Here is a 57,671-nt window from a genome sequence, read left to right as displayed (position 1 = left end):
CCCATCGTCTCGACCAGGGGCGCGCCGCAGGACACGGCCACCGGCGCGGTCGGCCAGGGATCGACGGCCGCCAGTCGGGCCATCAGGTCGTCGGGCGGCACCACCCCTGGCCACACCACGAACGTCGGGTCCGTCATGGGCGGTCGGTCATCGGTCACCGTCGTGGTCAGGCGCACGCGGGCGGCCCACGGCGCCAGGGCATCGCGCAGACGCCGGTCCGGCCCGCCGATGCGGTGCACCGTCACCGCCGGTCCGCCCAGCGGGGCCGCGTCCAGCAGGCAGGCCAGCGTCCGCAGGGCGGCGGCGGTCTGCCCGTCCCGCACCGGCACCCGCAGGCCAACCCCGATGCGGGCGCGGGCCGACACCGATCCCTGCGCCGGGCCCTAGACGCGCATCACGCCGGCGGGGCGGGCGGGAACAAGTCCCTGGGTCAGCAGAGACACCATGCCGGCATTGTCCACCGGCCGGCTGAACAGATAGCCCTGGCCGAGCTGACAGCCGTTGGCGCGCAGGAACTCCACCTGGGCCTCGGTCTCGACGCCTTCCGCGACCAGCTGGAGGCCGAGCGAACTGGCCATGCGGATGATCGCCTGTGTGATCGCCATGTCGTCCTCGCTGCTCGGGATATCGGTGACGAACGAGCGGTCGATCTTGAGCGCGTCGATGGGAAAGCGCTTGAGGTAGGACAGCGAGGAATAGCCGGTGCCGAAGTCGTCGATCGACAGCGTGATGCCCACGTTCTTCAGCGACCACAACGCCTCGATCGCCTCGTCCGCGTTCTCGACCAGCATGCTCTCGGTCAGTTCCAGGTCCAGCAGATCGGGCTGCACGCCGGTCTCCTCCAGGATCCCCTTGATGGTCTCGGCGAGGCGCTGATCGCGGAACTGGCGCGCCGAAAGGTTGACCCCCACCCGCACCGGCGGCAGCCCCTGGTCCATCCACGCCCGCACCTGCATGCAGACCGCCCGAAACACCCATTCCCCGATCGGGACCACGAGGCCGGTCTCCTCGGCAACGGGCACGAACTCGACCGGGGAAACATGCCCCAGGTCCGCCGCGTGCCAGCGCAGCAGCGCCTCCGCGCCGACCACCGCACGGGTGCGCAGATCCACCTTGACCTGATAGACCATCGACAGTTCGTTGCGCTCCAGGGCGCGGCGCAGGCCGGTCTCGATCTGAAGGCGGCGGACCATGTCGTTGGACAGGCGGTCCGAATAGAACTGGTAGTTGTTGCGGCCCTTCTTCTTGGCGAAATTCACGGCCGTATCGACGTTGCGCAGGAGGTTCGAAATGCCGCCCCGGGTCTGCGGATAGATCACCACGCCGATCGAGCCCGACGTGTAGATCTCCCGCCCGTCGACCTCGAAGGGACGCGACAGGTCCTCCAGCATGCGGTGGGCGATCTCCGCGACCTCCTCCTCGCCGTCGACGTTCTCCAGGATCACGGTGAACTCGTCGCCGCTCTGGTGCGAAACCGTGTCGCCGGGGCGGACATGCCCCTGCAACCGCCGTCCGGCCATCTGCAGCACGCGGTCCCCGGCCGGATGGCCCAGGGTGTCGTTGATGTTCTTGAAATGGTCGAGATCGACGAACAGGATGCCCAGCGTTCCGCCGGCCTCGTCGGCCCGCGCGATTGCCGCCTCCAGCCGGTCGCGGAACAACGCCCGGTTGGGCAGGCCGGTCAAGGGATTGCGGGTGGCCAGGAAGAGCAGCCGCTGCTCGGCGATCTTGCGTTCCGTGATGTCGCGCATCATGCCGATGAAGAGTTGGCGGCCGCCCACCTTAAGATCGGACAGAGACAGATCAACCGGGAAGGTCGTGCCGTCCCGCCGCCGGGCCTCGACCTCGCGCCCCATCCCCATGACCCGGCTGCGGCCCGTGCGCACATAGGTGCGGACGTGGTCCTGATGGCTCGCCCCGATGTCATCGGGCATCAGGATCGACACCGGCTGGCCCAGCACCTCGGCGGCCTCGTACTCGAACATCTTTTCGGCGGCCGCGTTGAAGGTCTCAATGATGCCTTCGGTGTCGATGATGACCAGCGCCTCGACCATGGTGTCCATGATCTTGGAGAGCCGTTCCTCGCGCTGGATGATCTCCTCGGTGGCCCGTTGCCGGTCGCTGACGTCGCGCGCCACCAGCATGAAGCTCTTGCCCGGACCGTGCGGGTCATAGGGCACCGCGGCCAGTTCCACGTCGATGACACGGCCCCGCATGTCCAGCAGCCGCGCCGGCAGCCGGCGCCGCTCGACCACCAGCAGCGCGTCCACATCCTCAACGATGCCGCGGCTGTCCGCGTGGACGTACTGGCGGATGTCGCGTCCGACCATGGAGTCCGCCGGCCAGACCCCGAGCATCGCCGCGCCGGCATCGTTCATGAGCTCAATGCGATGGTCGCGGACGACACAGATCAGGTCGGGGGCCAGGTCGATCAGATGCCGGTAGGTCTTGTCGGCGCTGGCGATCTCCTCCAGCCGGCGCAGATCGAGCAGATCGTTGATGATCTCCAGCATGCCGTGGCCGGAGCGCACAATATCGTCGACATAAGAGCGATACTGCGGGTTCTCCAGCGCCCCGAACACCTGGGCCTGGATCACCTCGGCGAACCCGATGATGCTGTTGAGCGGTGTGCGCAGCTCGTGACTGATGGCGTGGAGCACCCGCGTCTTGGCGGAATCGGCGGCCTCCGCCTGTTCCAGGGCGGCGGCCACGCGCTGCTGCTGGCGCCGCCGCTCGGTGACGTCCGTCAGCGTCAGGGCCACCCCATCGCGCAGCGGCGTGGCGCTGATGCGCACCCACGGCGCCTGACCGTCCGGGCGGCGGATCTGGCGTTCCTCGGTCATGGTGTCCTTGTCGGACACCACGCGCGCCAGCAGCGCCACCAGATCCGGCCAGTCCATCGCGTCGGCCAGGACATCGGGCCCCAGGTTGGCAATCTCGACGCCCTTGCGGCCGATCAACGTCGTGAACGCGGGATTGACCAGAAGGCAGCGGAAATCAACCACAGCGTCGTGGTCGTCGCGCACCGCCTGAAGCGCCGCCAACCCGTCGGAGACGGCGTTCACCAGCCCCTCCAGGAACCCGCCGCCGCCCGCTAAGGCATTGATGGTGTCCTTCCGCGCGACCCCGTAGTTCACCGCCCGCCGCAGGCTCTCGGCCGAGAGGCCGTCCTTGCACAGGTAGTCCTGGGCCCCGTGCCGGACCGCCGCCATGGCGATCTCGTCGTCATCGTTGCCGGTCAGCACCACCACCGGCACGTCAGGGTTGACCGCGACGATCTCGTCGAGGGTCGACAGCCCGGCGGAATCCGGAAGCTGCAGGTCGAGCACGACGGCCTCGACCTGCACGCGCGCCAGAGTATCGCGCGCCTCGGCCAGGGTGGTGGCCGAGACCACATCGAATCTGGCCCGCCCGCCTTCGTCGAGCAGCGCCGCGACGAGACTGGCGTAGGTCGTGTTGTCTTCGACCAGGAGGATGCGCAAGACCCCCGTCTCCACCGTCTGAGTCCGGTCCGGCGACGACGGACAGACGCGCCCGCTCCGGGTCACGGCGCGGCCGCGTCACCGCCTTCGGCCAAAGAGTGCCCGTGCCCGCGCGCCGTGTCCAGTGAGATGACAGAACGGCGTCCGCACAATCATATGTCGTTTCACGGGCGTATCGCCTCTCTTCAGCACGTCACCGCAGCCGGAGATCTCCGTCGCGCGCGTCCCTCCATCCTATGCTGGAGTCGGCTGGTCGCCAGGGTGCCGCACAGACCGGACCATCGCGGACCGGCGAGACGGCGGCCGCTGGATGGGTTGGACCCTGGGGGCAGGCCAACCCACGGCCCGGGGCCGCGAGCGAACGACCCGATGATGCGGGATCGAAGTCAGTCCGCGTGCTCAATCCTCCTCCACGGCCGCCAGTTCATCGTCCAGCCGCAAGGCGTCCGCCCGATGGAACGGCCGCCCGGCCACCCAATGCACCGGCGGCGCGGTCGGTCGGTCGCCGCCGCGCGTGCCGCGTGTCCACAACGGCGCCACCGGGCCGGGCCGCTCCACAGCCCACGTCTCCACGTCGGGCCCCGGCGCGGACCGCGCCGGGGCCGGCGCAACCGGCGCCACAACCGGTTGGGGCTCTGGTTCGGCTTGGCGCTCGGGTTCCGGTTCGGGCTCGGGTTCGGGTTCCGGTTCGGGTTCGGGTTCGGGCTCGGGTTTCGGTTCGGGCTCGGGTTCCGGCTCGGTGTCCTGTTCGGGACCGACCTCCGGGTCGGCTTGGCGCATCAACACGGGCTCGACCAGGGGCTGCTCCGCCTCGGCGTCCCCCGTGACGGGTGCTTCGGGCGCCCCAGGCCCGACCGGTTCGGGGTCGCGGTAAGGGGCGGACCCAAAGTCGGGGTCGTCCGGCGGGTCCGCCACCGACGAGTCATCCGGCGGCCCGGCCGGCGCCGGCGCCGGATCCGCGGTGGGCGGGGCGGGTCGCGCCATCTCTGGCGCCGTGGACCTCAAGGCGGCCTCGGACCGCCACGGTCGTTCCGACTGCGGCCGAAGGCCCCGCAGGGGGACGACGGTCGCCGCGAGAGGCCGGGTTTGGTCGCGATCCGGCTCGGGCTCAGGTTCGGGTTCGGGCTCGGGCTCAGGTTCGGGTTCGGGCTCGGCCTCCATCTCCGTCTCCGCCGCCGCCCCTGCGTCGGCGTCCGTGCTTTCGTCCGCAACGGGCGTGGGGGCTTCTCCGGCGGTGTCCTCGGGGCGATCCTCGGGCGCCTCCCCGGACGCCTCCCCGGACGCCTCCCCGGACGCCTCATCGGGCGCCTCCCCGGACGCTTCCGCGGGCGCGCCGGCCAGGCGCGCCCACCCCGCCACCACCTCGGGCAGACCACGCCCCGTGCCCTGCATGTCGCGCAGCAGCGCCAGCACCTCGGCCGCCGGGGTCACACGCCCGGGCCGGGGCGCGTCGAAGCGGGCGTCGCCGACCGCCACCACCATGCCCTGGACCGGCGCCCCCCCGGCCGCCGCCTTCACGCCGTCCATGACCTGCGCGAGAAGCTCCAGCGGGGTGGGTACGCTGGTCGTGGTTCGCCCCTTGCGGATGCGCCAGGCCCCGGCGCGCGGCGCCTCGATCACCGTCCCCTCCAGGCGCACCGGCAACAGCACCATGACGGCATGCTGCAACCGCACCGCCGCCGCCACCGACAACGGATTGGCGGTGTCCACCATGCCCAGGAGACGCTGATCCAGCGACACCACACGATTGCCGCCACCGGTGAGAGCAAAGCCCTCCTCCCGCACGGCGGCGAGCAACTCGGGCCAGGTCATCCCGCCGGTCCCGCCAGCGGGGGCGTCGTCGCCCTTGCCGCCCATCAGGCGGCCGAACAGGCCGCCGCCGGAGCCTGGTTTCGCCATCGGTCGTCCTCCGCCCTGGTGCCCGGCCCGGCCCCGCGCCGCTCTTGGCCGCGCGGCACGCCGGTTCCGCAGTCTGAGCCGGCGGCCCCCGGCCCGTCCAGTCCCCCGCATCATGAGAGCGGCCCCCTCACGCCGACCGCGCGGCGCCGTCCCCGAACAGCGCGGCGAGATCCACATGGGCCGAGACATGGTCCGCCAGCGCCTCCAGCGCGCCCTCGATACGCACCGCGAAGGCCGGTCCGGCATCGCGGCCCGGTCGCAGCCCGGCGAGCAGCGCCGCGCGCGTGGCGTCCCGGTGCAGCAGCGCATGCAGGTAGCAGCCCAGCACGCGCCCGTCGGGCCGGGCCGCCCCGTGCGCCGCCAGCCCCGCGATCCCCGCCAGGGCGCCCGGCCACGGCCGGCCGGCATCGGGGCCGGTCGTGACCCCCATGTGCATCTCGTATCCGAGCGGCCCCTCGCGCAGGGTCTTGGTGCGGCCGATCACCGTGTCCACGTCCAGCAGCCCCAGCCCCGGCGCCGTTCCGGCCGGCCCCTCGATGCCCTCGGGATCGGACACCGTGCGGCCCAGCATCTGGTAGCCGGCGCAGATCCCCAGCACCGCCCCGCCGCGCCGGACATGAGCGTACAGGTCGACGTCCCAGCCCTCGGCGCGCAGGACCGCAAGGTCGGCGATCGTGGCCTTGGAGCCGGGCAGGATCACCAGATCCACGTCGCCCGGCAGGGCCTTGCCCGGCGCCACGAACGACAGCGCCACATCCGGCTCGGCGGCGAGGAGGGGGTCCATGTCGTCGAAGTTGGCGATCCGGGACAGCCGGGGTACGGCCACCGTCAGGGGGGCCGTCTGGCGCGCCGCGGGCGGCGCCTCCAGCGCCACCGCATCCTCGGCCGGCAGATCCCGGGCGCGCTCGAACCACGGCACCACCCCAAGGCACGGCAGCCCGCCGGCACGCGCCGCGATGATGTCGATCGCCGGCGTGAACAGCGTCGGGTCGCCGCGAAACTTGTTGATGACGTAGCCGCGCACCAGCGCCCGCTCCGCGTCTGGCAACAGCGCCCAGGTGCCGACCAGGGACGCGATCACCCCGCCGCGGTCGATGTCGCCGACCAGCACGACCGGCGTGTCGGTGGCCCGCGCGAAGCCCATGTTGGCAATGTCACCGGCGCGCAGGTTGACCTCGCTGGCGCTGCCCGCCCCTTCCACCACCACCACGTCGGCCTCGGCGCGCAGCCGGTTGAAGCTGTCCAGAACCGCCGGCATCAGGTCCGGTTTCAGCCCGCTGTAGGCGCGTGCGTCGGCGTTGCCCCACACCCGGCCCTGAACCACGACCTGGCTGCCCACGTCGCTCTGCGGCTTGAGCAGCACCGGGTTCATGTGTACCGACGGGGCCACCCCGCAGGCCCGCGCCTGGAGGGCCTGGGCGCGGCCGATCTCGCCGCCCTCGCGCGTGACGGCGGCGTTGTTGGACATGTTCTGCGGCTTGAAGGGGCGCACCGTCAGGCCGCGCCGCACCAGCGCCCGGCACAGCCCCGCCACCAGCAGCGACTTGCCGACGTCCGACCCGGTGCCCTGGAGCATGAGGGCGCGGCCGGGCCGGCGCCGGCCGGGCGCCCCGTCAGCCACCGCCCGGGACCGGGGCCTGAAGCGACTCGATCAGAGGCCGCGACGCCGGATTGCGGACCGGGCGGTCGAACACGATGGTCTCCGGCGTAATGCCCGGCGTGTCGTAGTAGGCCGCGTTCCAGGCCGGCTTGGGCTCGATCACCGCCCCTTCCAGCGCCCCGCCGCCGAACAGGCCCCGGCTGTGCGAGAAGGCGATGATGTCCTGATTGACGTCGGTCGTGGAGCCGGTGGACAGGCCGCCGCCGACGATCCCGAAAGTCAGGCTGGCGCCGGCCTCCAGCTTGAACCGGTCGCGCAGAACCGCGCGCAGGCCGGCATCCGTCATGACGAGCAGGATCATGCGCGCATCCTGGGCCCCGGCCTGGAGACCCAGGCTGCCGGCGGTCAGGGTCAGGAACGCCGGGTCGGAAAAGCCGCCATCGGCGTCCCGCACCAGCAGAAGGCCGGAGCCGTAGGCCGCGCCGACCACGAAGCCGGCGCGGAAGAAGCTGGGCACCACCAGCACCGCCCGCGCGCGGCCCAGGAAGTCGTTCAGTTCCGCCTTGAACCCGCTGTCGGCGCGCAGCTCGCGCACCGTCTCGGTGGCCTCCGCGACCGCGGCGCGGGCCTCGCCCAGCGCCAGCGCCTGGGCCGGATCGGTGCTGCCGGTGGTCGTCGTGGCGGGCGCACCGCTCGCCTGGCCATCCGGGGCGGCCGTGGTCGGCGCGATCCCGGTCGGCGCGTTCCCGGTCGGCGCGGGCGGTTGCGCCGGCGCCGCCAGATGCTGGCTGTCGGCCGGCGCCGGGGCGGTCCCGACGCCCCCCGGCGGCGGTCCGATCTCGCGCGGCGGCGCCAGCGACGGGTTGCCGGCCGCCCCCGCCGGCATCGAGGGCGCGGGCTGCTCCAGTTCGCCCAGGCGCGGGTCCAGCGTACCGCCCTCGGGCGGAAGCAGCGGGACCGGCGCGCCCGGGTCGGCCTGCTGCGCCGCCGCCGGTCCCGGCAACGCCGCCCAGACCAGGCCGGCCAGCACGGCCACGCGAACACGGGAGCCGATGGGGGAACCGATGGACAGCACCGGCCACTCTCCTTTCATGCCGTCATTTTTCACGCCGTCATTGCGCGCATCCCGGGACACACCCCCGGGGTCAGAATTCCACGCCCTTCTGGCCCTTCACGCCGCTGCGGAAGGGATGCTTCACCAGCTTCATCTCGGTCACCAGGTCGGCCGCCTCGATCATCGCGTCGCCGGCATTGCGGCCGGTGACCACCACATGCTGCAACGGCGGGCGTGCCACGATGGCCTCAAGGACCGTGTCCGGCGACAGGTAGCCATACCGCAGAACGACGTTCAGTTCATCGAGCACGACCATGGCGAATTTTGGGTCGGCCAGCATGTCCGCCGCCAGTCCCCAGGCCCGCTCCGCCGCCGCCACATCCCTGGCGCGGTCCTGGGTCTCCCAGGTGAAGCCCTCACCCATGGCCCGGATGGTCACCAGGTCGGGGTAGCGCTCCAGCACCGTGCGCTCGGCCGTGTCCATGGCGCCCTTGATGAACTGCACCACGCCGACCGGCATGCCGTGTCCCAGGCAGCGCAACACCATACCAAAGGCCGCCGAACTCTTGCCTTTGCCGGGACCGGTATGGACGATCAACAGGCCCTTCTCGCCGCTCTTGTCGGCCATCATGCGATCGCGCGCGGCCTTCTTCTTGCGCATCTTCGCCGCGTGCCGGGCGTCCGCATCGTCGTCATCCACACCAGCGGCGGTGTCTCGGGGGTCTTCGGTCATCACGGTTCGCGGACACTCCGATCTCGGGGCCTCAGGGGCGGTCGGGCTGGCTGAGGGCAGCCGGGTCGACGGCCTGGGCGGCGACGAAGCGGCCGCCGCTGGTGCGGCCCACCCACAGGGGCAGGCTCGCCTGATGGGTGCCGGGCGCGAACCGCATCGGGCCAACCGGCGTGGACAATTCCAGGCCATCGAGCGTGTCGGCCAGCGTGCCGGGGGCCACCGACCAGGCGGTGTCGATCGCCGTCGCCGCCGCGGTCACCGCCGTGTAGCCGTACAGCGCCCCGAGGGTCGGTGTCGAGCCCACCGGGGCCTCGGCCCGATAGGCCTCCGCGAACGCGCGGTGCGGCTGGCCACCGACCTCGCAGCAGGGATAGCCGGTGACCACCCAGTCGTCGGGCAGGTCGGCGCCCAGGGCGGCCAGGATCTCCGGCGTCCCCACCTGGGGCGCCATCACCGGCCGGCCGTCCAGCAGACCCGCCGCCGCGGCCGCCCGCACGAACGCCAGCAGGTCGCCATCGCGCAACCCCACCAGAAGCGCCTCGGGCTGGCGCGCGGTGAGGGCGTCGAGCGCGCCGTCCACCTCCGCAGACAGCGGCGCCACATAGTGCTCCATCGCCAGTTCGACCTCCGGGCGGACGGCCCGCAGCTCGTTCCAGAACGCGTGGGCCAGGGCGCGACCGAAGTAGTCGTCCAGCGCCACCACGCCCCAGCGGACGGCGCCCTGCTGGGCCGCCTCGGCGGCGAGCGCCCGGCCCAGGGCCTCCGCCGACGGACCGATCTGGTAGAGGTTCGGCAAGTCCCGGACCAGGGCCGCCGGCAGCCGGGCGTCGACCGCCAGAAACGGCGTGTCGCCGGCGGCCCGCGCGGCGGCCAGGGTCGTATCCGCCACCAGCCCGCCGATGAACAGGGCCGCGCCCTGATCCTTGAGGTCCGCGACCGCGCGCGCCGCCGCGTCCGGATCGCCGCCGGGATCAATGGCGACAATCTCGACCGGCTTGCTGCCCATCACACCACCGGCCATGGCGATGAAGCCCGCCGCCAGGTCGCGCCCCGTTTGATAGGTCCGCGCCGGATCGCCGATCCGGGTCACCGTGGTCACGTCGCCGATCAGCACACGGTCGCCCGCGGTCTGGGCGCCCGCTGCCCCGCCGGCGGCCAGCACGGTCGCCATCACCGCGGCGGAAAGCAGGGCACGCGCCGGCCGGAAACTCGGCATGGATCGAGGGTCCTTCATCGTCGAGGGGCGGGGCATCCTAGCCGGAACCGACCGGCACCCCAAGAGCGCGGCTGGCGCCCGTCGGCACCGCCTCATAAGGTGGGCGTGATCCAAGCATCGGAAAGGGGCGAGTCCATGACCCTCACGCACTTCGACGATCAGGGGAACGCCGTGATGGTGGACGTCTCGGACAAGGCCGAAAGCGTGCGCACCGCCGTCGCGCAGGGGCGCGTCCGCGCCGCGCCCGAGACGATCGCCCTGATCCGCGACCACGGCCTGCGCAAGGGCGACGTCCTGGCCGTGGCGCAGTTGGCGGGGATCATGGCGGCCAAGCGCACCCCGGACCTCGTGCCGCTGTGCCATCCCCTGCCCCTCAGCTCGGTCACCGTCGATCTGGACCTGAACGCGGCCGAAAGCACCGTGGACATCACCGCCACCTGCCGCCTGACCGGACGCACCGGAGTCGAGATGGAAGCGCTGACCGCGGTGTCGGTGGCCGCGCTGACCGTCTACGACATGTGCAAATCCGTTGACCGAGGCATGCAGATTTTCGATATCAAGCTACGGCACAAGTCCGGGGGGCGGTCCGGGACATGGACGTCTGAAAACACGAAGTCGTAATGGCATCTTTTTCTGAACACTAGAGCTACCAGTCTATTAATGCGCGCAGCACCGCACGAAAAGAGAGCACCGCCCTTCAATCGAACCAAACTCAGGAACGTCGTCCGGATTCGTTCGTTGGAACCGCTGCGGCTCTTTCGGAAGAACGGCCCCTGACGATGGGCCGGCAGACACTGCCCCCATTTGCGCGCTATGGTGAAATCATGGCCGCAATGGCCGAGGCGGGCCAACCCCGACCCCGGTTGAACCAAGGCGGCAGAAGAAAACGCGACCGTCTCGACAGGATCAGGGCCGACGCCCGGCACCTGATGCCGAGACCGCAACACGGGGAGATGACGCATACACGGAACGGGCGCCAGCGCGAGGACGTGAGGGAACCGGAGCGGGATCAGGGGGCCGGGTGATGCAAAGGCGGCACAAGGGCCAGACCCGGGAGCAGCGGAGACTCCCCGATGACACCACGGACGCCGGATTCTGGCAGTCCTTTACCCTGCTCTCGGCCGCCCTGGACGCCACCAGCGATGTTATTGCCATCAAGGACGACGCGCTGGTCGTGCGCTTCGCCAATGCCGCGTTCTGTCGCGCGGTCAGCCGCCCACTCGAAGACGTCTTGGGCCGCACCGACGCCGACCTGTTCCCGGCCGAAACCGCCGACGCGCTCCAGGGCGACGACCGCACGGTGCTCGCCACCGGCCGTAGCATCACGCGCGACCAACTCATCCCCAGCCGACGCGGGCTGCTGTGGGTCAACGCCCGCACCGACCCCGTGATCCGCGCCGGGCGGCGCATCGGCGTCATGACGGTCATCCGCGATATCTCGGACCGGATCGAGACCGAACGCGACCTGCGGCGCAGCACGGGCCTGCTCGACCGATTCTTCAGCCAGAGCGTGTTCGCCGTCGCCTACCTCGACCGCCGCTTCAACTTCCTCCGCGTCAACGAAGCCTATGCCCGCGCCGGCCGCCGCCAGCCCGGGGACTTCATCGGCCGCAATCATTTCGACCTGTACCCCGATCCCGAAAACGAAGCCATCTTCCGCACCGTATTGCGCACGGGCGAGCCGTTCGCCGCGTCCGCACGCCCGTTCCCGCATCCGGACCAGCCCGAACGCGGGACCACCTACTGGGATGTCAGCGTCCAGCCGGTGCGAGACGCCGCCGGCGTCATCGACGGCCTGATTCTCAGCCTGGTCGACGTCACCGAGCGGCAGCGCGCCCAGCAGGCATTGCGGGACAGCGAGGCCCGCTATCGTAACTTGGCGGAGGACCAGGCCGCGCCCATCATCAAGGTCGATGCCGAAAACCGCCTGCGCTACGCCAACCCGGCGTTCTGCGCGCTCTTTGGGCGGCGTCGAGAAACCCTGATCGGAGAGCCGTTCGACCATCTGGTGCACGAGGACGATCGGGCCGCCGCGCGGGCCGGCCTGGCCCGCCTCGCCGAGCCGCCGCACAACGCCACCATCGAACTGCGCGCGGCCACGGCCGAGGGCTGGCGCTGGCTCGCCTGGCAGGCCACCGGCGTTCTCGACATGGACGGGCGCCTCGTCGAGGTCATCGGCGTCGGCCGGGACGTGACCCAGAGGCGCGAGACCGAAGCGGCGCTGAGCGAGAGCGAGCGCCGCTACCGACTGCTGGCGGAGAACGCCACCGACCTGATCTCCACGCACGACCTTCAGGGCCGGCGCACGTTCGTCTCGCCGGCATGCCGCACCCTGCTGGGCTACGATCCCGACGATCTGCTCGGCGAAGGTCCCACCGATCTCTGTCACCCCGACGACATCCCCCGGCTCCTGGATGTGCAGGCACGGATCGCGAGCGACGACGTCGTCGGCCACCTGCGCTACCGTCTCCGGCACAAGGACGGCCATGAAATCTGGGTCGAGTCCACCAGCCGCGCCATCCGCGATCCCGTCACCGACGCTGTCACCGGCCTGATCGCCGTCACGCGGGACGTCACCGAACAGGTGCGCGAGGAGGAATCGCTGCGCCGCAGCCGCCTGCTCTACAAGGGCCTGTTCGACGGGTCGAGCGCCCCCATGCTGCTGGTCGATCCGGAGGACGGGCGCATCGTGCAGGCCAATGCGGCGGCGGCCGCGTTCTATGGCTATCCGGTCGCCACCCTGCGCCGCATGGCGGTCCAGGACATCAACATCGCGCCGCCGGAGGAGGTCGCGGCGCTGCGCGCCCGTGCCAACAGCGCGACGCAGAGCCGGTTCGAGGTCCGCCACCGCCTGGCCTCTGGTGAGGTGCGCGACATCCTGGCGCATTCCACCCCGCTCAGCCTCGACGGCCGGCGTGTGCTGTTCACGATCATCCACGACGTCACCGGCCGGGTGCGGGCCGAGCAGGCGCTCATGGAACGCGAGGCGACCCTGCGCGCCCTGTTCGAGTCCACCGAGGACCTGATCTGTGTCCGCGACCCCAAGGGCGGCCTGTTGACCTTCAACACCGCCTTCCGGGTATTCGCCGATCGCTACTTCCGGGTCACGGCGGCCCCCGGCCTGCGCACCATGGACCTGTTGCCGCCGCCGGAACGGGACCACTGGGAGACGGTGCTGTCGCACGTGCTGGACGGCGCCGTCTACCGCGAGCAGTTCCCGGTGACCTTCAACGGACGCCCGCATTGGTACGACATGGCGTTGACGCCGGTGGTGCAGGACGGCCGCACCCTCGGCACGGCGGAAATCTCGCGCGACATCACCGAACTCAAGACCGCGGAGACCGCCTGGGCGCGCAGCGAGCGGGAGAAGGCGCTCATCCTGGGCAGCATCTCCGACATGGTGACCTTCTACAACGAACCGGACATGGCCATCACGTGGACCAACGCGGCCTCCGCCGCCTCGCTCGGCGTCGACATGGAGGACCTGATCGGCAAGACGTGCCACGCCCTGTGGGCTGGTCGCGACGCGCCCTGCGACGGCTGTCCCGTGCTCGACTGCTTCCGCACGCGGGCGCCCGCCGACGGGCAGATGACCACCCCGGACGGGCGCATCTGGTCGATCCGCGCCTTTCCCGCCTTCGACGACACCGGCGCCATGAAGGGAGTCGTGGAGATCGCCCGCGACGTCTCCGCGCTGGTGCTGTCGGAACGCAAGTTCGAGACCGCGTTCATGAACAATGCCACGCTCATGGCCATCACCGCGCCGGACAGTGGTCGCATCCGCGACGCCAACACCGCCTTCCTGCGCACGCTCGGCCTGGAGCGCGACGCCGTGATCGGTCGCAGCCTGGTCGAGCTCGGCCTGTTCCCGACCGAAGCGATCCGCGAGCACGTGCTGCGCCACCTGCTCGACCCCGACACCGCCGGACCCGACGAGGTGCGCTTCACGGCCGGGGACGGCACGCGGGTGATCGGCGAGATGACGGCCGAGCGGATCGAAACCGGCAGCGGGAGCCCCACCATGCTGCTGCTGATGATCTCCGACGTGACCCACCAGCGTGACCTGATGGAGCAACTGGAACACAAGGCCACCCATGACGTCCTGACCGGCGCGTTCAACCGCCAGCAGGCGGACCGCATCCTGGACCAGGAGGCCCGCCGCGCCGACCGCATGGGCACCGACGTCTCCCTCATCATGGCCGACGTCGACCACTTCAAGGCCATCAACGACAGCCACGGCCACCCGGTCGGCGACACCGTGCTGCGCGAGGTGGTCACCCGGCTGAGCGACCGGATCCGCGAGACCGACCTGCTGGCGCGCTGGGGCGGCGAGGAGTTCCTGGTCATCCTGCCCGGGACGGACCGGGACGGTGCCGGCCGACTGGCGGAGACCCTGCGCCGGGCCATGGCCGACGGACCGGTCCCCAGGGTGGGGCGCGTGACCATCAGCCTGGGCGTCGCCAGCCGACGCGCGGGCGAGTCGGTCGCCGACTGGGTGGTGCGCGTCGATGACGCCCTTTACGAAGCCAAGGAGAGTGGCCGCAACCGGGTCTGCCTAGCCTAGAGCCGATTGTTCCAAATCGGAACCGCAGATACGGTCCGATTTCGAACGTGAATCGGCTCTACATTATTGATTTTACAGCCGATTGTCGCGACAAACCGAAGTCGTGCCGCGAGTCCGGTTTGTCGCAATCGGCTGTAATACGGACCGGCTCCTGTCCTGACTCGTCAGGACAAAAGCCATACGCCGCTTCGCGGCGCCGGTGCGGTCGCACCGGCCGGCCGACGACTGAGGTTTGTTCACTCGTCGGCCGGTAGGACGCGCGTCGTGCGCCCCCGCCGACCGCCGAAACGCCACCATGCATGACTGTCATGCCGCGTCATCGCTTTCGCGCATGTCACAAAACGCCTATAATACAGGTTGAAATGGCGGTCGTGTTGCGAGGGCATTGGCGATCGGGGCATGGGGTTCCGATCACAGCACGAAGGGACAGACCGAGACAGGATCGCCAGCGAATCCCTCCCGGCCGGCGACAGGCCCGGGGCAGACGCCAAGGGACCGCCGTCCGAGAGTGCAGACGACGGGAGGGTGTCATGATCACGCTGAGAGATTGCTACGGACTGAGCGATGCGGTGCCCGAGGAGGTCGTGGTTGTGGCCAGCCACGAACATCTGCCGCCGATCCTGGCGGCGGGACGGGCGTACACGGTGCTGCACCAGCCCTGGGGCGGCCCGGCCATGCGCCAGATGATCCTGGATGAGTACATCCGGGCCGGCGAGCGTGGCGACCGGGCGCGCGCCGAGGAGTTGGCGGCCCTGTACGAACAGGCGCGCCGCCTTCATCCGGGTGGCCATGATCGTCGGCGGCTGCGCCGGATCTGCCACTGAAAGGCCCCTGGGCGGCCCCGGGAAGACTGCGGGAAGGTTCCGGGGCGACCCTGGGAGGCCCTGATGGGCTCGGTCAGGCCCGGCGCCGCGGCGGCGGCCCAGACGAACGGCCTCAGCCGGTGCCGTGAATGGTGATCCGGCGCACGGCCCAGTCACCGCCCGTGTTGACGATCATGACCCCCGAGAACGGATCGCCGAAGGTGCGGTCCTGGGTGGTTCCGAGGTCGGTCCCGTTGATCGCCACGGTCGTGCGGCCGTCCGGTCGGCGGGACCACACCAGCGTGAACGGGTCGTCGCCGAGCAGCGGCACGGTCACGGCGGCGCCATCGACGACGCGCGCGGAACCGCGTGACGAGACGGCCAGGAGGTTGAGACGACCGCCCTGGCCGTCGGCGTTCGGGGTCAGCACCAGGCGATACCCCGCATTGCTGGGCTGGAACACCCCCACCTCGAAGCCGCCGTCGCCCGCCCGGGGGACCGCGCGGCCGCTCATCTCAACCTCGATGCGGAAGGCGTTGGTCACACGCACGTCCGCGACCGCCAGCGCCGGCGCGGTGGGGTCCACCGCCGGCGCGGCCGGCTGGCTGCGGCGCGTGCCCAGCGCCTCCTCCAGGATCGTGCCGACGATGGCGCCGACCACATCCTCGTTGCGCGCCCCGCCCGATGACGGCTGTCCGGGCTCGGTGGCCGGGATCTCTACACGCGAGCGCAAGCCCCGGGTCCAGTCCACCTGCATGCGGCCCTGCCGGACCTGCCACGGCGGCTTGGGCGTGCCGGACTGGGACTCGAAGGTGTGGTTCATCAGCACCCGCGGCCAGGTCTCGCCGTAGCGCGTCGTCAGGGCCGCGAGGTCGTCCAGGAACCAGGGATCGGCCAGGGAGCGCGCCCGGCCCTGGTCGATCAGCGCGTTCAACTCCCCGAGCAGCGCGTCCAGCCGCTCCTGCGCGGACTGGGCCAGGGCGGGCGGCGCGGACAGCGCCACGACCAGGGCGGCGGCGAGGGCCGGGGCGACGACGGCGGCGGGCGCGAGGCGGTGGCGCATGGCGACGATTCTCCGGGCGTTCGGCCTACGGACCGGGGCCGGCCGCGCGGGCCGACCCGAAAGCCTTACCGCAGCGGGCCGGCATTGTCCAATTCCGACGCGGACCAGCCGCGCCGCGCCGGCGGCCGCGATGACCGGCCGCCGCGCCGAACGCCGCTTGACACGCGGTTGCAGGCCGGTGAACCATGCTCGCGCTTGCACCATCTGTTTCACCGACCTCGGGAGAAAGCTCATGTCGTTCATCCCTGCCCTCGCCCGCGGGGCCGCCGGGACCGCCGGGGCCGCGGCGCTGGCCGCACTGATGCTGGCGACGCCGGCGGCGGCCGAAACCACCGTGCGGATGTCCTACAACGGGCCGCCCGAGGTCGAGAAGAACGCCGTGCACCGCTTCGCGACCAACTTTCAGACCCTGGTGGAGCTGCGCACCAACGGCGAAATCAAGGTCGAGCTGTACCCCAACAGTCAGCTCGGGAAAGAGGCGGCACGCATGGAGCAGGTGATGACCGGCCCCATGGTCAACGTGGCCTCGCTGGCCGGCATGCAGAGTGTCTTCCCCGAGATTTTCGCCGCCAACGCCCCGTTCCTGTTCGAGTCCTACGAGGCCGCGCACCAGTTCTACGAGGACAGCGACTTCTGGGACGAGGCCACCGCCGCGTTCAAGGAAGAGACCGGCGCCTATCTGCTGGAGGCGGTCGAGGAAGGCGGCTTCCTCGCCTTCACCAACGACGAGCGCCCGATCCAGGGCCCGGCCGACTTCGAGGGCCTGAAGTTCCGCGCCATGGACGAAAGCCAGGTGGCGCTGTACGAGGCGTTCGGCGCCAGCGGCACCCCGGTGCCCTGGACCGAGGTCTACACCGCGCTCAAGACCGGCGTCGCCGACGGCCAGATGAACCCGCCGATGTACATCATTATCGGCAGCCTGTACGAGGTGCAGGACTACCTCACCCTCGCCAATATCCAGTACTCGATGCAGTTCCTGGTGGTGAACGGCGACTGGCTCGACGGCCTGCCCGAGGATCAGCGCGCCGCCGTCGTGCGCGCCGCCCATGACGCCAATGTCATCAACCGCATCTGGGTCGAGGCCGAGGTGCAGAAGCGTATCAACTACCTCGTCGAGAATGGCATGGAGCCATACACCCCGACCGCCGAGGAGATGGCGGCGTTCCGCGCACAGGGCCAGAGCGCCTACAACGCGTGGCTGGCCGAGCGCATCGACCAGGCCTGGATTGACCTGGCCACGGCCAGCGCCGAGGCCGCCAACGCGGCGCACAGCGCCCGCTGATGGCCTCCGACGGCGGCATCGGCCGGCACGCGGCTGCCTGGGCGCGGGGGCTGGAGGTCTTCAGCACCTGGGCGGCCGGCCTGTGCCTGTGCGTCAACATCGGCGTGGTGCTGTTCGGCATCGTGGCGCGCTACGGCTTCGGCAGCTCGCCCATCTGGACCGACGAGCTGGCGCGCTATGCCCTCATCTGGGCGGTGCTGCTGGCCGGGGCCGCCGCCCTGCGCCGCGGCGAGCACATGCAGATCGACATCCTGGTGTCGCGACTGCCCGGCCTGCTGGGCCGGGCGGTCGACCTGCTGCGCCGGCTCGCGATCTTCGCCGTGCTGCTGTTCATGACGGTCATGGGCACCGTGTACGCGGAGAAGATCTGGGGCATGAGCACGCTGGCCCTGAACGTGCCCCGAACGATCCCGACCGCGGCGATCCCGGTCGGCATGGGCCTGATGCTGGTGCAGTTCCTTTTGATCCAGATCGGCGGACCGGCGGCCCGGCCGCCGGAACGGGAACGGGTGACGGTATGACCTGGGCCATGCTGGCCGTGTTCGCGGTGCTGGTGACCTTCGGCGCGCCGCTGTTCATCGCGCTGCTGGCGGCGGCGCTGACGGGTTTCCTGTGGATCGGCGACGTCTCGATGTTCCGGCTCGCCGTGCAGCAGTTCTTCGACGGCATCGACGTCTTCACCCTGATGGCGATTCCGTTCTTCATCCTGGCCGGGCTGCTGATGAACCACGCCGGCCTGACCGACCGCCTGTTGGTGCTGTGCCGGGCGCTGGTGGGCAAGGTGCGCGGCGGCCTGGGACACGTGAACATCGTCGCCAGCATCCTGTTTGCCGGGGTGAACGGCTCGGCGGCGGCCGACTCCAGCGCCCTGGGCTCGATCCTGATCCCGGCGATGGCCAAGGAGGGCTACTCGCGCGCCTACGCCGCCGGGCTGACCGCCGGGAGTTCCTTGATCGGCCCGATCATCCCGCCGTCGATCTTCATGATCCTGTACGGCACCATGACCGGCACCTCGATCGGCGGCCTGTTCGTCGCCGGCGTGATTCCGGGCCTGGTGCTGGGGATCGCCTTCATGGTGCTGAACGGCCTGCACGCCCGCCGCCATGCCCATGAGATCCGCGAGGGCGGGGATCCGTCGGTGTCGCTGGGGGCGGCGCTGTGGCAGTCGGTGCCGGCGCTGATCGCCCCCGTCATCATCCTGGGCGGCATCATCGCCGGCGTGGTCACCCCGACCGAATCCGGCGCGCTGGCGGTGGCCTATGTCATCGCCGCCGGGTTCCTGCTCACGCGCACCCTGACCGTGGCCGCGCTGGCCCGCACCATCGCCGAGACCGCCCGGTTGAGCAGCGCCATCTTCCTGATCATCGGCGCCGCCGCGGTCATCGGCTGGTTGCTGACCTTCGAGCAGGTGCCGCAGCGGTTCGCCGGCTTCGTGCTCGGCTTTGCCCACGATCCGCTGATCGTGCTGCTGATCCTGAGCGCCATCACCTTCATCATCGGCATGTTCATGGAGGAGATCGCCGCCCTGGTGCTGCTGACGCCGGTGTTCGCGCCCATCGCCCTGGCCGCCGGCATCGACCCGCTGCACTTCGGCATCGTGATGACCCTGAACATCACCATCGCGCTCATCACGCCGCCGATGGGCGCCTGCGTCTACATCGTCTCGGCGGTGGGCAACGTGCCGATCGAGCACCTGTTCCGCACCATCTGGCCGTTTGTGGTCACCGCCCTTGTGGCCCTCCTGGCGATCATTGCCCTCCCGCCGATCACCACCACCCTGCCCCGCCTGTTCGGGTTCGAGTAGGCCGCCCGAAGACCGGGCCGTCAGGACGGCCGGGCCGCGTGCATCGCGGGCCGGCCGTTCGTCTGCGTGTGATCGTGTGTGCGGTGGATCCCTTGCGAGCCGGCGGCACCCCCGGCCGCGCGCCATCTGATCGTTTTGTGACCAGGCCTACGGCACCGTATCCGCTATCTCTTGTCCGGGCGCCCCCCTGCCCGGCACGGGCCCGGTCGGACGGGAGGGCGCCTACCCGCGCCCCTCCTCCACCGCGTGGCAGGCCACCAGGGTGCCGTCCGCCTGCGATTGCGGCTTCGGCACCTCGGCCGAGCAGCGCGCGTTCGCCAGCGGGCAGCGGTCGTGGAACACGCAGCCCGACGGCAGGTTCATGGCCGACGGCACCTCGCCGGGCAGGCCCGGGGGTTGCATCTCCTCGGTGGTGACGCGCGGGATCGCGGACAGCAGGATACGGGTGTAGGGATGGCGCGGCGTCTCGAACAGCGTCTTGGTGTCCGCCAGTTCGCACAGCGTGCCCAGGTACATCACCCCCACCCGGCTGCCGAAATGGCGCACCACCGACAGATCGTGGGTGATGAACAAATAGGTCAGGTCCAGCCGCTCGCGCGTGTCCATCATGACGTTCAGGACCTGCGCCTGAATCGAGACGTCGAGCGCGGAGATCGGCTCGTCGGCGACCACGAAGTCCGGGTCCACCATCAGCGCCCGGGCGATGGAGATGCGCTGGCGCTGACCGCCGGAGAACTCGTGCGGATAGCGGTTGCCCCAGCCGGGATCGTTACCGACCGAGACCATCACCTGCTCGACCTTGGCCTTCACCTCCGCGTCCGACAGCTTCGGGAAGTGAAAGCGCACCGGCTCCTCCAGCGTCTGCTGGACGGTGCGGCGCGGGTTGAGCGAGGCGTAAGGGTTCTGGAAGATCATCTGCATGCGCCGGTGAAACGGCTTGCGCGCCCGGTGCCCGAGGGCGTCGATGCGGGTGCCGTCGAACCGGATTTCACCGTCGGTCGGGTCCAGCAGGCCCATGACGACGCGCGCCAGCGTGGACTTGCCGCAGCCGGACTCACCCACCAGGCAGAACGCCTCGCCGCGCCGGATGGTGATGGAGACGTCGTTGAGCGCCTTCACCGTCGGCCGCTCGCGTTGCAGGAAGTGGCCGCCCAGGTCGAAATGCTTGACCACGTGGCGGGCCTCGACCAGCGGCCGGTCGGCCGCCGGCGCTCCGCCGGACTCCCGCCCGGAGTCCCGGGTCATCGCCGCCGCCTCGCTCATGCCGCCTGCCCCGCCATCAGCTCGTGGGCGCGCACGCAGCGCACCAGGTGGCCGTCCAGGGAGTCCAGAGCCGGCTCGGCCTGGCGGCAGCGGTCCTGCACGTAGTCGCAGCGCGGATGGAACGGACAGCCCTCCGGGATGGCGTTCAGCGACGGCATGGTGCCGCGAATCTGGGTCAGGCGGGCGCCCGGCGGGGCCTCGCCCGGCAGCGCCGCCAGCAGACCCCGGGTATAGGGATGCACCGGATTGTGGACCACACGACCGGTCTCGCCGGATTCCACCACCCGGCCGGCATACAGCACCACCACCCGCTGGGTGACCTGCGAGACCACCGCCAGATCATGGGTGATGAGGATCAGACCGACGCCGTGGCTTTTGCACAGCGCCAGCATCAGGCTCATGATCTCGGCCTGAATGGTGACGTCGAGCGCCGTGGTCGGCTCGTCGGCGATGATCAGCGCCGGTTCGGTCAGGAGCGCAATGGCGATCACCACGCGCTGGCGCATGCCGCCCGACAGCTCGTGGGGGTAGGAGTCCAGGCGCTTCTCCGGGGACGGAATCTTGACCTCCCCCAGACGGGTGATGGCGATGCGCCGGGCCTCGGCCTCGGAGATGTCGCGGTGGGCCTTCAGGGTCTCGATCATCTGGGTGCCGATGGTGAGCACCGGGTTCAGCGTCATCATCGGATCCTGGAAGATCATGCTGATGCGGTTGCCGCGCACCGCCCGCATGCGCTGCGTGGACAACTGCGTCAGGTCCTGGCCCTCGAAGGTGATGGACCCGCCGGCGATGCGCCCGGGCCGGCTGAGCAGGTTCAGGATGGCGAACGCGGCCACCGACTTGCCGGCGCCGGACTCGCCGACGATGCCGACGCGCTCGCCCTTGTCCACCGAGAAGCTGATGCCGCTGAGCGCGGTCAGCGTGCCGTGGCGGGTCGGGAACTCGACCACCAGATCGCGGACGTCGAGAAGGGCCATCGGGCTACCCCTTGTACAGGCGCGGGTTGAGCACGTCGCGCAGCCAGTCGCCCAGAAGGTTGATCGACAGGATCAGCACGATCAGCACGATGGCGGGAATTGTCGTAATCCACCACGACCCGCTGAAGATGTATTCGAACCCGGCGCTGATCAGCGAGCCCAGCGACGGCTTGGTCACCGGCATGCCCAGGCCGAGGAAGGACAGCGCCGCCTCGCTGATGATGGCGTTGGCGACCTGCACGGTGGAGATCACCAGCAGCGGCGACAGCGTGTTGGGCAGGATGTGGCGCACCATGATGACCGGCGCCGACAGGCCGATGACGCGGGCGGCCTCGACGTACTCTTTCTTGCGCTCGGCCAGCACCGAGGCCCGGATGGTGCGGGCGTACTGCGGCCACTCGGCGATGCCGATGACCAGGATCAGCATGATGATCGCCATGTCGGCGAACAGCTCGGCGCCGAACGCGGCCTGGAACACCGCCAGCGCCACGATCGCCAGCATCAGCGTGGACATCGAGAGCTGAATGTCGGCCAGGCGCATGAAAAAGGCATCGACCTTACCGCCCAGGTAGCCGGACACCAGCCCGATGACGATGCCCAACGTCATCTGCACCATGACGGCGAAAATGCCGATGGTGATGGAGATGCGCAGGCCGTACAGGATGGCACTCAGCAGGTCGCGGCCCTGGGCATCGGTGCCGAAGGGAAAGGCCGGCGCGCCGCCGTCCTGCCAGACCGGCGGGATCTCGGAGTTCATGATGTCGATCTGCGCCGGGTCGTGCGGGTTCATGCCCGACAGCCAGGGCGCGAAGACCGCGGCCAGCACAAACAGGCCCAGCACCACGGTGGCGCCAACCGCCACGGGGTCGGTGCGGAACCGATAGAGGAAATCGGATCCGAAAAAGACGGCGAGACGGTTCATGTCTGCGCCCCCACCATGCGCACGGTGGGATTGACCATCGTGTAGATGAGATCGACCACGGTGTTGGTGACCACGAAGATGAGGCCCACGACGATGATGTACGCGATGATCAGCGGCGTATCGACGCGGGTGACGGCCTCGATGAACATGAAGCCCAGCCCCGGCCACTGGAACACGGTCTCGGTCAGGATGGTGTAGGCCAGCATGGTGCCCACCTGCACACCGCCAACGGTGATGACCGGCAGCAGCGTGTTCTTGAAGGCGTGCAGGAACCAGACCCGGCGCGGCGCCAGGCCCTTGGCCCAGGCGAAGCGGATGTAGTCCTGTTCCAGCACCTCCATCATCTCGGAGCGGATCAGGCGGATGAACAGCGGCAGCATGATCGAGGACAGCGCGATGCTGGGCAGCACCAGATGCGCCAGCCCCTCCAGGGTGAGGAACCCGGTCTCCCAGCCGGGGAGGATCTCCACCAGGTTCTCGCCACGCCCGAACGAGGCCAGCCAGCCCAGGTTCACCGAGAACACGTAGATCAGGAAGATCGCGGTCAGGAACACCGGGATCGAGATGCCCACGATGCTGGCGCCCATGACCGTGCGGGCCAGCGCGTCCTTGGGTCGGATGGCGCAGTAGCAGCCCATCGGGATGGACACCAGCACGATAATCAGGGTCGCGCCGATGACCAGGTCGAGGGTGGCCGGGAACTTGTCCGCGATCACCTCCAGGGCCGGCCGCTTGAAGAAGTAGGAGTCGCCCAGGTCGCCCTGCACGGCGTTGCCCAGGAACCGCCAGTACTGCACCAGGAACGGGTCATTGAGGCCCATCTCGTCGCGCAGCGCCTGGCGCTCCGCCTCCGAGACCGACTGGCCGACCAGCTCGCGCAGCGGGTCGCCCAGGTTGTCCTGAATCGAGAACCCGATCAGGCTGATGACGAACATGACCAGCGCAGCTTGCAGCAGGCGCTTGATGAAAAAGGCGACAAAGGCCATGGGCGGTCAACTCGGTCTGTCGAAACCACGGACCGACGCCGCGGGCGGGGACCATCGGTCGTCCCCGCACCTCGGTGCGGATGGGATGGGACGGCTGTCCTTCGGCACCCGGCCCCGGGCCATGCGGCCGCGTACCGAAGGGCAGTCGCCGGATGCGCAAGGAGGCCGGCGCCCGGGCCGGCCTCCCTCCGCCGCCCGACGGGCGATCAGTCCTCGATGACCAGGTCGCCGAGGTAGGGGAAGTTCATGACGTTGACCACGTCCTCGATGTGCACGCCCTGGCGCGCGGCCCAGGCCAGGTTCTGCCAGTGCAGCGGCACGAAGGCGGCGTCCTCGTACAGGATCCGCTCGACCTCCTGCAAGACCTTGGCGCGCTCATCCAGGTCCACCATGGACTGCGACTGGACGATCAGCTCATCGACGCGCGGGTTCGAATAGTTGCCCGAGTTGTACTGGCCGTAGCCCGTCTCCGGGTCCGGCGTCATCAGCAGGAACTCGGTGTAGTTCGCGGAATCCTCGGTATCGGGGTGCCAACCGATCATCATCATGTCGGCGGCCCGCTCGTCGAACTTCGGCCAGTACTGGGCCTTCGGCATCGTGGTCAGGTCGACCTTGATGTTGATCCGGGCCAGCATCGAGGCCACGGCCTCGGCGATCTTGGCGTCGTTCACGTAGCGGTTGTTGGGCGCCATCATGCTGACCGAGAAGCCGTCCGCGTAGCCGGCCTCCGCCATCAGGGCCTTGGCCGCCTCCAGGTCATAGCGCGGCGTCAGCTCGGGCACGTGGCCGGCCTGACCCTCGGCGCTCTGCTGGGCGGCCACGGTGGCGAAGCCCTTCATGATCTTCTCGACGATGCCTTCGTTGTTGATGGCATGCACGATGGCCTGGCGCACCCGGACGTCCTTGAAGGCGTCGACCCGGTCCTGGTTCATCTGGAAGGTGATGATGCGGGTCCCCGGCATGGTGACCAGGTTGACGTCGGCCTCGTTGCCCAGGCGTTCCAGATCGGTCGGCGGCACCGGCGCGATGAAATCCACGCCGCCGGACAGCAGCGAGGCCACCCGGGTCGGCGCTTCCTTGATCGGCGTGAAGATGATCTCGCTGACGTTGCCCGGGGACTCGGTGTCCCAGTAGTCGGCGAAGCGGCCGAACTCCAGCCGCACGCCCTGCTCGCGCGAGCGCACGACGAACGGACCGGTGCCCGAGGAGTTGCGCGAGGCAAAGGAGTTGCCGTGCTTGACGACGGCGTCCTTGGGTTCGCCGTTCTCGTCGGTGCCGGTGTAGAACGCCTTGTCCATGGGGAAGATGTAGGTCGCCATGGTCAAGGTCAGCGGATAGGGCTCCTTGGTGATCAGGTCGACGGTGTGGTCGTCGACCGCCTTGGCGCCCACGAACGGCTCGAACAGGCCCTTGAAGTCCGGGCTCTGCTTCAGGCGCTCGACCGTGAAGACGACGTCTTCGGCGGTGAACGGATTGCCGCTGTGGAACGTCACGCCTTCGCGCAGCTTGAACCGCATGGTGCGGTCGTCGATCTGCTCCCAGCTTTCCGCCAGGCGCGGCTCGTACGCCAGATCCCGGGTGAAGCGCACCAGCGGATCGAACACCATGTGGGAGAACTGCAAGGTGCCGCCGGAAAGCTGCTCGTGCGGGTCCATCGACACCGGATCGGCGTCGTAGGCCATGCGCAGCGTCTTGGCCTCGGCCGGCGCCACGCCCGCGGCCCCGGCGCCGAAGGCCACCGCACAGGCCATCAGCGCGCCTGCGGCGGCTTTCGTGAAGGGAAACGTCATGCCTGGGTCACTCCCTGAAGAATTGGGGGGAGGCCGCCCCGCGGAGCCTTTCGGGTCCGCGCCGCGCCGGTGCGACACGTCTTGGGTCCGGCGCCTCCCGGTCCAGCCTGTCCTGGTACACCACTCGGCGGGTCCCAGGGAAGGGGGCGTCTCCCGGCGCCGCACGGGGGCGGTGCGTCCGGCCTTGCCCGGCGCGGGCGGCAATTATATTTCACAATTTGGAGTTCTTCTATTCTGATCCGTCGTGTATGGTGCGCATGCGGAATAAGATCGCGCCGCACCCCGGGCACAGCGCCCCGCCGGCGACCGATGGGTCGATGGCGGGACGGCACCACCGGTCGAGCCGTTCCAGGGAGGGACACCCCATGCGCACCGTGACCGCCGACCTGGGCACCGGGCCGCGCCCGGACTTCGCCCGCGTCACCGTCGACGACTCCAGCACGTGGATCCACAAGGCGCTGGACGACGTCCGGCGCGCGCCCGGATGCAGCCTGGCCTATGGCGCGGTGTTCGTCGGCCTGTCCTGGGCGCTGGTGGCGCTTCTGCTGTTCTCCGGCCTCGGGTCCGTCATGCTGCCGCTGGCCAGCGGGTTCATGCTGGTCGGTGCCATGTTCGCGGTGCCGCTGCATGTGGTCAGCCGCGCCCACGAACACGGCGAGCGCATCACCATCCCCGAGGCGATCCGCCGCAGCCGTGCGAGCCTGCCCGGGCTGTCCCTGGTCGGGGTGGCCCTGACCCTGGTCATGCTGGCGTGGATGCTGCTGGCCCTGCTGCTCTTCGCCGCGTTCTACGGCGGCGCGCCGCCGTCGATGACCGGCTTCGGGACCGCCCTGCTGAGCAGCCCGCAAGCGGCCCTGTTCCTGGCCACGGGGACCGTCGTCGGCGCCGTCATGGCCACCGTGGCCTTCGCCGTCGCGGCGCTGTCCATCCCGCTGCTGGTGGACCGGCCGGAGACCCTGCCCGCCCATGCCATCGCGGTCAGCATCGAGGCGGTGGCGCGCCAGCCGGGCGTTCTGATCGGCTGGGGTGCCACCATCGGCTTCATCACCGTCTCCGGCATGGTCCCGGCCTTCCTGGGCCTCGCGTTCACCCTGCCGCTGGCGGGCTATGCCTCATGGCACGCCTACCGCGCGCTGCTGCCGAACGGCGCCTGAGCCCAGCGGCCGGGGCGGCGGACGGCCGAAGGCCGACGGAGGACCCGCGCCATGCCGGACCCGACGGCACAGGCACACAGCACCCGGGCCGCCGCGGCGGGCACGGCCCACGTCTACGACTTTCTCTACCACGATGCCCAGCGCGTGGCCTCGTTCCTGGCCCAGTTCGACGAGAGCGGGCGGGGCCACCGGACCCAGGCCGAACACGAAGCGGCGACCACGACCACCGAAGCGAAACAGGCCAAGGTCGGCGGCAGCCTCAACATCCCGGTCATCGCGACCATCGAGGGCGGCGGCGAGACCGCGACCTCGGAGGCGGTGGCCGAAACGCTGTCGCAGACCTACGACCCCCTGTGGGCGAACGCGCTGGCGTTCTTCCGCGACCTGGAGGCACGCGCCCTGCTGCACGACGACGTCAGCCGGGCCGCCATCGGCCAGTTCGTGTCCTGTACCGGCCCACTCACCGTCGTCAGCACGGAGCACGTCCAGCACGCGTACCAGAACAAGGAGCAGATGGAGAAGCAGGTGGGACAAATCCACCCGGTGACCGGAGAGGTGAAGACCAAGGAGGCGATCGACTTCGACGTCTACATGTTCGGCGCCATCCGTCCGCAGATCCAGGCCTACGTCTATACCGCCCACGGTCAGGTGTTCTCGAACCTGAAGCCGGGCGGCCTCATCACCGCTCCCTCGCATCTGACCATGAACTACGGCGTGACCATCGAGGGCACCTGGACCCTGATCGGCATCAAGGATGCCGACCCGGAGGGCGACCTCGCCAGCGTCCAGCAGCGCCTGACCGCCCTGGCCCAGCAGCACCGCGAGTCCCCGTTCCTGCTGGAGGCGATCCAGCTCCTGTCCCGCTTCCGTCTCATGCTGGGGCGGCCGCTGACCTGCTACGGCGTCACCCCGCTGGCCCTGTTCCGCCGCATCGGCCGCTAAGGCGCCCGCCGCGCCTCACCGGTTCCGATCGCCAACGATTGGCTCTAGCATCGGCGGGTTCCCCCATCACCTCCGCCGATGGACCGCCCATGGAGCCGCGCCACCTGCGCCACCTGCTTGCCGTCATCGACGCCGGCTCGGTCTCGGCCGCCGCCCGCGTCCTGGGCATGGGCCAGCCGGCGCTGAGTCAGAGTCTGCGCGCGCTGGAGGAGGACCTGGGCACCGTGCTGCTGCACCGCCGCCCGCGCGGCGTGGTGCCCACCGAGGAGGGCCGCCTGCTGGCGGACGAGGGGCGGCGGCTGCTGGCGGCCTGGGACGGTCTCGCCGACACCATCCGCGCCGCCGCCGCCGATCCCACGGGCGACCTCGCCATCGGCGTGCCCACCTCGCTGGGGCCGGCGCTCAGCGTGGCCCTGGCCGAAGCCGTCGCCGACCGCTTCCCGCACGTTCGCCCACGCCTGGTCGAGGGCCTGTCGGGCCACATCATCGCCTGGCTGGACGCCGGCGATCTCGACATGGGGCTGGTCTTCAACGCCACCGACAGCCCGACGCTGGCGGTGGAGCGGCTGGCCGAGGAGCGGCTGAGCCTGGTGTCCCCGCTCTCGGGGCGTCCGGCCGGGGACACGGTGACGCTGGCCGCGGTGGCCGCGCTGCCGCTGATCCTGCCCGGCCACCCGCACGGCCTGCGCGCCGAGGTGGAGCGCGCCTGCGCGGCCCTGTCCCTGAGCCCGCGCGTGGTGATGGAGATCGACGCCCTGGAGCACATCGTCACCCTGGTGGCCCACGGCCGCGGGCATACGGTGCTGTCGCCCCGGGTCGCCCGCGCCGCGCTCGCGGCCGGGCGGGTGGCGGCGACCCCGATCGCCGACCCCGCCATCACCCGCACCATCGGCCTGGCGCATTCCCGCCTGCGCCCGCCCTCCATCGCCCTGCGGCACGCCCTGCCCGCGCTGGCGCCGCTGATCCGCCGGCTGGTGCGCGCGGCGGCGGAGGACGACGCACCAGGAGACGCCGCGCCAGGATAAGGTGGATACGGGGCCTCCCCCCCGCCCACCGCCAATACCCCCCATCTCCGGCACCGGGGTTCAAGCGGCGTAGCCGCCGGGGTAGCGTGGCGCTCCTCCCGTCCGTCCGATGACCGTTGTTCCGGAGCCCCGTTCGCCCATGACCAATCCCGCGTCCGCCGCCCCCGCGCCCGCCCCCCAGCCCGGCGCCCCCCAAGCCTCTGGACCTTTGGCCGGCGTCAAGGTCCTCGACCTGAGCCGGGTGCTGGCCGGGCCGTTCTGCACCCAGATGCTGGGCGACCTGGGCGCGGAGATCATCAAGATCGAGCGGCCCGGCAAGGGCGACGACACCCGCGCCTGGGGTCCCCCCTTCCTGACCGGCCGCGACGGCCACCCGACGCGCGAGAGCGCCTACTACCTCTCCATCAACCGCAACAAGCGCTCGCTGGCCGTGGACATCACCCGGCCCGAGGGGCAGGCGCTTATCCGCCGGCTGGCGCGCGAGGCCGACATCCTGGTGGAGAACTTCAAGGTCGGCGGGCTGGCCAAGTACGGCCTGGACTACGCAGCCCTGAAGGACGACTGCCCCGGCCTGATCTACTGCTCGATCACCGGCTTCGGCCAGACCGGCCCCTATGCCCACCGCGCCGGGTACGACTACCTGGCCCAGGGCATGGGCGGCATGATGAGCCTGACCGGCGCCCCCGACGGCGATCCGGTCAAGGTCGGCAACGCCAACGCCGACCAGATGACCGGCCTCTATGCCGCGGTGGCCATCCTGGCCGCGCTGCACCACCGCACCGCCACCGGCCAGGGCCAGCACATCGACGCCAACCTGCTCGACTCACAGATCGCCTGGCTGACCTACCAGGCCCAGAACTGGCTCGTCTCGGGGGTGACACCGCAGCGCCACGGCAACGCCCACCCCAACATCGTGCCCTACGACACCTTCCCGGCCGCTGACGGCCACCTGATCCTGGCCGTGGGCAACGACGGTCAGTTCCGCCGCTTCTGCGAGGTGGCCGGACACCCCGAGCTGGCCGACGACCCCCGGTTCGTCACCAACGCCGACCGGGTGCACAACCGCGCCGCCCTGACCGCGCTCCTGCGCCCACTCATCGCCACCCGGCCGCGCGACGCCTGGTTGGCCGACCTGGAGGCGGTGGGCGTGCCCAGCGGCCCGGTCAACACCATCCCCGACGTGTTCGCGGACCCGCACGTGCAGGCCCGCCGCATGACCTTTGCGATGCCCCATCCGGACAGCGACGCCCCGCTGACCCTGATTGCGAATCCGGTGCGCCTGTCCGAAACGCCGCCGACCTACCGCCAGCCGCCGCCGACCGTCGGCCGCGACTCGGCGGACATCCTCGACGAGCTGGGGCTGAGCGCGGACGAACAGGCGGCCTTGCGGGCCGCCGGCGTGGTCGGCTGACGGACGGCGGTGGCCCCGCGGCGGCGGAGACCGGGGGCTCCCGTCGCCGGCATCCTGCTTCCGAAGGAACGGGGTTCGGTTCGCGCGTCAAAAGGATTAGATTGGGGGGCTGGAACCGAACACCGCGTGCGCCGAACCGACGGGGCGCGCGGAGCGGTTCCGGTCTGCCCGTCGGAGGATCCGTTTGACCACACTTGCCCCCCCTTTCATCGCCCGCACCGGAGACGGCGCCGCGCGATTCCGCGTCTGGCCCGGCTCACCCCATCAACTCGGCGCCACCTGGGACGGCTCGGGCACCAACTTCGCGCTGTTCTCCGCCCACGCCGAAGCCGTCGAGCTGTGCCTGTTCGACGATACCGGGGGCACCGAGGTGGCCCGCGTTCCCCTGCCGGAGCACACCCACGAGGTCTGGCACGGCTACCTGCCGGACGTGCGCATCGGCCAGCTCTACGGCTTCCGCGTGCACGGCCCCTACGCCCCCGAGGCCGGACACCGCTTCAATCCGAACAAGCTGCTGCTTGATCCGTATGCCAAGGCCCTGGTTGGCGAAGTCAAATGGCATGATGCCCTGTTCGGCTACAAGGTTGGGGACCCGGACGGCGACCTGTCCTTCTCGGAGGCCGACAGCGCCCCGTACATGCCCAAGTGCCAGGTGGTCGACACCGCCTTCACCTGGGGCCAGGAGCCGTTCGCGCAGCGGCCCTGGCACGACACCATCCTGTACGAGATGCACGTGCGCGGCTTCACCATGCGCCACCCCGACGTGCCGGTGGCGCTGCGCGGCACCTTCGCCGGCCTGGCGGAGGCACCGGTGGTCGAGTACCTGCGCACCCTTGGCGTCACCGCGGTGGAGCTACTCCCGGTGCATGCCTTCGTACACGATCGCCACTTGGTCGAGCGCGGGGTGCGCAACTACTGGGGCTACAACACGGTCGGGTTCTTCGCCCCCCATCCCGAGTACCTGGGCAAAGGGGGCCTGAACGAGTTCAAGATTTTTGTCCAGGTCATGCACGACGCCGGCATCGAGGTGATCCTGGATGTGGTCTACAACCACACCGCCGAGGGCAACCACCTGGGGCCGACGCTGTCGTTCCGCGGCATCGACAACGCCAGCTACTATCACCTGATGGGGGACAATCCCCGCTACTACAACGACTTCACCGGCACCGGCAACGCCCTTGAGTTGCGCCACCGCAATGTGCTGCGCATGGTCACCGACTCGCTGCGCTACTGGACCGAGGAAATGCGGGTCGACGGCTTCCGGTTCGACCTGGCGACCACCCTGGCGCGGGTCAACGGCGTCTACGACCAGCACGCCGGCTTCCTCGACGCCGTCGCCCAGGACCCGGTGTTGTCGCGCAAGAAGCTGATCGCCGAACCCTGGGATACGGGCATGGGCGGCTATCAGGTGGGCCGCTTCCCGCCCGGCTGGGCGGAGTGGAACGACCGCTACCGCGACACCGTGCGCAAGTTCTGGAAGGGCGATCACGGCCAGATGGCCGAGCTGGCGTCGCGCCTGTCCGGCTCGGCCGACATCTTCGGCCACCAGGGCCGCAAGCCGTGGGCCAGCATCAACTTCGTCACCGCCCATGACGGCTTCACCCTGAACGACCTGGTCAGCTACAACGACAAACACAACGAGGCCAACGGCGAGGACAACCGGGACGGCCACTCGGACAATCTGTCGTGGAACCACGGTCACGAAGGCCCCACCGACGACCGCGCCATCCTCGCCCTGCGCCGGCGCCAGCGCCGCAACTTCCTGCTCACCCTGCTGATTTCGCAAGGCGTGCCGATGCTGGTGGCGGGGGACGAGTTCGGCCGCACCCAGGGCGGCAACAACAACGCCTACTGCCAGGACAACGAGGTAAGCTGGCTGGACTGGGACAGCATCGACGAGGCCGGCCGCGACCTCCAGGCCTTCACCAAGGCCCTGATCCGCCTGCGGCGCGAGCACCTCGTCTTTCACCGGTCCCGCTTCTTCCAGGGCGCCGTGATCCCCGGCACCAAGGTCAAGGACGTCACCTGGCTGCGCCCCGACGGCGAGGAGATGACCGAGCAGGACTGGCAGGACCCCGCCGCCAAGACCCTCGGCATGCTGCTGTCCGGCGAGGCCGGCCTGACCCACCTGACCGAGAGCGGCGAGCCCGAGCCGGATCAGACCTTCCTGGTGTGGCTCAATGCCTCGCACCTGGACATGACCTGCCGCACCCCGCCGGTCCCGGCCGGACACCGCTGGCACGTGGTGGCCGACACCATGGCCGCCGGCCCCAAGCACAATGCCGCCGGGGCCCGCACCATGGGCGGCAAGCCGGCGGCGGCCTCCAAAAAGGGCCGCATGTTCGTGGCGGCGCGGTCGTGCCTGATCCTGGTGCGCACCGAGGCCGATCGGCATGGCGCCGGGGCCGGCGTGCCCCGGGTGGGTCCCGCCACGGCACGGTTCTTCTAGCGCCGATCGCTCGAAATCGGAACCATCGGGTAGAGCCGATTTCGAGCGTGAATTGGCGCGGTCTTTTGGTTTCAGAGCGGAACGCGATCCGCCCGAGCCTCCGCCGGCCCCCCGCGGCCGGGTCCGACGCCATCGAGAGGATCACTTGTAACGGAGGGCTTTCGTGTCCCCTGACCGGTTCACGCACGACATGCCGTTCGGCGCCCGACTGCGGCCCGACGGCGTCCAGTTCGGCCTGTGGGCGCCCGGCGTCTCGGCGGTCACCGTGGAGGTGGTGACCGGCGACAGCCCGCACGCCCTGGAGGTCCTTGCGGCCCACCCGATGACCGCCACCGGCAACGGCTGGTGGCGGGCGACAGCGGCGCAGGCCGGCCCCGGCACGCTATACCGCTTCCGGCTGCCGGACGGCCTGGTCGTGCCCGACCCGGCGTCCCGGTTCCAGCCGTTCGACGTCCATGGCCCCAGTCAGGTGGTCGACCCCGGGGCGTATGCCTGGCAGGCGGCGGATTGGCAGGGCCGCCCCTGGCACGAGACCGTGCTGTACGAACTGCATCCGGGCACGTTCACCTCGGACGGCAGCTTCGCCGCCATCGCCGAGCGCCTGGATCATCTGGTCGACCTCGGCGTGACCGCGGTCGAACTGATGCCGGTAGCCGACTTCCCGGGGCGCTGGAACTGGGGCTACGACGGCGTGCTGCTGTTCGCGCCCGATGCGCGCTACGGCACCCCCGACGACCTGAAGCGGCTGATCGACGCCGCCCACGCCCGGGGTCTCATGGTCTTCCTCGATGTGGTCTACAATCATTTCGGCCCCGAAGGAAACTATCTCCACACCTACGCCAAGCCGTTCTTCGACGAGGCACAGCACACCCCCTGGGGCGCCGCCATCGACTTTTCGCGCCGCCCTGTGCGCGACTTCTACATTCACAATGCCCTGTTCTGGCTGGAGGAATACCGCTTCGACGGGCTGCGCTTCGACGCCGTGCACGCCATCGAGGACCAGTCCGCCCTCCATATCCTCGACGAACTCGCCCAGCGGGTCCGCGACCACGTCGCCGGCTCCGGCCGCCACGTCCACCTGGTGCTGGAGAACGACGACAACGCCACCCGGTTCCTGGGCGAGCCCGGCGTCCGCTTCGACGCCCAGTGGAACGACGACTATCACCACATCGTCCACCACCTGCTGACCGGCGAGGGCCACGGCTACTACGCCGACTACGTCGACGCGCCCATGGACCGGCTGGCGCGCGCGTTGACCGAAGGCTTCGACTATCAGGGCGCCCCGTCGCCCCACCGCGACGGCGCCACCCGCGGCACACCCAGCGCCGATGTGCCACTGACCGCGTTCGTCGACTTCATCCAGAACCACGACCAGATCGGCAACCGGGCCTTCGGCGACCGCCTGACCGCCCTGGCGCCCCCCCAGGCCGTCGAGGCCGCCCTGGCGCTGCTGCTGCTGGCCCCGCGCCCGCCGCTGCTGTTCATGGGCGAGGAGTGGGGCAGCCGCCAGCCGTTCCTGTTCCACGTGGATTTCGGCGAGGACCTGCGCCAGCCGGTGCGCGACGGCCGGCGCAACGAGTTCGCCCGCTTCCCCGGATTCTCGGACCCGGAGGCCCGCGCCCGCATCCCCGACCCGTTCGCCGCCGACACCCGAGACCACAGCCGCCTGGACTGGGAGACACGCGACGACCCTGCGGCCGCCACCCGGCTGGCCTGGATCAAGGGGCTGCTGGCGACCCGGCACACGGCGGTGACGCCGATGATCCCGGGCCTGCGCGCCGTCGGCGCCGCCCGCTTCGCGGACCGCGGCCTGCGGGTCACCTGGCGCAACCCGGCGGGCTCGACCCTGGCCGTGGTCATGAACCTGGGGCCGGACCCCGCCGAGGCCCCGGTGCCCGGCGCCCCCACCGGCCCGGTGCTGGCGGCGACCCCGCCCGGCGCCGAGACCGCGCTCGCCAAGGGGCACCCGCTGCCGCCGTGGACGGTGATCTGGGCGCGCGAGATGTAGCCCCGATGGTCACCGCGCCGGCCGGGGCCGGCACGGTCCCGGGGCGGCTGCGGGATCGCGTGGACAGTCATGAAGGAGAAACGGATGCCGCTGACCCTGGGCCTGCTGGTGTTTCCGGACCTGATGCAGCTCGACATGAGCGGGCCGCACGAGGTGTTCGCCCATTTCCCGGACAGCCGGGTGCTTACGGTCTGGAAGGACACCGCACCGCTGCGGTCGAGCGGCGGCCTCGGCCTGCTGCCGGACGTGGCGTTCGCCGATTGCCCGCCGCTGGACGTTGTGTGCGTCCCGGGCGGCAGCGGCACCACCGCCCTGCTGGAGGATGCCGAGACCCTCGTCTTCCTGCGCCGTCAGGCGGCGGGCGCCCGCTTTGTGACCTCGGTGTGCACGGGCTCGCTCGTGCTGGGTGCGGCGGGTCTGCTGGAGGGCCGGCGCGCCGCCTGCCACTGGATGTGGCGTGACCTGCTGTCGGCCTTCGGCGCCACCCCGGACCCGGCCCGCGTCGTCGTCGACGGCCCGATCGTCAGCGGCGGCGGGGTGACCGCCGGGATCGACTTCGCCCTGACCCTGGCCGCCGTCCTGTTCGACGACGAGACGGCGCGGTCGATCCAACTCGCGATCGAGTATGCCCCGGCGCCGCCGTTCGACGCCGGGCGCCCCGAGACCGCCGGCGCCGCGCTGGAACAGCGGGTGCGGGCGGCCGCCGCCGCGCGGCGCCCGGTGCGCGAGGCCGCCGCGGCGCGGGCCGCCGAAGCCTTGCGCGCGACACCGCGCCGGCCCCATGTTGGCGGGTGACGCCCGAACCCGGCAAACACAGGAGATCCCTCCCATGAGCGCCACCTACCATGTCGCCGGCATGACCTGCGGCGGCTGCGCCCGCTCGGTCGAGGTCGCGATCAAGGACGCCGCGCCCGGCGTCGAGTCCGTGACCGTGGACCTGGAGGCCGGCACCGTGACGGTCTCCGGATCGGCTGACGACGCCAGCATCGAAACCGCCGTGGACGACGCCGGGTTCACCTACGGCGGCCGCGCCGCCTGACGGGGCCCGCCCGCATGCCCGCCGCGCCCGCCCTCCGGTCCCGGGCCGCCCCGCCGTCCGGCGTGGTCGTGGCCGTCTCGACCCTCGTCGGCGGTCTCGCCGCCGGCATGGTGGGCGCCGTCGCGCTGTGGCCCGCCCAGTGGGGGCTGGGGCTCGCCGCCGCCGGCCTGCTCGCGCTGATGGCCTGGACCTTTCTGCGGGCACCGGTCGGCTACACCCTCGACGGCGGCAGCCTGACGATCCACCTGCGCCGGGGGCGCAAGACCCTCGGCGCCGTGGCGTGCTGCGCGCCGGTCGAGGCGCCGCTGGCCAAGGCCGTGCGGCTGTGGGGCAACGGCGGCCTGTTTGGCTTCACCGGGCTGTACTGGTCCAAGCGGCTCGGGCGCTATCACGCCTGGCTGACCGACCCGCGCCGCGCGGTGCGGGTGGAGATGACCGACGGCCGCCGCGTCGTCATCAGCCCCGCCGACCCGACCGCCTGCACCGCGGCCCGGCCCGCCGGCTGACCGGACCTCAGGGGGGCCTTACAGCCGATTGCGACGAACCGAAATCGCGGCACGATTTCGGTTTGTAGCGATAATCGGCTTTAAAATTAATAATGTAGAGCCGATTCACGCTCGAAATCGGCGCTAGGAGGGAGTCAGGAGGGGGGCATCAGGCCGGCCGGGGCCTCCTCGGTCGCCTTGGCCGGGCCGGTCGGTCGCGGTCGCATGTGGGCGTTGACGCGGTGCTCGATGAACCGCAGGCCCCGCACCAGAACGAAGGTGATGGCCATGTAGATCAGCCCGGCCATCAGGAAGGTCTCCAGCGGCATGTAGTTGCGGGCGATGATGGTTCGCGCCATGCCGGTCAGGTCCAGCAGCGTGATGGTGCTGGCCAGCGCGCTGCCCTTCAACATCAGGATCAGCTCGTTGCCGTAAGCCGGCAGCGCGATGCGCGCCGCGCGCGGCAGGATGATGCGGCCCATGGTGGTGGAGCGCCGCATGCCCAGGGCGCGCGCGGCCTCGATCTCGCCCGGCGGCACCGCCTGGATGGCGCCGCGCAGAATCTCCGCGATATAGGCGGCCGTATGGAGCGCGAAGGTAATGATCGCGCACCAGTAGGGCTCGCGCAGGATCGGCCACAGGATCGGGCTTTCGCGCACGACCGCGAACTGCGACAGGCCGTAGTAGACCAGGAAGAGCTGGACCAGCAGCGGCGTGCCGCGGAAGAAGAAGATGTAGGCGTAGGGCAGCGCCTTGATGGCCGCATGGGGCGAGGCGCGCGCGATCGCCAGCGGCACCGCCAGCAGCAGCCCGAAAAAGCCGGAGATGAACAGCAGTTGCAGGGTCAGCCACGCCCCCTCCAACAGCTTGGGCAGGGCGCCGATCATCACGTCGACGTTCATGACGCCCGCACCCCCGGCATGCCGCGGTTGGCCCGCCGCTCCAGCCACGCCAGCGTCCCCATCGAGACGATGGTCAGGCCGAGGTAGATGACGGCCGCGGCCAGGTAGAAGGTGAACGGCTCCTTGGTGGCCCCCACCGCGAACTGCGCCTTGCGCATCAGCTCCTCCAGGCCGATGACGGAGACCAGCGCGGTGTCCTTCATCAGCACCAGGAACAGGTTGCCCAGCCCGGGCAGCGCCAGCCGCCAGCCCTGCGGCAGCACGATGCGGAAAAAGATGGCGGCGCGCCCCATGCCCAGCGCCTGCGCGGCCTCCGACTGCCCGGGCGGCACGGCCTGGAAGGCGCCGCGGAAGACCTCCGAGGCATAGCCGCCGAAGGTCAGGCCGAGCGCCACCGACCCGGCGATGAACGGGCTGAGTTCGATGTAGTCCGTGTAGCCGAACGGCCGCGCGATCGCCATCAGCGCCACCGAGGCGCCGAAGTAGATCAGCAGCACCACCAGAAGTTCGGGAATGCCCCGGATGATGGTCGTATAGGCCCGCGCCACCCAGCGCAGCGGCGCGACCGGGGCCGACATGGCGGCCGCCCCCGCAAGGCCGAGGACGAGGCCAATGCCCAGCGCCGACAGCGCCAGGCGCACGGTCATCCACAGTCCGAGGGCGAGCTGGCCGCCGAAGCCATGCAGGTCGGGCACGGAGCGGGGGTCCTCCGGGACACGGTCGTCAGGGTCAGGCGGGGCGGGGCGGGGCGACGGCAGCCGGGCGGGCGCCTCGTGGTCACCCGCCCTCGTCTCGGTCCGGGCGGCGGGCAGCCATCCGTCGAGCGACCGCCCGCCCCGGATCGCCGGGATGCGCCGGCGTCGGTCCCGGCGTCAGTAGATGCTGAACGGGAAGTACTTGGCGTTGATCTCGGCGTAGGTGCCGTCCTCGACGATGGCGGTCAGGGCGGCATTCAGGTCCTCGCGCAACGCGTCCTCGCCCTTGCGCACGGCGATCCCGATCAGGTCGTTCTCGAAAACCGGCTCGCCCTTGAACTCGAAGCCGGCGCCGGCCTCGGACTGCAGCCACTCGTAGTTCACCAGCATGTCGGCGATGACCGCGTCGATGCGCCCGGCCTCCAGGTCGAGGTAGGCGTTCTCCTGCGTGTCGTACAGCTTGATCTCGACGTCGGGCATGTTCTCCTCGACCCACTGGGCGGAGATGGTAGCGCGCTGGGCGCCGACCGTCATGCCGGCCATGCCTTCGGGCGAGATGTCAAGATCGACCTCCTCCGGGGCGATGAACTGGAGCTTGTTGGTCCAATACTTGTCGGTGAAGTCGACGGCCTGCTTGCGCTCCTCTGTGATCGACATGGAGGCGACGATCGCGTCGTACTTGCCGGCCAGCAGGCCCGGGATGATGCCGTCCCAGTCCTGCTTCACGAAGGTGCACTCGCGCTCCATCTCGGCGCACAAGGCATTGGCGATGTCGATGTCGAAGCCATGCAGGTTGCCGTTCTCGTCGACCATGTTGAACGGAGGATAGGCCCCCTCGGTGCCGATGCGCAGCGGATCGGCGGCGAACGCGGAGCCGGCGGAGACGGCGGTGGCGACAGCGACGGTCAGCGCCAGGGCGGTGGTACGCAATCCGGTCATGGAGGGTCCCTCTTGCGGTGCGGTGGAGCAAGGAACGCGCGGATCCGGCGGGCGGGCGCGCGGGAATTGGGGTGGGCTCAGTGCAGGTGTCGCGCCAGGAACTTGCGCAGGCGTTCGGAATCGGGATGGGTGAGTACGGTCTCGGGCGCCCCCTCCTCCTCCACCCGCCCCTCGTGCAGGAACAGCGTGCGCGTGGACACGTCTCGGGCGAAGCCGATCTCGTGGGTGACGATGAGCATGGTGCGGCCCTCCTCGGCCAGCGCCTCCATCACCGCCAGCACCTCGCCGACCAGTTCCGGGTCCAGCGCCGAGGTGGGTTCGTCGAACAGGATCACCTCGGGGTCCATCGCCAGGGTGCGGGCGATCGCCGCGCGTTGCTGCTGGCCACCCGACAGGTGCGCCGGGTAGTAGTCGCGCCGGTCGGCCAGCCCGACCTTTTCCAGCAGCGCCTCCGCCATCCGGATGGCGTCCGTCCGGCCGAGCCCGCGCACCCGGCGCGGCGCCTCCGTTAGGTTGTCGAGGACCGTCATGTGCGGCCAAAGATTGAACTGCTGGAACACCATGCCCACACGGGTCCGCAGCCGCACGAGCTGGCCGTGGCTGGCGGGCCGCAACGCGCCCGATCGGTCGCGGCGGGTCCGGATCTCCTCGCCGTGCAGGCGGATGGTGCCGGCCGTCGGCGTCTCCAGGAAGTTCAGGCAGCGCAGAAAGGTGCTCTTGCCCGACCCGCTGGAGCCCAGGATGGACACCACGTCGCCGGTGTGCGCCTCCAGCGAGATGCCGCGCAGCACCTCGATCTCGCCGAACCGCTTGTGGATGTCCTCGACGGCCAGGACGGGTCCGGTCGCGGCCGCCGTACCGGACGACTCGCCGGAGGCGGGCCGGGACGGCGCATCGGTCGACGGAGCGGGGCTGGCGGAGGGCACGGTGGCGGGCTCCCTGGCCGGGCGGAACGGATCGCGGCGGAAATGGACGCATGGCGCCTCTGCGTCAGAGTCATAGCCCCGACGCCGCCACCCTGGCAACAACGGAGGCAGTCCCGCATCGCGCGCCGGCGTCTGCCTACTCCGTGACCGCCGCTGCGGCGAAGCCCTCGATGGCCTGGGTCATGCCCTGGAACGGGGCCAGGTCGGGCGCGAGCCCGTGGCGCGCGGCCAACCAGGCCGGATCGTTGTAGGCCAGCCACACCTGACCGTCGACGTCCTCGTACACCAGCGCCTTCAAGGGCAGGTCGATGCCGATGGTGCGGGCCTCCGTCATCAGGGGGGCACCGATCTTGGGGCTGCCGAAGACGAGAAGCTGGGTCGGCAGCAGGGCCTTGCCCACCCCGGCGGCGCCCTCGGCGTGATTGACCTCGGCGAAGATGGTCACCCCCTTGGCCGTGATCGCATCCTTGAGGCGCTGCAGGGTGACGTCGACGGAATGCGGACTCTGGAGCCGCACCAGGCCGTCGCCGGCGGCCACGGCCGGGCTGGTGGTGACGGTGGCGGCGAACAGAACCCCCGCCAGGGCGAGCGGGGCCAGGGCACGGCGATGCAGGATCATGGTCGGGGTCCTTTCGTGGTGAGAGCGGGTTCGGAACGGATCCACGCCGGCATGTCTAGACGGTCGCCGGTCCTGTCAACGATGACGGGCCGCAATCGGAACACCCGGCCTCGGAACACCGGGCCGCGGCCTGGGCGGGAGGCCCCCGCTGGCGGTCGTCGTGCCCCGACCCCAAAGCGCGAGGGCGGGCGGCCCGTCCGGACCGCCCGCCCCCCGTCGCTCGTCGGTGCCGCTGTCGCGCCGCGACCGCTGTTACGCCGCCGTGGCCTGGGTCTTGATCTTGGGATCCAGCTCGCCGGAGGCGTAGCGCTTCGCCATCTCGGCCAGCGGGATCGGCTTGATCTTCGAGGCCTTGCCGGCCGTGCCGAAGGCCTCGTAGCGGTCCTCGCAGACCTTCTGCATCGCCTCCATGGAGGGCTTCAGGTACTTGCGCGGGTCGAACTCCTCCGGCTTGTCGGCCAGCACCTTGCGGATGGAACCGGTGATCGCCATGCGGCAGTCGGTGTCGATGTTGACCTTGCGCACGCCGTTCTTGATGCCCTCGACGATCTCGGCGACCGGCACGCCCCAGGTCTCGGGCATGGCGCCGCCGTGGTCATTGATCAGCTCCTGCAGGTCCTTGGGCACCGTCGAGGAGCCGTGCATGACCAGATGGGTGTCCGGCAGCCGCTTGTGGATCTCCTTGATGACGGTCATCGCCAGGATGTCGCCGGTCGGCTCGCGGGTGAACTTGTAGGCGCCGTGGCTGGTGCCGATCGCCACCGCCAGGGCATCCACCTTGGTGCGGGCCACGAAGTCGGCGGCCTCGTCCGGGTCGGTCAGCAGCATGGAGTGGTCCAGCGTGCCCTCGAAGCCGTGACCGTCCTCCTTGTCGCCCTTGCCGGTCTCCAGCGAGCCCAGGCAGCCCAGCTCGCCCTCGACCGACACGCCGACCATGTGGGCGGCCTCGGCGACCTTGCCGGTGACGGCGCAGTTGTACTCGTACGAGGCCGGGGTCTTGGCATCCTCCTCCAGCGAGCCGTCCATCATCACCGAGCTGAAGCCGTTGGCGATGGCCGACAGGCAGGTCGACATGGAATTGCCGTGGTCCTGGTGCATCACGACCGGAATGTCGGGATACATTTCGGCCACGGCCTGAATCATGTGCCGGATCATAATGTCGCCGGCATAATTGCGGGCGCCGCGGCTGGCCTGGAGAATGACCGGGGAATCGGTCTTCTGGGCCGCGTTCATGATCGACAGGACCTGTTCCATATTGTTGACGTTGAACGCCGGCACGCCGTAGCCGTGTTCGGCGGCGTGATCGAGGACTTGGCGCAGCGATACCAGGGCCATGGGTGTCTCCTCTCCTGTTCTGGGGATGGGCCGCATGTCGCGGGATGTCGCGGGGATACCCGAGTGTCGCGCCATGATACCAGCGCCGCACACGGATGCCAGGGCGCGATTGGACCGGACCGCCTTTCCGGACTCGGCGGGCGACCGGGCCCCCGACGCCGCGCCCTCGCCAGACGTCGCGATGACACGCCATACGACCATGTTTGTGGCAGGGTCATACCAGCAGGGATGGCCCCCGGTCCAGTCCGATGGCGCGTCGGCGCGCATCGCGGTCACGCCACGCGCCCGCTCACACGCCCGATTACACGTCCCGGGCCGCGTCCCCGCGGGCGGTGTCCGGGTGCGGCCCGGCGCCGGCGCCGTGAAAGTGGACCGTACCCTTGCCGCCGGCTTTCGCGCCGTACATCGCGGCGTCGGCGTGCCGCAGCAGCGTTTCGGCGTCGGTGCCGTCGCCGGGCGCCATGGCGACACCGATGCTGGTGGAGATGCGGGCCTCCTGTCCCTTCAGACCGTAGGGCGCCGAGACCGTCCGGAGAATGCGCGCCGCCACCCGGGCGGCGGTGTCCGCCTCCGCGACCCCCGGCAGCAGGACCGTGAACTCGTCGCCGCCCAGGCGGGCGACCGTGTCGCCCTGGCGGGCGGCGCCGGCGATGCGCTGCGCCGCCCCCTTGAGCAGCAGGTCGCCGGCATCGTGGCCGAGGGTGTCGTTGACGCTCTTGAACCCATCGAGATCCAGGAACATGAGCGCCAACCCGCACCCGCTCTGGTTGGAATCGTGGACGGCCCGCGCCAGCACATCCATGAACATCGTGCGGTTGGCGAGCCCGGTCAGCGGATCGTGGTGGGCCTGATAGTGAATGCGCTCCTCGTCGCGCTTGCGCTGGGTGATGTCGCTGACCACCAGGGCGCTGTTCCGGACCTCACCCTGATCGTCGCGCACCGCCGTCGCCACCAGACGCACCGCCAGCGCGCTGCCATCGGCGCGGCGGTGCCAGAACTCGTCGGACCAGGTTCCGGCCCGACCGAAGACGTCGCCGACCATGGCCGTGAAGCGATCCGGCCGGTCGAACAGGACGTCGGAGACCGGACGGCCGATCACGTCTCGTTCTGCATGGCCGGTGATCTGGGTGAACGCCGGGTTGACCATGGTGACGGCATGGCCGGGGTCGCAGACCACGATCGCCTCGGCCGTGGTTCGGAACACGGTGAAGGCCAGCCGCAAGCGCTGTTCGAATTCCTTGCGGGCCGTGACGTCGCGCAGCATCACCACGGCCCCGGCGCAGCGGCCGTCGTCGGTGATCGGGGCCACCGCGTATTCGGCGACCAGGTCCGGCCCGCTCTGCCGCAGCACGGTGGTCTCGCCCTGGGTCTCCGCCGCGTCCCCGGCCAGCAGGGCGGCAACGCCCGCCGGCGGGCCGCCGTCGCGGTCGCGCACGTGGAACACCGACTCCAGCGCCCGGCCGCGCATGGCCGCCGCGCCGACGCCCAGCAGGCGCTCGGCCTGGGGGTTGGCGAAGGTGACGACCCCGGCCTCGTCCACCCCGATGATGCCGTCCCCGGCCGATTTGAGAATCAGTTCGGTACGCCGGCCCAGGCGCCGCACCTCGCGCGTGCGTGCCTGGACCTGGGCTTCGAGGTCTTCGGTGTAGCGCCGCTCCGCCTCCTCGCGCCGGCGGCGCTCGGTGATGTCGCGGATGATCCCGGTGATGAGGACGCCTCCGCCGAGGTTGAGGCGCGTCACGCCGATCTCGATCGGCACGCGGCTACCGTCCTTGCGCCGGCCCTCCAGCTCCTGGGTGACGCCGAGCGCGCGGCCAGGGCACCCGGCCACCGGGGCTCGGAAATGTGCCTCGTGCACGGCGACATGCTCGTCCGGCACCAGGTCCGCGACGCGGCGCCCGACGATCTCGTCGGCGGCATACCCGAACAGGCGTTGCGCCGCCGGGTTGAACGACTGGATGATGCCCGCGCCATCGGTGGTCACGATGGCCTCGGAGACCGAATCGAGAATGCCTTTCAGGCGCTGCTCCCGGTCGCGCAGGGCCTGGGCGGCCCGCTTGCGGTCGGTGATGTCGCGCGCCTCCACCATCACCGTTCCGGCCCCCTCGCCGCCGAAGCCGACGAAGCGCGCCTCGACGTCCAGCACCGCCCCATCCGCCGCCAGCATGCGCACGGGAAGCAGATCCGGCTCCGCGGTCAGAGCTTCCAGACCCAGGTCCAACACGCCCGCATAATCCGCATGCAGCAGCGTGGCGAAGGAGCGGCCGATGATCGATTCGCTCTCCCCCAGCCGCAGCAGACGACGCCCCGCCCCGTTCATGTAGGCGACTCGGCCGTCCCGCAGCACACACACGAAGCTGAACGCCCGTTCCACCAGGCTCCGGAAGCGCGCCTCGCTCGCCAGGAGCCCCTCCACGGCGCGGATCTGCGCGGTCACGTCGCGGGCATGCAGCAGCAGGCCCGGCGGTCCCCCCGGCGCCAGCGCGGCCACCCGGCGCGCCCGCACGTGCACCTCCCGCGCCCCGCCGTCCAGACCACACAGGATCAGCGAGAGCCCCTCCGGCTCGTCGGCCAGCGCCTCCAGGCCAAGGACGGCCAGGGGTTCGAAATCACGATGGATGAAGCGCGCGAACGGCTGGCCCTGCACCGCCTCGCCCGACACCGCCCCGAGCAGGGCCAGACCGGCCGGGTTCATCTCCACGACATGGTCGTCGGCATCGCACAGGCACAGCATGTCCGGGACGAGCGACGCCATACAGACGCCGATCGCCGCCCATGGCTCCCCCGCGGGTATGGGAGCGGGCTCCGTCCCCGCGACGCGCGCGTGGTCTGCGTGCCGATTCATGCGGCGATGCTATCGGTGCCGCCCGCCGGACGGTAGGGGAAACAGTACGCGACCATTGTCGCGCAGGGAGCGACCGGCGCCTTCGTGTTGCCAGACCGCGGTTTTCCACCGCATGATTGGCGGTGCCGACCGGATGCAAGGCGCGTGCCCGGCGAACGGGTCGGGATCGGACCCGGGCACCAGGGACCCGGGCATCAGGGACCCGGGCATCAGGAACGGGGATATTCCATGGCTCGCAACGCTCCGCGCAGTGCGATTGCCCCGCGCCCACCAGGCCTGGGAGCGGTCAGCCTGTTCGCCGCGTTGTCTGAGGCCGATCGGGAGCAGGTCGCGCGCCAGTGCCACTGGCGCCGGTGCTCCGCCCAGGAACAGATCCTGGACCGGGACAGCGACAGCCGCGACGTGCACTTCGTCGTGCAGGGCACGGCCCGGATCATCATCTACACCGCCTCCGGCCGCGAAGTGGCGCTTGATGACATCGAGGCCGGCGGATTCTTCGGCGAGCTGGCCGCCTTCGACGGCGCGCCGCGTTCGGCCAGCGTGCTCGCCGTCACGGATTGCTGGATCGCCGTGCTGCCGGCGGCGCGGTTCCTGACCCTTCTCACTGAACACCCGGCCCTCGGCCTGATCGTCATGCAACGCATGTCCGCGATCATCCGCACCGCGACCGAACGCATCGTCGAGCTGTCCACCCTCGGCGCCAACAACCGGGTTCAGGCCGACCTGCTGCGCCAGGCCGAGACCGCCGGCGTCGACGCCGAGGGGCGCGCCGTCATCCGGCCGATCCCGATTCACGCCGACATCGCCAGCCGGGTCTCGACCACGCGCGAGACCGTCGCGCGGGTCCTCAACGACCTGGCGCGCAAGGGGCTGGTGACCCGGGAACGCGAGGCGCTCGTGGTCAACGACGTGGCCCGCCTGGAGATGCTGGTGCAGGAGCTCGGACTCTAGAGAGGGAGGCGGTCCCTGATCTGTGTGAGGATCCAGGTTTCGTTATGACCGACAGAAAGGGCCTGATTAAAGACTTTCCCATCTCTTGATATGTACAGCAATCGCATTACGTATACATTAGATCCTTTCGGCTCTCGTTCAATAACTCTGATAATATACCGGTCAACCCACTGTGCCGCCTTGTGCTGACGCAGCTTGAAATCAGTCTCAAAATCTCCATTGACGGGATCAGAAACGACAATTGGATTACCCAAAAGGGGAAGAATACTTTCAACGACGCGTGAGACAGCACTCGGATCAGCATCGAATCCATGGCAGAAAGGATCCGGCTCAAATGGCAAGCTGTTCGTTCGCCTGCCCATAATTTTATCAGAATCTTCGAAAGCTCCCTTCAAGAACTTGCCAGCCCCGCCAGCCTCCGACGCACCCGCAACGAAGCCCTGCATTATACCCTCCAGTGAAGCGGAGGCCGAAGTGCTTAAGTAAAATTCCGTTATATAGTCATCTGCCCGGGCAGTTCGCGAAACATTCTGACATCCTTGAAGGAAAGGGCCCTCCCCGTCTGAAGCAAATGTACGCAGCCTCGGCGTGCCGGGAGCCTCGCAGGCAACAACATTTAGGAGAGCTATAACAACGCAACACCGAAAAAAAATTTTTATTGAACTTGAATAACTAATGACGCCTACTGATTTTATAGACCAGAAAAGAGTGCGATAATTTTTATTCGTGAATATTACAACTCGTTTATACCCTGAGGCCGGTGACATCATGATACCTTGGTCGCACAAGCAAAACCCCCTCCCTAAGATCTCTAATACCGATCGGCGATTGACTGGACTCGTCCGCTTAATCGCCTTCGCCGCTTCGCAGCGCCGGTGCCGACGCACCGGCCAGCCGACAAATGAAGTCTGTTCATTCGTCGGCTCGCATAAGGTAGGCTGAACCGAAACAGAAGCGCGAACCCTTGGTGCGGAATGAGCATCCTCTCCTTCGAGATGCTTATGAAACCCCAGGTTTTCTGAGGCTGTGCTCGACAGGACCACTGAAAACATGGCGACCCCCAGACCGGAGTATCATTCTTCGCAACGCAAGCTATCTTTCCATGGCCCCGCCCATTTGTACATCGAAAAGAAGTGCTACTCTGACACGGTGCTCCCCGGTGCTCCGGCTTTGGCCAAACTGGCGAGATCCGCCAGCGCGGCCTGATCCAGCGCCATGGCATCGACGTGCACCGCATCCTCCATCGAGATCGGGCGATGGTCGACGATCAGGTCTTCGGTGAAGGGTGCGGCCAGCGTCTCGCCCAGCACCCCCAGGTCCGGACAGCCCGCCGCCGGCAAGAGGGCCGCGAAGGTCTCGTCACCCATCCACGACAGCATGCCATCGTCCGGCAGCGCCGCCGCCAGGCGCTCCGTGGACTCGGCGAACAGAGCCTCGCCGCCGCGGACGCCGAGATGCTCCGCGATGCCGGCCAGACCGTCCAGGCGCACCACCGCCACGATGGGGACTTCGCCCCGGGCCAGCGCCGCCCGCGCCGCCTCGACCAGGGCGGATGCCGGCGCCAGATGCTCCAGGGCGGCGACGGGATCATGGCCAAACGGGCCGGCCCCGGCGTCGGGGGTCGGCTCCGGCGCCACGGCCACGGCCGCCAATGCCGGTGGCGCAGCCGGCGCGGGCGCGGCAGGCACCGCGGCGCCGGACCGACTCGACGCGTCCTCCGTCGCGGTCCCTGCCACCGGGGCGCTGAGGGCCTCCAGGGCGGTCGGCGCCAGCGCCACCGCCACCAGCGTCACGACCAACGCCGGGGGTGTCGTCCAGGTCAGCAGCACCGCCGCCGTCAGGCCCAGCACCCGCGCCGCCTGCGCCGCGGCCCGCGTGCGCGCGGGATCGTCCGCGCCGGCGCCCCCCCGGCCCGCGGCCAGAACCAGGGCCTGGCCCCCCATCACGGCGATGGCCAAGGGGTTCCAGATGGCAAGCGGGGCTATCAAGCCAAGCAGCGCCAGCAGACCGGCGCCGCGACGCGCCCCCAGGCGTGACGCCCCGATGCCCGACAGCGCCGCCACCAGGGCCAGCCCCCCGAAACCCGCCAGACCGACCGGCGAGAGCAACGCATACGGCGGCGGCGACAGCCAGCGGCCCACCGGGTCGGGCAGCGCCGCCAGCACCCCCCCGCCCCCGAACGCGCCGGCGCGGGCGGCCACCGCCTCGCCCAGCAGATCGACCAAAGCGAGCAGACTCACCGCCGTCAGCACGGCCAGTCCGCCGCGCGCAAGCGCCCTGAGAGGAGTCGACGCCGCCGTCACGCCACACCCCGCCGCCGGCTCACGTCCACTCCGGATCCGGAAAGATCTGGTCGTTTCATCGCACCCCCCCATACTCTCGCCCCGGGACTGGCCCCATCCTTACCTCATTCGGTCCATCGGGGGGAGCCCCCGTCCGCCCTGTCGGCGCGCGACCGCTGCGCGATAAAAGGGGGAAAGCCGTGAGCAAGAATCGTCGACTTGCGCGCTTCATTCTCGGCGCCCGCGCGGACGACCGGTTGCCGGAGCGCGTGCGTGCGACCGTGGACGCCCAGCAGCGGCAAAGCGAGATCCTGATCGGTTGGGTTCAGCTCAGCGTGGTAGTGCTGTTTGGCACACTGTATCTCGTCGCCCCCAAGACCTCCGGCAGCACGGACTTCATGCCCGTCCCGTATGTTCTGGGTGGCTACCTCGCCTTTACGCTGGTCCGACTGTGGATGGCCTACAAGGATCGGCTGGGACCGGTCCTGCTGTTCGTGTCCGTTGTCGTGGACATGAGCCTGCTCATGGGCCTCATCTGGACCTTCCACGTTCAATACGAACAGTCGGCTCCCTTCTATCTGAAGGCCCCCACGCTGCTCTATGTCTTCATTTTCATCGCCTTGCGAGCGCTGCGGTTCCAGTCGGTCTACGTCATCGTTGCCGGCGTCACCGCGGCGGCCGGCTGGGCGGGCCTGCTGGCCTACGCGCTCATCACCGAACTGCGCATGGGCGATCCCATGATCACCCGCGACTACGTGGCCTACATGACCTCCAACACGGTGCTGATCGGCGCCGAGGTCGACAAGATCGTCTCCATCCTCACCGTCACCGCCATCCTGGCCATCGCCCTGGTGCGCGGCCGGCGGCTGCTGGAGCGCGCGGTCCTGGACAGCCTGACGGCCCGCGACCTGTCCCGCTTCGTCGCTCCCGAGGTGGCGCGCCGCATCAGCCAGTCGGGCGAGGGCCTCAACCCGGGCGACGGCGAGGTGCAGGAAGCGACCGTGCTGTTCACCGACATCGAGGGCTTCGCCACCCTCAGCGAACAGATCCATCCCCAAGACCTGATCGCCGTCCTCAACGCCTACTTCGGCGCCGTCAACGCGATCGCCGAGCGTCACGGCGGCGTCATCATCCAGTTCGTGGGTGACGCACTGCTCATCAGCTTCTCCGGGCCGGACTGCCCCGACCACGCCCGGCGGGCCCTGGAGACCGCGCGCGCGATCGTCACCGAGTTGAACGGCCGTCCCTTCGGGGCCGGCGGGCACCGCCTGCGCACGCGCTGCGGCCTGAACACCGGCCAGGTCATCCTGGGCGCCGTGGGCTCGTCCAACCGCCTGATCTTCACCGCCCACGGCGACGAGGTGAACCTGGCCGCCCGCCTGGAGCAGCTCAACAAGGCGCACGGCAGCTACATTCTCTTGAGCGAGGCCACCGCCCGGCATGCCAACGCCGCAACGGAGGTGGAGCCCGCCGGCGAGATCACGGTGCGCGGCCGCAGCCGGCCGACCCGGTTGTTCGTCGCCCGCCCGGGTCGTCCACCGCGCCACGGTGACGGCGCGCCGCCCGCCGCTCAGTCGGCCAACCCGGCCAGCCCGCCCTCCTCCGGAACCGCCCCCAGCTCGAACACCTGACCCGGGCGCACGAAGCCCCGGAACCCGTCCGCGCGGGCGTCAGGCAGCGGTCCGTCGGGATAATGGTACAGCCACATCTTGGCCTTGACGTCGGCCGGCAGGGTCCGGAGGTCGCGGTAGTGCGCATGCACGCCGCCGCAGTGCGGCCCGGTGTCGCAGTCATGGAAAATGAGGTGCGCGGCGCGGTAGGCCGGCATCAGGGTCTCCGGCTGGTGCAGGCAATCAGAGGTGAACAGCACCCGGCCGATGGGCGCCTCCATCATGAGGCCGTAGGAGCGCATGACGGCCTCGCCCGAGTGGATGTGCAGCAGCGGCACCAGGCCGAGGCGCAGGCCGCCGAAGACAAACCCGCCGTCCGCCGGCAGCGGACGCACGTCGAAGAAGTCGCCCAGGTGGCCGTAGCCGTAGTCCAGCACCTCCATCCCGGCCTTGAGGGAGTTGTGCCACAAGGCGTCGACCAGGCCCTCGTGGATATAAAGGGGCAGGCGCGCGGTGTCGGGACAGAAATACGTGGTGAAGCCCAGCCACTCCAGGCCGCCGACGTGATCGCCATGCAGATGGCTGATGTATACCGCAGAGACGTCGCCGCGGCCCAGACCGGCCGCCTTGAGGGCGCGGCGGGCATCGGTTCCGCAGTCAATCAGCAGTCGCTCTCCGGCTTCCGATTCCAGAATCGCGTTGCTCTGGAAGTTATCGTCGGCCATCGTGAAGGCCGCGCCGGTCCCGATGAAGAAAAACCGCATCCCCCACCTATTCCCGCACTCCGGAGCTCCGTCCCTGCGACCGACATCGCACCAGGAGACGTCCGGCCAGGATACGGAGCTTTCGCGGCCCTGAACACCTGCTATGTTGGAAAATCCGGGGCTGCCCCCTCAGTCAGCACCCCCGTCAGCAACCCGGTCGAGAAAAGGGCACCCCGTCGATGATGGGACGAGACGCGCGGCGCACCCCGCACGCCGCGCCGACCAGCCGCCGAGTGAGCATTCCCCTGCGCGTCGTTCTCCTGCTCGGCATCACCGGGCTGGTCCTGCTCTCGGCCGGGTCCATCCTGGCCATCAACGTGCGTGCCGGCGGCGAGACGGCACGCGAACTGATGCTGCAACGCTCCAGCGCCGTGCTGCACGGCCTGGAGCAGTGGCTGCGGCTGCAACTGCGACCGCTGTCGGACGTCGCCCGCAACGCCCAGGCCATGGTGGCCGAGGGCGCCCTGGCGCCGGACGACACGGCGCACGTCGACGCCTACGTCCACGGCCTGTTCGCCGGCACCCCGCGCCTGGAGGCGCTGGCGCTGGTGACCCCCGACCACGTGGCGCGGCGGTATGGCCGCGACGGCATCGCCCGCATCGACGACTGGAGCGATCGCGCGCCGGTGGCGGGTCTCGTCGACGAGGTCATCGAACGCGCCAAGGCGGGCAACATCGAGCCCGTGTGGGGCACCCCGGTGTGGCGTGGCTCCACCGGGCACGCCGCATTCCACATCCGCGTCGCCTTGATGCGGAACGGCGCGCCCGCCGGTGTCCTGTTCGCAATGATCGGGTTGGAGCCCATCGTTTCGGCGCTGCCGCGCCTGCTCGTCGATGAGGTCATGATCCCGTACATTCTGTACGATCGCACGCGGGTCCTGGCCCACCCGCTGCTGGACACCGGGGCTGCGCTGGGCCCGGATCCCACCACCACGGCGCCGCGCCCGCTGCTGGCGTTGGACGACTTTCCGGACGCCCACCTCGCCATGCTCTGGGACGCGGAGCCGATGCGCATGAAGGGGCCGGTCGACCTCAAGCCGGGCTGGGCGCAGGGCATCCACCTGGACGGAGAGACGATCGTCCACACCCTGCGCGACGTGCAGGGCTTCTCGCCGCGTCCGCTCCAGATCGGCACCCATTTCACGACCACGGAAGGGGCCCCCGCCTTCGTCCGCCTGCGCAACTCCATCGCGGTGGGGCTAGGGGTGCTGGCGCTGTCCGTGGTCGCCGCGCTGCTGCTGGGGCGCTGGATCGGCCGACCGGTCGTCCGGTTCGCGACGGTGGCACGGGCCGTGGCGGCGGGCAACCTCAACCCGCCGATGCAGCCCCAACCCTCGCTGATCCGCGAGTACCAGGAGGGCGGGGCCGCGTTCCAGAGCATGGTCGAGGGCCTGCGCGAGCGCGAGCGGGTGCGCAACCTGTTCGGCAAGTACGTGCCGGAAGAGGTGGCGCGCCGCCTGCTCGCCCAGGACGGCGACCCGCGGCCCGACGAGACCGAGGCGACCATCCTGTTCGCCGACCTCACCGACTTCACGCGCCTGACCCAGGTGCTGGGGCCGGAACGGGTGGTGCGGATGCTGAATGCCTATTTCTCGGCCATGGTCGAGATCCTGGAACGCCACGGCGGCGTCGTGACCCAGTTCCAGGGCGACGCCATGCTGGTGGTGTTCAACCTGCCCGAACGTCATCCGGACCATGCCAGCGCCGCCGTGCTGGCCGCCCTGGAGATGCAGCGGCGACTGGACGCCGGACCGTTCGAGGGCCAGACCCTGCACGCCCGCATCGGCATCGGAACGGGCACCGTCCTGGCCGGCGCCGTCGGCGCCCAGGACCGGCTCAGCTACACCGTGCACGGCGACGCGGTGAACCTGGCCGCCCGCCTGGAGGTGATGAACAAGAGCATCGGCACCCGCATCCTGGTCTCCGACCGCACCGCCACGCTGGTGCGGGCGGTCCCGCTCCTGTCCCTGGGCCATCTACCGGTCAGGGGTCAGGGCGCCGAGGCCCGGGTGTTCACCCCGGAGGAGGACCGCGGTCAGCCCCCCAGAGAGCTTCCGCGCGCCGGATCGGAGCCGGCGGCGGCCGGCGCCTGAGCGGGGCCACCATGGACGGCGCCGAACCGATCCTCACCATCGGCTACCAGGGCAGCAGCCCCGCCGCCCTGCTGGCCACCCTGACAGGGGCGGGAGTGCGCACCGTCATCGACGTGCGCGCCGTGCCGTGGTCGCGCCGGCCCGCCTTCACCAAGCGCGCCCTGGCGGCCGCCGTGGCGGAGGCCGGGCTGCGCTACGTCCATCTGGCCGGGCTCGGGAACCCGGCCAGGACCGACCACACCGGCGGCCCGGACATGGCGGCGCACCTGGCGGCGCCCGCCGGACGCGCGGCCCTGGATGCCGCCTCGGCCCTGGTGGCGGAGGCCGGGCCGGTGGTGCTGCTGTGTCTGGAACGGGACCCGGCCGGCTGCCATCGCCGGGCCGTGGCCGCCGCCCTCGCCGCCCGCACCGGTGCGCCGGTGCGGCACCTGACGGGTCCCGCCGGCGATGCCCGCCCCGATCGCCGCCCCGATCCCCGCCCCGATCCCCGTCAGGGAGTGTTGTTCCGATAGACCTGACCCGGTTCGGGCCTTTCCCGCCGCCCCCGGGGGGACTACCATCCGGACCGGAATCGGAGCAGGACCCCAAAGCCTAGCGAGGAGCGGCGGATGGCGGCGCGTATCATCACCGTGGCCCAGCAGAAGGGCGGCGCCGGCAAGACCACGCTGGCCGCGCAACTGGCCGTCACCTGGGCCCGGCGCAAGAACAGCGTCGCCATCGTGGACATCGACCCGCAACGCAGCCTGGCCGCCTGGCACGCCTGGCGCGCGGCGCACTATCCCGACGGGGTGGCGCTGCACCTGTCCGACGTGGCGGGCTGGCGCCTGGGCACCGAGTTGGACCGGCTGCGCCACCGCTTCGACATCGTGATCGTCGACACGCCGCCGCACGCCGAGACCGACGCCCGCGCCGCCGTGCGCGCCGGCGACATGCTGCTGCTGCCGATCCAGCCCAGCCCCATGGACCTGTGGGCTACCCAGCCCACGGTGCATATGGCGGAAACCGAGAACACCGCCGCGCTGATCGTCATGAACCGCATGCCGCCGCGCGGCAAGCTGCCGGACATCCTGCTGGAGAGGCTGCTGGAGGAGGGCCTGCCCATCGCCCACACCAAGATGGGCAACCGCGTCGCCTACGCCGCCAGCATGATGGAGGGCAAGGGCGTGGTGGAATACCAGCCCTCGTCGACGGCCGCGCGCGAGATCGGGGCGCTCGCGACCGAGGTCCTGGCCACCCTGAAGGGCCGGGAGAAGCGACGCTGACGCCAAGCACAAACCAGGAGAGCCCCGCGATGGACACCCTGCCCTCGATCGACTCCACCGGCGGACAAACCCTGTGGGTCACCGCCCCCGACGGCGCCGAGCTGCGGGCCGCGCGCTGGCTGGCCCGGGGGCCGCGGCGCGGCGTCGTGCTGCTGTTCAACGGCCGCACCGAATTCATCGAGAAGCACCTGGCGTTGATCGACCATATACGGGCGCAGGGGTGGACGGTCTGGACGCTGGACTGGCGCGGGCAGGGGCTCTCGCCGCGGCCCCTGCCCGACCGCCACAAGGGCCACATCGACCGCTTCGAGACCTACCTGGCCGATGCCGACGCGCTGCTGGAGAGCCGCGTCGGCCCCGACGTGGGCGACGATCCGCTGGTGCTGGTCGGACATTCGATGGGCGGACACCTGGCGCTACGGCTGCTGGCCCGCCAGCCCGCGCGCTTCGCCGGCGTCGTGCTGAGCGCACCGATGGTCGGCATCCACCACGGCTGCGCCCCGGCCTGGGTGGCCGACGCCCTCACCGCCGCGGCGATCCGGCGCGGCCGCGCCACCGACTACGTCGCCGGCGGCGAACGCTGGACGCCGGAGCGCGAGCGCTTCGAGGGCAACGTGGTGACGCACGACCCGGACGCCTTCCAGGCCGGGCTGGACCAGATCGCGGCCAATCCGGACCTGGCCCTCGGCGGCGCCACCTGGGGCTGGGTGCGGGCCGCCCGCGCCTCCATCGCCACCCTGGAGCGTCAGGACTGGTCCGCGGTCACCCAGCCGGTCGGCATCGCCCTGGCGAGCGAGGAGCGGATCGTCAGCAACCGCGCCATCCGCCGCCTGGCCGAGCGCCTGCCCAACGCCCGGCTGGTCGAGATCGAAGGCGCCTGCCACGAGATCTACCGCGAGGCCGACCCCATGCGCGGCCAGTTCCTGGCGCTGCTCGACGCGGTGCTGGAGGCGGCAGCGCCGGCCGCGTGAATCCGCACACATCCCCGGGGTTTGCACATTCCGGCCAGGGCCGCTAGGCTTGTCGACAGCTTGCGGGGGAGCGGCGCGGCCATTGCGCCCGCCCGGCTCCGGTGCCACGTGTTCCGCACCCTGGGACCACCCTCACTGACAACCGACACCCCAAGCGCCACCGGAACAGGGACGAGTCCATCATGCACACGCTGATCGCGGGCGCCGCCGCCATGGCGGCGACGTCGCTGGCCGTTCTCGCCACGCCGACCGCGGCCGCGGCCGCCGAGGACTGCGGCCGGGTCACCATCGCCGAGATGAGCTGGACCTCGGCGGCCATGCTCGCCAACCTGCAGAAGATCGTCCTCAACGAGGGCTACGGCTGCGACGCCGAACTGGTGCCGGGCGATACGGTGCCGACCATCACGTCCATGACCGAGAAGGGCGAACCGGACCTGGCGCCCGAGATCTGGCCCAACGCCGCCAAGGAGGTGATCGCCGAGGCCGAAGCCGAAGGCCGCGTCAAGGTGGCCACCCGCACGCTGGAGGACGGCGGCCAGGAGGGCTGGTTCGTACCGGCGTACATGGTCGACGAGCACCCCGAACTGGCGACCATCGAGGGCATCCGCCAGAACGCGCAGCTCTTCCCCGACCAGGAAGAGCCGGGCAAGGGCCGCTTCTACACCTGCCCGTCGGGCTGGCAGTGCCAGATCGTCAACGAAAACCTGTTCGAGGCCTACGGCCTGGACGAGGCCGGCTACACCATGTTCGATCCCGGCTCCGGTCCCGGTCTGGCCGGCGCCATCGCCAAGGCGTACGAGCGCCGCGAGCCGATCTTCGCCTATTACTTCGAGCCGACCCCGGTGATGGGCAAGTATGACATGGTCATGATCGGCGGCATGGACCACGATCCGGAGACCTGGGACTGCGTCACCAGCCGCGACTGCGCGGATCCGCAGCCCAACATGTACCCGTCCTCGGAGGTGCTCACGCTGACCACGACCGCGTTCGCGGAGAACAACCCCGACGCCTACGCCTTCGTCTCCAGCGTCACCATCCCCAACGACGTCATCAACGCCGTCCTGGCGTGGCAGGAGGACAACCAGGCCACCGGCGAGGCCGGCGCGCTCCATTTCCTGGAGACCTACCCCGAGGTCTGGACCGACTGGGTTCCGGCCGACGTGGCGGAGACCGTGAAGGCGGCGCTGTAGACCGTCGAGAGCCGGGTGCGACCGCGCGCGCGGTCGCGCGGCGGGATCGCGCCCGGCCCCGCGCCCGTCGCCCCCGCCCGCCCCGAGGGCGATTGACGGGGCCCATCGGAGGATCCGACCGATGGCGGAGCCAAACTGGCTGATCGACTTCCCGGCCATGGACGACGAGTCGCTGCGCGCGTTCAATCGCGCCATCGATGAGGCGTACCGGGCCTTCACCCGCACCTACGGCGCCGCCATCGAGGACGCCTTCACGCCGCTGCTGCGCCTGATGGTGTGGTTCGAGCAGCTTCTGCTCGGCGCCCCCTGGTGGCTGGTGATCCTGGCCGTCGCCGCCCTGGCCTACGGCGCCAGCCGCGGCTGGCGGCTGGTGGCCCTGGTGGTGGCCTCCTTCCTGCTCATCGGCTACCTGGGCATGTGGGAAGACACCATGCGCACCATGGCGATGATCTCGGTGTGCACCCTGATCGCCGTGGTCGTCGGGATTCCCATCGGCATTCTGCTGTCGCGCTCCGACCGGCTGAAGGCCGCGGTGGTGCCGGTGCTCGACGTCATGCAGACCATGCCCAGCTTCGTCTACCTGATCCCGGTGGTCATGCTGCTGGGTCTGGGCAAGGTGCCGGGGCTGATGGCGGTGGTGGTCTACGCCATCCCCCCGGTCATCCGCCTGACCGATCTCGGTATCCGGCTCGTGGACAAGGAGGTCCTGGAGGCCACCGACGCCTTCGGCGCCAGCCCGTGGCAACGGCTGTGGGGTGTTCAGGTGCCGCTGGCGCTGCCGAACATCATGGCCGGGGTCAATCAGACCATCATGATGGCGCTGGCGATGGTCGTCGTGGCCTCAATGATCGGGGTCAAGGGCCTGGGCCAGCCGGTGCTGCGCGCGGTCACCAACCAGTACTTCGCCATGGGCGTGCTGAACGGCCTCGCCGTGGTCATGCTGGCGATCATCTTCGACCGCGTCACCCAGTCCTACGGCCGCCGGTTGCAGAGGTACCGCGATGAGACGCGCTGACCGAACGCCGCCGGCGGACGCCGCCGCGGGCGAGGACAAGATCATCATCCGCGATCTGTACAAGATCTTCGGCCCGAACCCCGCCGGCGTTCTGCCGCTGGTGCGCGAGCAGGGCGTGGGCAAGACCGAACTGCTGGAGCGGCACGGCCACGTGCTGGGGCTGGACGACATCTCGATGACCGTGCGCGCCGGCGACGTGCACGTGGTCATGGGCCTGTCGGGGTCGGGCAAGTCCACGCTGATCCGCCACCTGAACCGCCTGATCGACCCCACCGCCGGCAGTATCCTGATCGACGGCGCCGAGGTCACGGCGCTGTCGGGGGCCGCCCTGCGGCACTTCCGGCGCCACCGCGCCAGCATGGTGTTCCAGCGCTTCGCCCTGCACCCGCACCGCACCGTGCTGGGCAACGTGGCCTACGGTCTGCGCGTGCAGGGGCTCGGCCGGCGCGCGGCGGAGGACCGCGCCCGCGTCTGGATCGAGCGGGTCGGCCTGACCGGCTTCGAGCAGCGCTACCCCGCCGCCCTGTCCGGCGGCATGCAGCAGCGCGTGGGGCTGGCCCGCGCGCTCGCCACCGACTGCGACATCCTGCTGATGGACGAGGCGTTCTCGGCGCTCGATCCGCTCATCCGCACCGACATGCAGGACGTGTTGCTGACCCTGCAGGGCGAGTTGAAGAAGACCATTGTGTTCATCACCCACGACCTGGACGAGGCGCTGCGCATCGGCGACCGCATCGCCATCCTGCGCGACGGCGCCGTGGTTCAGGAGGGCACCACGCCCGAGATCGTGATGCGGCCCGCCGACGCCTACATCGCCGACTTCGTCAAGGACATCAACCGCGCCCGCGTGCTGCGCGTGAAGGCGGTGACGAGTGCGGAGATCAAGGGCGCGCGCGGGGCCGTGCTGTCGGCGCAGGCGACGCTGGAAGAGGCCTTGACCTTCTTCCACGAGGACCCGTCGGGCCGTCGCCCGGTGCACGTGGCCGAGCGCGGCGTGGTGGGCTCGGTGGGGTTGCCGGAGATCCTGCGCGCGATCGAGCGGCCCAACGTGGGGCCGTCGGACGCGCGGGCGTCGGTGCTGACGTCGTAGGGCGCTGGGCGCGGTCCCACGCCGGAGCGTGGGACCGAGAGAGGGACTCTCACGCCCACGCGGTCCCACGCCGGAGCGTGGGACCGAGAAATCGGGGTCTCGCGCCCACGCTCCCGCGTGGGCGCCATAACATCCCTCGCGCCCACGCTCCCGCGTGGGCGCCATATCATCCCTCGCGCCCACGCTCCCGCGTGGGCGCCATATCATCCCTCGCGCCCACGCTCCCGCGTG

General features: G+C 70.2%; 47 protein-coding genes (1 of these 47 cut by a window edge). 24 read left to right on the top strand and 23 right to left on the bottom strand.

Annotation, left to right across the window (positions count from 1 at the left end):
- The 7 genes from GGD88_RS05440 to GGD88_RS05410 all read right to left on the bottom strand — a co-directional run.
- A protein-coding gene (locus GGD88_RS05440; RefSeq protein ID WP_184432507.1) for a 6-hydroxymethylpterin diphosphokinase MptE-like protein crosses the window boundary here: on the bottom strand, window positions 1–365 show its start. 988 nt of this gene lie to the left of the window's left edge; the window shows 365 of its 1,353 coding nt (coding positions 1–365); the start codon lies at window positions 363–365; its stop codon lies off the left edge, out of view.
- 18 nt (window positions 366–383) lie between these two features.
- A complete protein-coding gene (locus tag GGD88_RS05435) occupies window positions 384–3,482 on the bottom strand; it encodes an EAL domain-containing protein (RefSeq protein ID WP_184432505.1) in 3,099 nt (1,032 codons plus the stop codon).
- 399 nt (window positions 3,483–3,881) lie between these two features.
- Complete coding sequence (locus tag GGD88_RS05430) at window positions 3,882–5,381, bottom strand: hypothetical protein (protein WP_184432503.1); 1,500 nt, start codon at window positions 5,379–5,381, stop codon at window positions 3,882–3,884.
- Between the two features lie 127 nt (window positions 5,382–5,508).
- A complete protein-coding gene (locus GGD88_RS05425; RefSeq protein WP_184432501.1) occupies window positions 5,509–6,957 on the bottom strand; it encodes a cobyric acid synthase in 1,449 nt (482 codons plus the stop codon).
- 37 nt (window positions 6,958–6,994) lie between these two features.
- The gene (locus GGD88_RS05420; RefSeq protein ID WP_184432499.1) at window positions 6,995–8,074 is read right to left on the bottom strand and encodes a lipid-binding SYLF domain-containing protein; all 1,080 of its coding nucleotides are present in this window, start codon (window positions 8,072–8,074) and stop codon (window positions 6,995–6,997) included.
- 52 nt (window positions 8,075–8,126) lie between these two features.
- Window positions 8,127–8,768 (bottom strand): cob(I)yrinic acid a,c-diamide adenosyltransferase, encoded by a 642-nt coding sequence (cobO, locus tag GGD88_RS05415; RefSeq protein WP_184432497.1) that lies wholly within the window; start codon window positions 8,766–8,768, stop codon window positions 8,127–8,129.
- 31 nt (window positions 8,769–8,799) lie between these two features.
- On the bottom strand, window positions 8,800–9,984 hold the full coding sequence (locus GGD88_RS05410) for an ABC transporter substrate-binding protein (RefSeq protein WP_184432495.1): 1,185 nt from the start codon (window positions 9,982–9,984) through the stop codon (window positions 8,800–8,802).
- Window positions 9,985–10,119: 135 nt separating this feature from the next.
- On the opposite strand from GGD88_RS05410, the gene moaC reads away from it, so the two are divergent.
- The 3 genes from moaC to GGD88_RS05395 all read left to right on the top strand — a co-directional run bounded on the left by moaC (window position 10,120) and on the right by GGD88_RS05395 (window position 15,372).
- Window positions 10,120–10,605 carry a cyclic pyranopterin monophosphate synthase MoaC gene (gene moaC, locus GGD88_RS05405; RefSeq protein WP_184432493.1) on the top strand — a complete coding sequence of 162 codons (486 nt, stop codon included), beginning with the start codon at window positions 10,120–10,122 and terminating at the stop codon, window positions 10,603–10,605.
- A gap of 403 nt (window positions 10,606–11,008) precedes the next feature.
- Window positions 11,009–14,548: a sensor domain-containing diguanylate cyclase gene (locus tag GGD88_RS05400; RefSeq protein ID WP_184432491.1), complete on the top strand. Its 3,540-nt coding sequence runs from the start codon at window positions 11,009–11,011 to the stop codon at window positions 14,546–14,548.
- A gap of 530 nt (window positions 14,549–15,078) precedes the next feature.
- Complete coding sequence (locus GGD88_RS05395) at window positions 15,079–15,372, top strand: hypothetical protein (RefSeq protein WP_184432489.1); 294 nt, start codon at window positions 15,079–15,081, stop codon at window positions 15,370–15,372.
- 112 nt (window positions 15,373–15,484) lie between these two features.
- Here the strand turns inward: GGD88_RS05395 and GGD88_RS05390 are convergent, their stop codons facing one another.
- A complete protein-coding gene (locus GGD88_RS05390; RefSeq protein WP_184432487.1) occupies window positions 15,485–16,414 on the bottom strand; it encodes a hypothetical protein in 930 nt (309 codons plus the stop codon).
- 232 nt (window positions 16,415–16,646) lie between these two features.
- On the opposite strand from GGD88_RS05390, the gene GGD88_RS05385 reads away from it, so the two are divergent.
- Genes GGD88_RS05385 through GGD88_RS05375 form a run of 3 tightly spaced genes read left to right on the top strand, consistent with a single transcriptional unit; the run spans window position 16,647 to window position 19,500 of the window.
- Window positions 16,647–17,696, top strand: coding sequence for a TRAP transporter substrate-binding protein (locus GGD88_RS05385; protein WP_221237014.1), 1,050 nt, complete (start codon window positions 16,647–16,649; stop codon window positions 17,694–17,696).
- Entirely contained in the window at window positions 17,696–18,217 is a 522-nt protein-coding gene (locus tag GGD88_RS05380) for a TRAP transporter small permease (RefSeq protein WP_184432485.1), read from the top strand. Before GGD88_RS05385 ends, GGD88_RS05380 begins: the two co-directional genes overlap by 1 nt.
- A complete protein-coding gene (locus GGD88_RS05375; protein WP_184432483.1) occupies window positions 18,214–19,500 on the top strand; it encodes a TRAP transporter large permease in 1,287 nt (428 codons plus the stop codon). Before GGD88_RS05380 ends, GGD88_RS05375 begins: the two co-directional genes overlap by 4 nt.
- Before the next feature lie 222 nt (window positions 19,501–19,722).
- On the opposite strand, the gene GGD88_RS05370 is transcribed toward GGD88_RS05375, so the two are convergent.
- The 5 genes from GGD88_RS05370 to GGD88_RS05350 form a co-directional block, all read right to left on the bottom strand.
- Complete coding sequence (locus GGD88_RS05370; protein WP_246423579.1) at window positions 19,723–20,763, bottom strand: ABC transporter ATP-binding protein; 1,041 nt, start codon at window positions 20,761–20,763, stop codon at window positions 19,723–19,725.
- Window positions 20,760–21,740, bottom strand: a complete 981-nt coding sequence (locus GGD88_RS05365; protein ID WP_184432481.1) for an ABC transporter ATP-binding protein — start codon at window positions 21,738–21,740, stop codon at window positions 20,760–20,762. Before GGD88_RS05365 ends, GGD88_RS05370 begins: the two co-directional genes overlap by 4 nt.
- Window positions 21,741–21,744: 4 nt before the next feature.
- Window positions 21,745–22,662 (bottom strand): ABC transporter permease, encoded by a 918-nt coding sequence (locus GGD88_RS05360; RefSeq protein WP_184432479.1) that lies wholly within the window; start codon window positions 22,660–22,662, stop codon window positions 21,745–21,747.
- Complete coding sequence (locus tag GGD88_RS05355; RefSeq protein WP_184432477.1) at window positions 22,659–23,648, bottom strand: ABC transporter permease; 990 nt, start codon at window positions 23,646–23,648, stop codon at window positions 22,659–22,661. The genes GGD88_RS05360 and GGD88_RS05355 overlap by 4 nt, the downstream gene beginning before the upstream one ends.
- Before the next feature lie 206 nt (window positions 23,649–23,854).
- The gene (locus GGD88_RS05350) at window positions 23,855–25,438 is read right to left on the bottom strand and encodes an ABC transporter substrate-binding protein (protein WP_221237013.1); all 1,584 of its coding nucleotides are present in this window, start codon (window positions 25,436–25,438) and stop codon (window positions 23,855–23,857) included.
- Between the two features lie 365 nt (window positions 25,439–25,803).
- On the opposite strand from GGD88_RS05350, the gene GGD88_RS05345 reads away from it, so the two are divergent.
- The 9 genes from GGD88_RS05345 (at window position 25,804) to GGD88_RS05305 (ending at window position 35,972) form a co-directional block, all read left to right on the top strand.
- The gene (locus tag GGD88_RS05345; RefSeq protein WP_184432475.1) at window positions 25,804–26,592 is read left to right on the top strand and encodes a DUF2189 domain-containing protein; all 789 of its coding nucleotides are present in this window, start codon (window positions 25,804–25,806) and stop codon (window positions 26,590–26,592) included.
- 51 nt (window positions 26,593–26,643) lie between these two features.
- On the top strand, window positions 26,644–27,534 hold the full coding sequence (locus tag GGD88_RS05340) for a DUF6414 family protein (protein ID WP_184432473.1): 891 nt from the start codon (window positions 26,644–26,646) through the stop codon (window positions 27,532–27,534).
- Window positions 27,535–27,623: 89 nt separating this feature from the next.
- On the top strand, window positions 27,624–28,559 hold the full coding sequence (locus tag GGD88_RS05335; protein ID WP_184432471.1) for a LysR family transcriptional regulator: 936 nt from the start codon (window positions 27,624–27,626) through the stop codon (window positions 28,557–28,559).
- Between the two features lie 139 nt (window positions 28,560–28,698).
- Window positions 28,699–29,970, top strand: a complete 1,272-nt coding sequence (locus GGD88_RS05330; RefSeq protein ID WP_184432469.1) for a CaiB/BaiF CoA transferase family protein — start codon at window positions 28,699–28,701, stop codon at window positions 29,968–29,970.
- 184 nt (window positions 29,971–30,154) lie between these two features.
- Complete coding sequence (gene glgX, locus GGD88_RS05325; RefSeq protein WP_221237012.1) at window positions 30,155–32,419, top strand: glycogen debranching protein GlgX; 2,265 nt, start codon at window positions 30,155–30,157, stop codon at window positions 32,417–32,419.
- Between the two features lie 163 nt (window positions 32,420–32,582).
- Window positions 32,583–34,427 (top strand): malto-oligosyltrehalose trehalohydrolase, encoded by a 1,845-nt coding sequence (treZ, locus tag GGD88_RS05320; protein WP_343056279.1) that lies wholly within the window; start codon window positions 32,583–32,585, stop codon window positions 34,425–34,427.
- Window positions 34,428–34,511: 84 nt separating this feature from the next.
- Window positions 34,512–35,222: a DJ-1/PfpI family protein gene (locus tag GGD88_RS05315; RefSeq protein ID WP_184432467.1), complete on the top strand. Its 711-nt coding sequence runs from the start codon at window positions 34,512–34,514 to the stop codon at window positions 35,220–35,222.
- A 34-nt stretch (window positions 35,223–35,256) separates the two neighbouring features.
- Complete coding sequence (locus tag GGD88_RS05310; RefSeq protein WP_184432465.1) at window positions 35,257–35,466, top strand: heavy-metal-associated domain-containing protein; 210 nt, start codon at window positions 35,257–35,259, stop codon at window positions 35,464–35,466.
- Between the two features lie 14 nt (window positions 35,467–35,480).
- Window positions 35,481–35,972 carry a PH domain-containing protein gene (locus GGD88_RS05305; protein WP_184432463.1) on the top strand — a complete coding sequence of 164 codons (492 nt, stop codon included), beginning with the start codon at window positions 35,481–35,483 and terminating at the stop codon, window positions 35,970–35,972.
- A 134-nt stretch (window positions 35,973–36,106) separates the two neighbouring features.
- On the opposite strand, the gene GGD88_RS05300 is transcribed toward GGD88_RS05305, so the two are convergent.
- From GGD88_RS05300 to GGD88_RS05270, 7 genes are all read right to left on the bottom strand, one after another.
- Window positions 36,107–36,853, bottom strand: coding sequence for an ABC transporter permease (locus tag GGD88_RS05300; RefSeq protein WP_184432461.1), 747 nt, complete (start codon window positions 36,851–36,853; stop codon window positions 36,107–36,109).
- Entirely contained in the window at window positions 36,850–37,548 is a 699-nt protein-coding gene (locus tag GGD88_RS05295; protein WP_184432458.1) for an ABC transporter permease subunit, read from the bottom strand. Before GGD88_RS05295 ends, GGD88_RS05300 begins: the two co-directional genes overlap by 4 nt.
- 177 nt (window positions 37,549–37,725) lie before the next feature.
- Window positions 37,726–38,487: an ABC transporter substrate-binding protein gene (locus GGD88_RS05290; protein WP_184432456.1), complete on the bottom strand. Its 762-nt coding sequence runs from the start codon at window positions 38,485–38,487 to the stop codon at window positions 37,726–37,728.
- A 77-nt stretch (window positions 38,488–38,564) separates the two neighbouring features.
- Window positions 38,565–39,320: an ABC transporter ATP-binding protein gene (locus GGD88_RS05285; RefSeq protein WP_184432582.1), complete on the bottom strand. Its 756-nt coding sequence runs from the start codon at window positions 39,318–39,320 to the stop codon at window positions 38,565–38,567.
- A 229-nt stretch (window positions 39,321–39,549) separates the two neighbouring features.
- Window positions 39,550–40,032: a DUF302 domain-containing protein gene (locus GGD88_RS05280; protein ID WP_184432453.1), complete on the bottom strand. Its 483-nt coding sequence runs from the start codon at window positions 40,030–40,032 to the stop codon at window positions 39,550–39,552.
- Between the two features lie 252 nt (window positions 40,033–40,284).
- Window positions 40,285–41,367, bottom strand: coding sequence for a class II fructose-bisphosphate aldolase (fba, locus tag GGD88_RS05275; protein WP_184432451.1), 1,083 nt, complete (start codon window positions 41,365–41,367; stop codon window positions 40,285–40,287).
- Window positions 41,368–41,668: 301 nt separating this feature from the next.
- Window positions 41,669–44,122, bottom strand: coding sequence for a sensor domain-containing protein (locus tag GGD88_RS05270; RefSeq protein WP_184432449.1), 2,454 nt, complete (start codon window positions 44,120–44,122; stop codon window positions 41,669–41,671).
- Window positions 44,123–44,440: 318 nt separating this feature from the next.
- Here GGD88_RS05270 and GGD88_RS05265 point away from each other — a divergent pair, with 318 nt between their 5' ends.
- Complete coding sequence (locus GGD88_RS05265; protein WP_184432447.1) at window positions 44,441–45,163, top strand: Crp/Fnr family transcriptional regulator; 723 nt, start codon at window positions 44,441–44,443, stop codon at window positions 45,161–45,163.
- On the opposite strand, the gene GGD88_RS05260 is transcribed toward GGD88_RS05265, so the two are convergent.
- Both GGD88_RS05260 and GGD88_RS05255 read right to left on the bottom strand, forming a co-directional pair.
- The gene (locus tag GGD88_RS05260) at window positions 45,160–45,609 is read right to left on the bottom strand and encodes a hypothetical protein (protein ID WP_184432445.1); all 450 of its coding nucleotides are present in this window, start codon (window positions 45,607–45,609) and stop codon (window positions 45,160–45,162) included. The two genes, GGD88_RS05265 and GGD88_RS05260, sit on opposite strands and share 4 nt — an antisense overlap.
- 690 nt (window positions 45,610–46,299) lie before the next feature.
- Complete coding sequence (locus tag GGD88_RS05255) at window positions 46,300–47,415, bottom strand: nucleotidyl cyclase domain-containing protein (RefSeq protein WP_184432443.1); 1,116 nt, start codon at window positions 47,413–47,415, stop codon at window positions 46,300–46,302.
- A gap of 230 nt (window positions 47,416–47,645) precedes the next feature.
- On the opposite strand from GGD88_RS05255, the gene GGD88_RS05250 reads away from it, so the two are divergent.
- Window positions 47,646–49,076: an adenylate/guanylate cyclase domain-containing protein gene (locus GGD88_RS05250; protein WP_184432441.1), complete on the top strand. Its 1,431-nt coding sequence runs from the start codon at window positions 47,646–47,648 to the stop codon at window positions 49,074–49,076.
- Here the strand turns inward: GGD88_RS05250 and GGD88_RS05245 are convergent.
- Entirely contained in the window at window positions 49,016–49,819 is an 804-nt protein-coding gene (locus tag GGD88_RS05245; RefSeq protein ID WP_184432439.1) for an MBL fold metallo-hydrolase, read from the bottom strand. The two genes, GGD88_RS05250 and GGD88_RS05245, sit on opposite strands and share 61 nt — an antisense overlap.
- A gap of 179 nt (window positions 49,820–49,998) precedes the next feature.
- On the opposite strand from GGD88_RS05245, the gene GGD88_RS05240 reads away from it, so the two are divergent.
- The 7 genes from GGD88_RS05240 (at window position 49,999) to GGD88_RS05210 (ending at window position 57,440) form a co-directional block, all read left to right on the top strand.
- Entirely contained in the window at window positions 49,999–51,912 is a 1,914-nt protein-coding gene (locus tag GGD88_RS05240) for an adenylate/guanylate cyclase domain-containing protein (RefSeq protein ID WP_221237011.1), read from the top strand.
- Window positions 51,913–51,923: 11 nt separating this feature from the next.
- On the top strand, window positions 51,924–52,424 hold the full coding sequence (locus GGD88_RS05235) for a DUF488 domain-containing protein (protein WP_184432435.1): 501 nt from the start codon (window positions 51,924–51,926) through the stop codon (window positions 52,422–52,424).
- Between the two features lie 96 nt (window positions 52,425–52,520).
- The gene (gene parA, locus GGD88_RS05230) at window positions 52,521–53,174 is read left to right on the top strand and encodes a ParA family partition ATPase (protein WP_184432433.1); all 654 of its coding nucleotides are present in this window, start codon (window positions 52,521–52,523) and stop codon (window positions 53,172–53,174) included.
- A 29-nt stretch (window positions 53,175–53,203) separates the two neighbouring features.
- Window positions 53,204–54,145: an alpha/beta fold hydrolase gene (locus GGD88_RS05225; protein ID WP_184432431.1), complete on the top strand. Its 942-nt coding sequence runs from the start codon at window positions 53,204–53,206 to the stop codon at window positions 54,143–54,145.
- Window positions 54,146–54,327: 182 nt separating this feature from the next.
- Window positions 54,328–55,335: an ABC transporter substrate-binding protein gene (locus GGD88_RS05220; RefSeq protein ID WP_221237010.1), complete on the top strand. Its 1,008-nt coding sequence runs from the start codon at window positions 54,328–54,330 to the stop codon at window positions 55,333–55,335.
- 121 nt (window positions 55,336–55,456) lie between these two features.
- A complete protein-coding gene (locus GGD88_RS05215) occupies window positions 55,457–56,350 on the top strand; it encodes an ABC transporter permease (RefSeq protein WP_184432429.1) in 894 nt (297 codons plus the stop codon).
- Entirely contained in the window at window positions 56,337–57,440 is a 1,104-nt protein-coding gene (locus GGD88_RS05210) for a quaternary amine ABC transporter ATP-binding protein (protein ID WP_184432427.1), read from the top strand. The genes GGD88_RS05215 and GGD88_RS05210 overlap by 14 nt, the downstream gene beginning before the upstream one ends.
- Window positions 57,441–57,671 lie beyond the last annotated feature (231 nt).

This window comes from Roseospira goensis (genome assembly GCF_014197795.1).
Lineage (GTDB): Bacteria > Pseudomonadota > Alphaproteobacteria > Rhodospirillales > Rhodospirillaceae > Rhodospira > Rhodospira goensis.
The sequence above is the reverse complement of the archived record's forward strand: the minus strand, read 5'-3'. Positions and strand labels throughout refer to the sequence as shown.

Excerpts from the sequence above, each read along its gene's own strand:
- GGD88_RS05430 (WP_184432503.1), bottom strand. The coding sequence starts at position 5,381 with ATGGCGAAACCAGGCTCCGGCGGCGGCCTGTTCGGCCGCCTGATGGGC.
- GGD88_RS05425 (WP_184432501.1), bottom strand. The coding sequence starts at position 6,957 with ATGCTCCAGGGCACCGGGTCGGACGTCGGCAAGTCGCTGCTGGTGGCG.
- GGD88_RS05420 (WP_184432499.1), bottom strand. The coding sequence starts at position 8,074 with ATGAAAGGAGAGTGGCCGGTGCTGTCCATCGGTTCCCCCATCGGCTCC.
- cobO (WP_184432497.1), bottom strand. The coding sequence starts at position 8,768 with ATGACCGAAGACCCCCGAGACACCGCCGCTGGTGTGGATGACGACGAT.
- GGD88_RS05410 (WP_184432495.1), bottom strand. The coding sequence starts at position 9,984 with ATGCCGAGTTTCCGGCCGGCGCGTGCCCTGCTTTCCGCCGCGGTGATG.
- moaC (WP_184432493.1), top strand. The coding sequence starts at position 10,120 with ATGACCCTCACGCACTTCGACGATCAGGGGAACGCCGTGATGGTGGAC.
- GGD88_RS05400 (WP_184432491.1), top strand. The coding sequence starts at position 11,009 with ATGCAAAGGCGGCACAAGGGCCAGACCCGGGAGCAGCGGAGACTCCCC.
- GGD88_RS05395 (WP_184432489.1), top strand. The coding sequence starts at position 15,079 with ATGATCACGCTGAGAGATTGCTACGGACTGAGCGATGCGGTGCCCGAG.
- GGD88_RS05390 (WP_184432487.1), bottom strand. The coding sequence starts at position 16,414 with ATGCGCCACCGCCTCGCGCCCGCCGCCGTCGTCGCCCCGGCCCTCGCC.
- GGD88_RS05385 (WP_221237014.1), top strand. The coding sequence starts at position 16,647 with ATGTCGTTCATCCCTGCCCTCGCCCGCGGGGCCGCCGGGACCGCCGGG.
- GGD88_RS05380 (WP_184432485.1), top strand. The coding sequence starts at position 17,696 with ATGGCCTCCGACGGCGGCATCGGCCGGCACGCGGCTGCCTGGGCGCGG.
- GGD88_RS05375 (WP_184432483.1), top strand. The coding sequence starts at position 18,214 with ATGACCTGGGCCATGCTGGCCGTGTTCGCGGTGCTGGTGACCTTCGGC.
- GGD88_RS05370 (WP_246423579.1), bottom strand. The coding sequence starts at position 20,763 with ATGAGCGAGGCGGCGGCGATGACCCGGGACTCCGGGCGGGAGTCCGGC.
- GGD88_RS05365 (WP_184432481.1), bottom strand. The coding sequence starts at position 21,740 with ATGGCCCTTCTCGACGTCCGCGATCTGGTGGTCGAGTTCCCGACCCGC.
- GGD88_RS05360 (WP_184432479.1), bottom strand. The coding sequence starts at position 22,662 with ATGAACCGTCTCGCCGTCTTTTTCGGATCCGATTTCCTCTATCGGTTC.
- GGD88_RS05355 (WP_184432477.1), bottom strand. The coding sequence starts at position 23,648 with ATGGCCTTTGTCGCCTTTTTCATCAAGCGCCTGCTGCAAGCTGCGCTG.
- GGD88_RS05350 (WP_221237013.1), bottom strand. The coding sequence starts at position 25,438 with ATGACGTTTCCCTTCACGAAAGCCGCCGCAGGCGCGCTGATGGCCTGT.
- GGD88_RS05345 (WP_184432475.1), top strand. The coding sequence starts at position 25,804 with ATGCGCACCGTGACCGCCGACCTGGGCACCGGGCCGCGCCCGGACTTC.
- GGD88_RS05340 (WP_184432473.1), top strand. The coding sequence starts at position 26,644 with ATGCCGGACCCGACGGCACAGGCACACAGCACCCGGGCCGCCGCGGCG.
- GGD88_RS05335 (WP_184432471.1), top strand. The coding sequence starts at position 27,624 with ATGGAGCCGCGCCACCTGCGCCACCTGCTTGCCGTCATCGACGCCGGC.
- GGD88_RS05330 (WP_184432469.1), top strand. The coding sequence starts at position 28,699 with ATGACCAATCCCGCGTCCGCCGCCCCCGCGCCCGCCCCCCAGCCCGGC.
- GGD88_RS05315 (WP_184432467.1), top strand. The coding sequence starts at position 34,512 with ATGCCGCTGACCCTGGGCCTGCTGGTGTTTCCGGACCTGATGCAGCTC.
- GGD88_RS05310 (WP_184432465.1), top strand. The coding sequence starts at position 35,257 with ATGAGCGCCACCTACCATGTCGCCGGCATGACCTGCGGCGGCTGCGCC.
- GGD88_RS05305 (WP_184432463.1), top strand. The coding sequence starts at position 35,481 with ATGCCCGCCGCGCCCGCCCTCCGGTCCCGGGCCGCCCCGCCGTCCGGC.
- GGD88_RS05300 (WP_184432461.1), bottom strand. The coding sequence starts at position 36,853 with ATGAACGTCGACGTGATGATCGGCGCCCTGCCCAAGCTGTTGGAGGGG.
- GGD88_RS05290 (WP_184432456.1), bottom strand. The coding sequence starts at position 38,487 with ATGACCGGATTGCGTACCACCGCCCTGGCGCTGACCGTCGCTGTCGCC.
- GGD88_RS05280 (WP_184432453.1), bottom strand. The coding sequence starts at position 40,032 with ATGATCCTGCATCGCCGTGCCCTGGCCCCGCTCGCCCTGGCGGGGGTT.
- fba (WP_184432451.1), bottom strand. The coding sequence starts at position 41,367 with ATGGCCCTGGTATCGCTGCGCCAAGTCCTCGATCACGCCGCCGAACAC.
- GGD88_RS05270 (WP_184432449.1), bottom strand. The coding sequence starts at position 44,122 with ATGGCGTCGCTCGTCCCGGACATGCTGTGCCTGTGCGATGCCGACGAC.
- GGD88_RS05265 (WP_184432447.1), top strand. The coding sequence starts at position 44,441 with ATGGCTCGCAACGCTCCGCGCAGTGCGATTGCCCCGCGCCCACCAGGC.
- GGD88_RS05260 (WP_184432445.1), bottom strand. The coding sequence starts at position 45,609 with ATGCAGGGCTTCGTTGCGGGTGCGTCGGAGGCTGGCGGGGCTGGCAAG.
- GGD88_RS05245 (WP_184432439.1), bottom strand. The coding sequence starts at position 49,819 with ATGCGGTTTTTCTTCATCGGGACCGGCGCGGCCTTCACGATGGCCGAC.
- GGD88_RS05240 (WP_221237011.1), top strand. The coding sequence starts at position 49,999 with ATGATGGGACGAGACGCGCGGCGCACCCCGCACGCCGCGCCGACCAGC.
- GGD88_RS05235 (WP_184432435.1), top strand. The coding sequence starts at position 51,924 with ATGGACGGCGCCGAACCGATCCTCACCATCGGCTACCAGGGCAGCAGC.
- parA (WP_184432433.1), top strand. The coding sequence starts at position 52,521 with ATGGCGGCGCGTATCATCACCGTGGCCCAGCAGAAGGGCGGCGCCGGC.
- GGD88_RS05225 (WP_184432431.1), top strand. The coding sequence starts at position 53,204 with ATGGACACCCTGCCCTCGATCGACTCCACCGGCGGACAAACCCTGTGG.
- GGD88_RS05220 (WP_221237010.1), top strand. The coding sequence starts at position 54,328 with ATGCACACGCTGATCGCGGGCGCCGCCGCCATGGCGGCGACGTCGCTG.
- GGD88_RS05215 (WP_184432429.1), top strand. The coding sequence starts at position 55,457 with ATGGCGGAGCCAAACTGGCTGATCGACTTCCCGGCCATGGACGACGAG.
- GGD88_RS05210 (WP_184432427.1), top strand. The coding sequence starts at position 56,337 with ATGAGACGCGCTGACCGAACGCCGCCGGCGGACGCCGCCGCGGGCGAG.